The organism is Micromonospora sp. CNZ303, from assembly GCF_004345505.1.
On the sequence record NZ_SLVT01000013.1, the window covers coordinates 170,792 to 215,408 of the forward strand.

General features: G+C 74.8%; 46 protein-coding genes. 18 read left to right on the forward strand and 28 right to left on the reverse strand.

The features are described 5' to 3' along the window. The first annotated feature begins 37 nt into the window (after window positions 1-37). From EV374_RS21255 to EV374_RS21270, 4 genes are all read left to right on the forward strand, one after another. On the forward strand, window positions 38-703 hold the full coding sequence (locus EV374_RS21255; protein WP_132238012.1) for a response regulator transcription factor: 666 nt from the start codon (window positions 38-40) through the stop codon (window positions 701-703). Window positions 704-854: 151 nt separating this feature from the next. Further along, on the forward strand, window positions 855-2,975 hold the full coding sequence (locus EV374_RS21260; protein WP_132238014.1) for a M14 family metallopeptidase: 2,121 nt from the start codon (window positions 855-857) through the stop codon (window positions 2,973-2,975). An 88-nt stretch (window positions 2,976-3,063) separates the two neighbouring features. Beyond that, the gene (locus EV374_RS21265) at window positions 3,064-3,738 is read left to right on the forward strand and encodes a fasciclin domain-containing protein (RefSeq protein WP_132238016.1); all 675 of its coding nucleotides are present in this window, start codon (window positions 3,064-3,066) and stop codon (window positions 3,736-3,738) included. A 322-nt stretch (window positions 3,739-4,060) separates the two neighbouring features. After that, entirely contained in the window at window positions 4,061-5,455 is a 1,395-nt protein-coding gene (locus EV374_RS21270; RefSeq protein WP_132238018.1) for a glycosyltransferase family 4 protein, read from the forward strand. Window positions 5,456-5,604: 149 nt separating this feature from the next. Here EV374_RS21270 and EV374_RS21275 read toward each other — a convergent pair whose 3' ends face one another. From EV374_RS21275 to EV374_RS32700, 4 genes are all read right to left on the reverse strand, one after another. After that, the gene (locus EV374_RS21275) at window positions 5,605-6,888 is read right to left on the reverse strand and encodes a citrate synthase (RefSeq protein ID WP_132238020.1); all 1,284 of its coding nucleotides are present in this window, start codon (window positions 6,886-6,888) and stop codon (window positions 5,605-5,607) included. 555 nt (window positions 6,889-7,443) lie between these two features. Continuing rightward, window positions 7,444-9,510 (reverse strand): sulfatase-like hydrolase/transferase, encoded by a 2,067-nt coding sequence (locus EV374_RS21280; RefSeq protein WP_132238130.1) that lies wholly within the window; start codon window positions 9,508-9,510, stop codon window positions 7,444-7,446. Between the two features lie 70 nt (window positions 9,511-9,580). Continuing rightward, window positions 9,581-11,005 carry a class I SAM-dependent methyltransferase gene (locus EV374_RS21285; protein WP_132238022.1) on the reverse strand — a complete coding sequence of 475 codons (1,425 nt, stop codon included), beginning with the start codon at window positions 11,003-11,005 and terminating at the stop codon, window positions 9,581-9,583. Window positions 11,006-11,014: 9 nt separating this feature from the next. Then, entirely contained in the window at window positions 11,015-11,164 is a 150-nt protein-coding gene (locus tag EV374_RS32700) for a hypothetical protein (protein ID WP_165947858.1), read from the reverse strand. A 138-nt stretch (window positions 11,165-11,302) separates the two neighbouring features. Between EV374_RS32700 and EV374_RS21290 the strand changes: the two genes are divergently transcribed. Then, complete coding sequence (locus tag EV374_RS21290) at window positions 11,303-11,749, forward strand: VOC family protein (RefSeq protein ID WP_207914423.1); 447 nt, start codon at window positions 11,303-11,305, stop codon at window positions 11,747-11,749. A gap of 48 nt (window positions 11,750-11,797) precedes the next feature. Here the strand turns inward: EV374_RS21290 and EV374_RS21295 are convergent, their stop codons facing one another. From EV374_RS21295 to EV374_RS21305, 3 genes are all read right to left on the reverse strand, one after another. Further along, window positions 11,798-12,163 carry a transcriptional regulator gene (locus EV374_RS21295; protein ID WP_132238026.1) on the reverse strand — a complete coding sequence of 122 codons (366 nt, stop codon included), beginning with the start codon at window positions 12,161-12,163 and terminating at the stop codon, window positions 11,798-11,800. Then, window positions 12,160-12,864 (reverse strand): hypothetical protein, encoded by a 705-nt coding sequence (locus EV374_RS21300; RefSeq protein ID WP_132238028.1) that lies wholly within the window; start codon window positions 12,862-12,864, stop codon window positions 12,160-12,162. Before EV374_RS21300 ends, EV374_RS21295 begins: the two co-directional genes overlap by 4 nt. 77 nt (window positions 12,865-12,941) lie before the next feature. Continuing rightward, window positions 12,942-13,628 (reverse strand): helix-turn-helix transcriptional regulator, encoded by a 687-nt coding sequence (locus EV374_RS21305; protein WP_132238030.1) that lies wholly within the window; start codon window positions 13,626-13,628, stop codon window positions 12,942-12,944. 37 nt (window positions 13,629-13,665) lie between these two features. On the opposite strand from EV374_RS21305, the gene EV374_RS21310 reads away from it, so the two are divergent. Beyond that, on the forward strand, window positions 13,666-14,520 hold the full coding sequence (locus tag EV374_RS21310; protein ID WP_132238032.1) for an arginase family protein: 855 nt from the start codon (window positions 13,666-13,668) through the stop codon (window positions 14,518-14,520). Between the two features lie 120 nt (window positions 14,521-14,640). Here the strand turns inward: EV374_RS21310 and EV374_RS21315 are convergent, their stop codons facing one another. The 3 genes from EV374_RS21315 to EV374_RS21325 all read right to left on the reverse strand — a co-directional run bounded on the left by EV374_RS21315 (window position 14,641) and on the right by EV374_RS21325 (window position 17,277). After that, window positions 14,641-16,092 carry a sensor histidine kinase gene (locus EV374_RS21315; protein WP_486485884.1) on the reverse strand — a complete coding sequence of 484 codons (1,452 nt, stop codon included), beginning with the start codon at window positions 16,090-16,092 and terminating at the stop codon, window positions 14,641-14,643. A 28-nt stretch (window positions 16,093-16,120) separates the two neighbouring features. Further along, entirely contained in the window at window positions 16,121-16,867 is a 747-nt protein-coding gene (locus tag EV374_RS21320) for a response regulator transcription factor (RefSeq protein ID WP_132238036.1), read from the reverse strand. A 179-nt stretch (window positions 16,868-17,046) separates the two neighbouring features. Beyond that, on the reverse strand, window positions 17,047-17,277 hold the full coding sequence (locus tag EV374_RS21325) for a hypothetical protein (RefSeq protein ID WP_132238038.1): 231 nt from the start codon (window positions 17,275-17,277) through the stop codon (window positions 17,047-17,049). Between the two features lie 172 nt (window positions 17,278-17,449). On the opposite strand from EV374_RS21325, the gene EV374_RS21330 reads away from it, so the two are divergent. The 3 genes from EV374_RS21330 (at window position 17,450) to EV374_RS21340 (ending at window position 20,156) form a co-directional block, all read left to right on the forward strand. Then, a complete protein-coding gene (locus EV374_RS21330; protein ID WP_132238040.1) occupies window positions 17,450-18,403 on the forward strand; it encodes a serine/threonine-protein kinase in 954 nt (317 codons plus the stop codon). Between the two features lie 135 nt (window positions 18,404-18,538). Further along, window positions 18,539-18,967, forward strand: coding sequence for an OsmC family protein (locus EV374_RS21335; protein WP_089000686.1), 429 nt, complete (start codon window positions 18,539-18,541; stop codon window positions 18,965-18,967). 340 nt (window positions 18,968-19,307) lie between these two features. Further along, a complete protein-coding gene (locus EV374_RS21340) occupies window positions 19,308-20,156 on the forward strand; it encodes a hypothetical protein (RefSeq protein WP_207914425.1) in 849 nt (282 codons plus the stop codon). A 37-nt stretch (window positions 20,157-20,193) separates the two neighbouring features. Here EV374_RS21340 and EV374_RS21345 read toward each other — a convergent pair whose 3' ends face one another. From EV374_RS21345 to EV374_RS21365, 5 genes are all read right to left on the reverse strand, one after another. Beyond that, window positions 20,194-20,727, reverse strand: a complete 534-nt coding sequence (locus EV374_RS21345) for an ATPase (RefSeq protein ID WP_132238042.1) — start codon at window positions 20,725-20,727, stop codon at window positions 20,194-20,196. 172 nt (window positions 20,728-20,899) lie between these two features. Continuing rightward, window positions 20,900-21,346 (reverse strand): response regulator, encoded by a 447-nt coding sequence (locus EV374_RS21350; RefSeq protein ID WP_132238044.1) that lies wholly within the window; start codon window positions 21,344-21,346, stop codon window positions 20,900-20,902. A 70-nt stretch (window positions 21,347-21,416) separates the two neighbouring features. Then, window positions 21,417-21,764, reverse strand: a complete 348-nt coding sequence (locus EV374_RS21355; RefSeq protein WP_132238046.1) for an STAS domain-containing protein — start codon at window positions 21,762-21,764, stop codon at window positions 21,417-21,419. A gap of 85 nt (window positions 21,765-21,849) precedes the next feature. Then, window positions 21,850-22,902, reverse strand: coding sequence for a cobalamin-dependent protein (locus tag EV374_RS21360; RefSeq protein WP_132238048.1), 1,053 nt, complete (start codon window positions 22,900-22,902; stop codon window positions 21,850-21,852). Then, window positions 22,899-24,659, reverse strand: coding sequence for a PP2C family protein-serine/threonine phosphatase (locus tag EV374_RS21365; protein ID WP_132238050.1), 1,761 nt, complete (start codon window positions 24,657-24,659; stop codon window positions 22,899-22,901). Before EV374_RS21365 ends, EV374_RS21360 begins: the two co-directional genes overlap by 4 nt. A gap of 247 nt (window positions 24,660-24,906) precedes the next feature. Between EV374_RS21365 and EV374_RS21370 the strand changes: the two genes are divergently transcribed. Both EV374_RS21370 and EV374_RS21375 read left to right on the forward strand, forming a co-directional pair. Next, on the forward strand, window positions 24,907-25,251 hold the full coding sequence (locus EV374_RS21370; RefSeq protein WP_132238134.1) for an STAS domain-containing protein: 345 nt from the start codon (window positions 24,907-24,909) through the stop codon (window positions 25,249-25,251). A 56-nt stretch (window positions 25,252-25,307) separates the two neighbouring features. Beyond that, entirely contained in the window at window positions 25,308-25,652 is a 345-nt protein-coding gene (locus EV374_RS21375; RefSeq protein WP_132238052.1) for an STAS domain-containing protein, read from the forward strand. Window positions 25,653-25,725: 73 nt separating this feature from the next. Here EV374_RS21375 and EV374_RS21380 read toward each other — a convergent pair whose 3' ends face one another. Further along, window positions 25,726-26,040, reverse strand: coding sequence for a hypothetical protein (locus EV374_RS21380; RefSeq protein WP_132238054.1), 315 nt, complete (start codon window positions 26,038-26,040; stop codon window positions 25,726-25,728). 213 nt (window positions 26,041-26,253) lie between these two features. On the opposite strand from EV374_RS21380, the gene EV374_RS21385 reads away from it, so the two are divergent. Beyond that, window positions 26,254-27,234 (forward strand): DUF2267 domain-containing protein, encoded by a 981-nt coding sequence (locus EV374_RS21385; protein WP_132238056.1) that lies wholly within the window; start codon window positions 26,254-26,256, stop codon window positions 27,232-27,234. A 62-nt stretch (window positions 27,235-27,296) separates the two neighbouring features. Beyond that, window positions 27,297-28,091: a fused MFS/spermidine synthase gene (locus tag EV374_RS21390; RefSeq protein ID WP_132238058.1), complete on the forward strand. Its 795-nt coding sequence runs from the start codon at window positions 27,297-27,299 to the stop codon at window positions 28,089-28,091. Between the two features lie 161 nt (window positions 28,092-28,252). Here the strand turns inward: EV374_RS21390 and EV374_RS21395 are convergent, their stop codons facing one another. Further along, on the reverse strand, window positions 28,253-29,554 hold the full coding sequence (locus tag EV374_RS21395) for an NAD(P)/FAD-dependent oxidoreductase (protein ID WP_132238060.1): 1,302 nt from the start codon (window positions 29,552-29,554) through the stop codon (window positions 28,253-28,255). 51 nt (window positions 29,555-29,605) lie between these two features. Next, window positions 29,606-31,759: a glycogen debranching N-terminal domain-containing protein gene (locus tag EV374_RS21400; RefSeq protein ID WP_132238062.1), complete on the reverse strand. Its 2,154-nt coding sequence runs from the start codon at window positions 31,757-31,759 to the stop codon at window positions 29,606-29,608. Window positions 31,760-31,983: 224 nt separating this feature from the next. Between EV374_RS21400 and EV374_RS21405 the strand changes: the two genes are divergently transcribed. Further along, window positions 31,984-33,069, forward strand: a complete 1,086-nt coding sequence (locus EV374_RS21405; RefSeq protein ID WP_132238064.1) for a hypothetical protein — start codon at window positions 31,984-31,986, stop codon at window positions 33,067-33,069. A 194-nt stretch (window positions 33,070-33,263) separates the two neighbouring features. Next, window positions 33,264-33,425, forward strand: a complete 162-nt coding sequence (locus tag EV374_RS32705; protein ID WP_165947859.1) for a hypothetical protein — start codon at window positions 33,264-33,266, stop codon at window positions 33,423-33,425. A 62-nt stretch (window positions 33,426-33,487) separates the two neighbouring features. Here EV374_RS32705 and EV374_RS21410 read toward each other — a convergent pair whose 3' ends face one another. From EV374_RS21410 to EV374_RS21440, 7 genes are all read right to left on the reverse strand, one after another. Continuing rightward, window positions 33,488-33,937, reverse strand: coding sequence for a hypothetical protein (locus tag EV374_RS21410; RefSeq protein ID WP_207914427.1), 450 nt, complete (start codon window positions 33,935-33,937; stop codon window positions 33,488-33,490). After that, window positions 33,934-34,227, reverse strand: a complete 294-nt coding sequence (locus EV374_RS21415) for a DUF6510 family protein (RefSeq protein WP_132238066.1) — start codon at window positions 34,225-34,227, stop codon at window positions 33,934-33,936. Before EV374_RS21415 ends, EV374_RS21410 begins: the two co-directional genes overlap by 4 nt. A gap of 20 nt (window positions 34,228-34,247) precedes the next feature. Further along, window positions 34,248-34,982 carry a ferredoxin reductase gene (locus EV374_RS21420; RefSeq protein ID WP_132238068.1) on the reverse strand — a complete coding sequence of 245 codons (735 nt, stop codon included), beginning with the start codon at window positions 34,980-34,982 and terminating at the stop codon, window positions 34,248-34,250. Further along, window positions 34,979-35,569: a sulfite oxidase-like oxidoreductase gene (locus EV374_RS21425; protein WP_207914437.1), complete on the reverse strand. Its 591-nt coding sequence runs from the start codon at window positions 35,567-35,569 to the stop codon at window positions 34,979-34,981. Before EV374_RS21425 ends, EV374_RS21420 begins: the two co-directional genes overlap by 4 nt. Window positions 35,570-35,648: 79 nt before the next feature. Beyond that, entirely contained in the window at window positions 35,649-36,668 is a 1,020-nt protein-coding gene (locus EV374_RS21430; RefSeq protein ID WP_132238072.1) for a TerC/Alx family metal homeostasis membrane protein, read from the reverse strand. 226 nt (window positions 36,669-36,894) lie between these two features. Then, window positions 36,895-37,884 carry a glycosyltransferase family 9 protein gene (locus EV374_RS21435; protein WP_132238074.1) on the reverse strand — a complete coding sequence of 330 codons (990 nt, stop codon included), beginning with the start codon at window positions 37,882-37,884 and terminating at the stop codon, window positions 36,895-36,897. Then, window positions 37,877-39,055, reverse strand: coding sequence for a glycosyltransferase (locus EV374_RS21440; protein ID WP_132238076.1), 1,179 nt, complete (start codon window positions 39,053-39,055; stop codon window positions 37,877-37,879). Before EV374_RS21440 ends, EV374_RS21435 begins: the two co-directional genes overlap by 8 nt. Window positions 39,056-39,128: 73 nt before the next feature. Between EV374_RS21440 and EV374_RS21445 the strand changes: the two genes are divergently transcribed. Then, the gene (locus EV374_RS21445) at window positions 39,129-40,295 is read left to right on the forward strand and encodes a CaiB/BaiF CoA transferase family protein (RefSeq protein WP_132238078.1); all 1,167 of its coding nucleotides are present in this window, start codon (window positions 39,129-39,131) and stop codon (window positions 40,293-40,295) included. A 177-nt stretch (window positions 40,296-40,472) separates the two neighbouring features. Here the strand turns inward: EV374_RS21445 and EV374_RS21450 are convergent, their stop codons facing one another. Continuing rightward, window positions 40,473-40,883, reverse strand: coding sequence for a DUF2267 domain-containing protein (locus tag EV374_RS21450; RefSeq protein ID WP_132238080.1), 411 nt, complete (start codon window positions 40,881-40,883; stop codon window positions 40,473-40,475). A gap of 154 nt (window positions 40,884-41,037) precedes the next feature. Between EV374_RS21450 and EV374_RS21455 the strand changes: the two genes are divergently transcribed. Together EV374_RS21455 and EV374_RS21465 are read left to right on the forward strand one after the other, a co-directional pair. Further along, window positions 41,038-41,310, forward strand: a complete 273-nt coding sequence (locus tag EV374_RS21455) for a DUF2795 domain-containing protein (RefSeq protein ID WP_132238082.1) — start codon at window positions 41,038-41,040, stop codon at window positions 41,308-41,310. Window positions 41,311-41,546: 236 nt separating this feature from the next. Continuing rightward, window positions 41,547-42,200, forward strand: a complete 654-nt coding sequence (locus tag EV374_RS21465) for a DUF1345 domain-containing protein (protein WP_207914429.1) — start codon at window positions 41,547-41,549, stop codon at window positions 42,198-42,200. Between the two features lie 258 nt (window positions 42,201-42,458). On the opposite strand, the gene EV374_RS21470 is transcribed toward EV374_RS21465, so the two are convergent. Further along, window positions 42,459-43,124 (reverse strand): hypothetical protein, encoded by a 666-nt coding sequence (locus tag EV374_RS21470; protein ID WP_132238084.1) that lies wholly within the window; start codon window positions 43,122-43,124, stop codon window positions 42,459-42,461. A gap of 42 nt (window positions 43,125-43,166) precedes the next feature. Continuing rightward, window positions 43,167-44,138 carry a pirin family protein gene (locus tag EV374_RS21475; RefSeq protein ID WP_132238086.1) on the reverse strand — a complete coding sequence of 324 codons (972 nt, stop codon included), beginning with the start codon at window positions 44,136-44,138 and terminating at the stop codon, window positions 43,167-43,169. Window positions 44,139-44,617 lie beyond the last annotated feature (479 nt).

Below are 44,617 nucleotides of genomic sequence, written 5' to 3' on the forward strand. Positions count from 1 at the left end.
GCAGGATCCGGCGGGGGACGAGGTCCGGGGGGTGTGCGTGCGGGTGCTCCTGGTCGAAGACGACCTACGCGTGGCGTCTGCCCTCGCCAAGGCGCTGCGCCGTCGGGGACACGAGGTGGTGTCGGCGCTGACGGCCGCCGAGGCGATCCGGGCCGACGCCGTCGACCTGGTCCTGCTGGACCTCAACCTGCCGGACCGGGACGGCCTGGAGGTCTGCCGGCGGCTGCGGCAGGTCGACGAGGACGTCGCGATCATCGCGGTCAGCGCCCGCGCCGAGGAGTACGACCGGGTGGCCGGCCTGCGCGCCGGCGCCGACGACTACGTCGTCAAGCCGTTCTCGATGGTGGAGTTGCAGGCCCGCATCGAGGCGGTCATGCGGCGCACCGCACGCAGCACCCGGGGCGCCCGCAGCACGGGCGAGTTGCGGGCCGGCAGGCTGCGCATCGACGTGCACGCCCGGCAGGTCTGGGTGGGCGACCGGGAGGTCAACCTCGCCCGCAAGGAGTTCGACCTGCTGGTGGCGCTCGCCCGGCAGGCCGGCACGGTGGTGCCCCGGGACCGGTTGCAGCTGGACGTCTGGCAGACCACCTGGGGCACCCGGCACAACCTCGACGTGCACGTCGCGGCCCTGCGGGGCAAGCTCGACGACGCCGGCCTGGTCGAGACGGTGCGCGGCGTCGGCTACCGGCTGCGCGCCGGGTGAGGACCCTCGGTGACGTGAACCGCGACCCGCGTCCCGGTTACCGCGTCGGGAATCTCAGGTGATCCTCAAGAATCGCAGGCCGCCCGCCACCGGTGGGCCGAGTACGGGTGTGCTGGGCGCACCCAGCCATCCCTCCTGTTTGGAGATCCTTTTGAGATACAGACGGACAACGGCCGGTGTGTTCTCCGCGCTGCTCGCCGCCGCCCTCGTGGCGACGGCGGTGCCCGCGCAGGCGCAGGGGCAGCCGAGCGCGGCCCTGCAGCAGGCGGAGCCGAACCAGGTGCAGGGCCTCACGGTCGTGCAGGGTGACGGGTACGCCACGCTGGCGTGGACCCGGGTGGAAGGGGCCACCGACTACCAGATCGAGCGGACCCCGCTCGCCGCGGACGGCACGCCCGGCACGCCGGTCATCGCCGGCGTGTGGCGCCCGAACCGGCAGGTCAACAACGACGAGCCGACCTTCGCCGACGCCGGCTTCGCCCCCGGCAACGGCTTCCAATGGCGGGTACGGGCCCGCTTCGGCACCGAGGTCCAGCCCTACTCGGCGCCGGTCAGCGGCACCACCCGCGGCCACTGGGGCGACCCGGGCACCCCGGGTGAGAACCTGCGCACCCAGTGGGAGGAGACGCTGGGCGCGCAGTACACCAGCGACGTCAACGAGTACGCGTACACCGCCGCGCTCGACGGGGCCAGCGAGCGGGTCCGCGTCGTCGAGATCGGCCGTACCGTCCTGAACCGGCCGATCAACATGCTGGTCATCGGCTACCCCCGGCCGGCGGCGACGCCGGAGGCGGTGGCCGCGACCAACCCGCTGATGGTCAACTGCAACGTGCACGGCAACGAGCCGGGTGACCGCGAGGCCTGCCTGATCATGGCCCGGCAGCTCGCCTTCACCAAGGACGCCAAGACCCTCGACCTGCTGTCGAAGACCACCATGCTCATCGTGCCGACGCTCAACGGCGACGGGCGGGCGGCCAACTCCCGGGGCAACTCCACCGGCCAGGACCTGAACCGGGACCACTCGCTGATCCGCCAGCCGGAGACCCGCGCCCTCGCCGAGATGGTGCGCGACTACCGGCCGATCGCCGGTTACGACGGCCACGAGTACGGCAACACCAACACCGGTGACCTGCCGATGCTGCCGCCGCGGCACCAGAACGTGGCGCAGGGCATCTTCGACGAGTCGCAGAAGATGATCGAGGGCCACATGTACACCGAGGGCGCCCGGGACGGCTGGTGGGCCTGTCCGTACGGGTGCACCACCGGGGCCAACGTGGGGCTGAGCGAGGAGACCATCCTGCGCAACACCCTCGGCCTGAAGAACGTGGTCAACTCCCTGTTGGAGCTGCGCAGCTCCGGTGGCCCGACGCGGCCCGACGAGTCCAACACCGCGAACAACCGCCGGCGCAAGACCTACTCCGCGCTGTGGACGTTCAACCAGTTCCTCACGTACCACGGCGCCAGCGTCCAGGGCATCACCAAGGCCCGTGCCGAGGGGATCCTGTCGCAGTCCGCCAACGAGGGACGCATCGTGTTCCGGGGCTCCCGCAAGATCGAGGCGTACCCCGCCCCGCACCCGGGTGAGGCCCCGCCGCCCGCGGACGCCCCCACCCCGGAGCGGATCCTCGAGCAGGCGCCGTGCGCGTACCGGCTGACCGAGGAGCAGTACCACGGCGAGCGCACCGACGGCCCGGCCGGCCAGCGGACCACCGTGGCCCAGCGGCTCGCCGCCCACGGCTGGAAGGTGATCAAGGTCGGCGACAGCTACCTGGTTCCGCTGTCCCAGCCGCAGCGGGGCCTGATCCCGCTGCTGCTCGACGAGCAGGCCGTGGAGGGCCTGGTCGCCGGCGAGCGGGTCGCCCCCACCCTGACCGGTACCCGCAACGGCCCGCTGGTCGTCTCCGGCGTCGCCTGCCTGGACGGGGCCACCGTCCGGGGTCCGGTCCAGGTGCGTCCCGGCGCGGTGCTGATCGTCAACGGCAGCTCGATCAACGGTCCCGTCGACGCCACGGGCGCCGCCGGGTTCGTCGTGACCGACAGCAGGGTCAACGGTCCGGTGCGCGCCACCGGCACCCAGGGCCCGGTCGTGGTGGTCGGCAACACGCTGACCGGCCCGGTCGGCGTGGTCAACGGCAAGACCGTGGCCCCGCTGGTGGCGGGCAACACCGTCAACGGCCCGCTGGACTGCACCGGCAACTCCCCGGCACCGACGAACCTGGAGGTCGCCAACTCGGTGAGTGGTCCGAAGTTCGGCCAGTGCGCCCAGCTCTGACCTGCTGAGTCCCCGCCCGGGATGCCGGCAGGTCGGCCCACCGCCGACCTGCCGGCACCTGCCGTACCGGTACTGGAGTGGAGAGACCGTGTCCGAGACCCACATCCCCGGCCCTGCGCCCCGGGCCGCCCGCCGTCGGCGGGCGGCGGCCGGGGCGGCCCTGGCCCTCCTGGTCGCGCTGACCGGATGCACCGGCTCGCAGGAGTCCCCCGCCGCGGCGGAGCGCACCGGCGACAGCACACCGGCCGCGGTCACCGGACCGCTGTGCGACGCGCTGCCCTCGGGGACCGAGCCGGGTAGTCCGGGCTCGCTGGTGGACCGGTCCCCCGCACAGGCCCTGACCTGGATTCCCGTGCTCACCATGTTCGAGGCGGCGGTGCGGGCCACCGGGATGACCGAGGAGCTGTCCGCCGCGGGCGGGCTCACCATCCTCGCCCCCACCGACGACGCCTTCCGGGCCAGGTTCTCCACCGCCAACCTGGACCAGCTGCTGCTCAAGGACACCGCGACGCTGCGCGGGCTGTTGAAGGAGCACCTGGTCGCCGGGGCTCACCCGGTGGCCGACCTGGCGTCCGCCGGCACCGTCACCACCCTGGCGGGCACCACCCTCGCCGTCGCCCCGGCCGGGTCGGGCGTCCGGCTGGCCGACCGGGCCGAGACGATCTGCGCGGACTACCGGGCCGGCGGTGCCCGGATCCACGTGATCGACAAGGTGCTCGGCAACCTGCCGGAGACCGCCCACGAGGAGGACCACGCCCACTGAGCGGTGCCGCCCGGCGGACGGCCGCCGACCCCGTGTGCGGGGTCGGCGGCCGTTCCCGTACTCGGGGGCGGTCGCCGCAGGTCCCGCCGCCTTCTCACCCGGTCGGCCGACGACCGGAATCCACCCGACTGACACGAACCGGCACTTTCAGGTGTCCTCCGTCACCTTGGCCCCTTTCGAGATGCGGGATCGGTCGGGATGCCCTTTGCTTGTTCCCGGGGGCGCGCCCGCGCGTCCCGGCCCGGCCATTCGGCCATCCCTCAGCACCGTTCCGCCGCCACCGCTGCCGGCGCGTCCCACCATGCACGGACGGAGATCGATTGTGACGACCCTGCGGGTCGACGAGCAGCCCACCAGCACCCCGGGCCGGGTCCACCGGCCCACCCTCACCTCCCGGCCCCAGGTCCCGGCGCAGTCCGGTACGACGGGCACGCCCCCGCAGAGCCGCCGCATCCTCATGCTCTCCTGGGAGTACCCGCCCGTCCTCGTCGGCGGGCTCGGCCGACACGTGCACGCCCTCTCCGTCGCCCTCGCCGCCGCCGGACACGAGGTCACCGTCGTCACCCGACACACCGACGGCGCACCCCTGGAGGAGTACGCCGACGGCGTCCGCATCGTCCGCGCCGCCGAAGACCCCGTCACCTTCCCCCTGGCCACCTCCTCCCTGCTCGCCTGGACCATGGCCTTCAACCACACCCTCACCCGCGCCGCACTACGCGCCACCGAGGCCGGCACCTACGACGTCATCCACGCCCACGACTGGCTCGTCGCCCACACCGCGATGACCCTGCGCGAACACCTCGACATCCCCCTCGTCAGCACCATCCACGCCACCGAGGCCGGCCGACACCAGGGCTGGCTGCCCGAGGAGATGAACCGCACCATCCACGGCGTCGAACACTGGCTGGCCGGCGAGTCGGGCCGGGTGATCGTCTGCTCCGGCTACATGCGCGACGAGGTGACCGGGCTGTTCGGCGTTCCGACGGGCCGCGTCGACGTGGTGCCCAACGGCGTGGAGCCGCACCGCTGGCGCGTCCCGGCCGCCGCGGTGGCGCAGGCCCGCGCCCGCTTCGCCGGGGACGGGCCGCTGGTCACCTTCGCCGGCCGGCTGGTCTACGAGAAGGGCGTGCAGCACCTGATCGCCGGGCTGCCCCGGCTGCGCGAGCGGCACCCCGGGCTGCGCGCCGTCATCGTCGGCGACGGGCCGTACCGCGGCGAACTGGAGGCCGAGGTGCGCCGCCTGGGCCTCGGCGGCACGGTCAGCCTGCCGGGCTTCCTCGGCGGCACCGACCTGCCCGCCGTGATGGCCGCGTCGGACTGCTTCGCCGTGCCGAGCATCTACGAGCCGTTCGGCATGGTGGCCCTGGAGGGCGCCGCCGCCGGCGCACCCCTGGCCGTCGCCGCGACCGGCGGGCTCGCCGAGATCGTCGAGCCCGGGGTGACCGGGATGACCTTCCGGCCGCACGACCCGGACGGGCTGACCGACGCCGTCGACGCGCTGCTGTCGGACCGGGAGCGGGCCCGCCAACTCGCCCGCCGGGCCCGCGTCATGGTGCACGAGCGCTACGGCTGGTCGGCCATCGCGCAGCGTACGGCCGCCGCCTACGCGGCCGCGATCGCCACCGCCGGGTCGTTCGCCGCCGAGCGGGTGACCCGGGGCCGCGCCGTGCCGTCGATCGCCGAGGGCAACCTGCTCGCCGCCGCCGGCCTCCGCTAAGGGGTAAGCAAGGGCACCTTCCTATCGTTTCTTGCATAGGAAGGTGCCCTTCCTTACACCCCGTCGGGCGCGACGGCGGTGGATGCGACACGACGAAGGCCGCCGACCCCGTGCGGGTCGGCGGCCTTCGTCGTCGGTACGGCCGGAACTCAGCGCTCCGAGAACGGGGCGTACGCCCGCTCGGGGGCACCGGTGTAGATCTGCCGCGGGCGGCCGATCTTGGTCTCCGGGTCGTTGATCATCTCGCGCCACTGCGCGATCCAGCCGGGGAGCCGGCCCAGCGCGAAGAGCACCGTGAACATCTTGGTCGGGAAGCCCATGGCCTTGTAGATCAGGCCGGTGTAGAAGTCCACGTTCGGGTAGAGCTTGCGGGAGACGAAGAACTCGTCGGCGAGCGCGATCTCCTCCAGCTGCATGGCGATGTCCAGCAGCGGGTCGGGCTTGGCCATCCGGCCGAGCACGTCCTGGGCCGCCTTCTTCACGATCGCCGCACGCGGGTCGTAGTTCTTGTAGACCCGGTGGCCGAAGCCCATCAGCTTCACGCCGTCCTGCTTGTCCTTCACCTTGCGTACGAAGGACCCGACGTCGCCGCCGTCGGCCTGGATCTTCTCCAGCATCTCCAGCACGGCCTGGTTGGCGCCGCCGTGCAGCGGGCCGAAGAGCGCGTTGACGCCCGCCGAGACCGAGGCGAAGAGGTTGGCGTTGCTGGAGCCGACCAGCCGCACGGTCGAGGTGGAGCAGTTCTGCTCGTGGTCGGCGTGCAGGATGAACAGCATGTCCAGCACCTTGGCCATCACCGGGTCGACCTCGTACGGCTCCGCCGGCACGCCGAAGGTCATCCGCAGGAAGTTCTCCACGTAGCCCAGCGAGTTGTCCGGGTACAGCAGCGGCTGGCCGATCGACTTCTTGTACGCGTACGAGGCGATGGTGGGCACCTTCGCCATCAGCCGCACCGTGGACATCTCGACGTGCGAGGAGTCGAACGGGTCCAGGCTGTCCTGGTAGAAGGTGGAGATGGCGCTGACGGCCGACGAGAGCACGGCCATCGGGTGCGCGTCGCGCGGGAAGCCGTCGAAGAAGCGGCGCATCTCCTCGTGCAGCAGCGAGTGCCGGCGGATCCGCTCGGTGAACTCGGTCAACTGCTGCTGGGTCGGCAGCTCACCGTAGATCAGCAGGTAGGAGACCTCCAGGAAGGAGGACTTCTCCGCGAGCTGCTCGATCGGGTACCCACGGTAACGCAGGATCCCCGCGTCGCCGTCGATGTAGGTGATGTCGGACGAGCAGGCCGCGGTGTTGACGAAACCGGGGTCGTACGTCGTCATCCCGGTTTCCTTCAGCAGCTTGCCCACCCCGATGCCGGCGGGGCCCTCGACCGCGGATTGCACCGGCATCGAAAGCTGCCCACCGGGGTGATCGAGCTTGACTTCCGTCATGGTTCCCTCGCTTCGCCGGCAGATCTGCGTTGAATTGCCTTCGCTTTTACCGTAATCACGGTCGAGGAGATACCGCCCGTCGTGGTTCGACGGTGAGGCATGCGTCACCCGTTTCCCGACCAGCGACCCGGGAAACCCGCGCAATCCGGACGCACACCCACCACCCAGCCCCATCCCATCCCACACCACCCACCGCGCCCGTGCCGCTTTCTCCCCGCCCCACCCCGCGCCACCGCGCCGCGCTGTCCCGCGCCGCGCCACCGCCCCACGCTGTCCCCGCGCCACCGCCCCACGCTGTCCCCGCGCCACCGCCCCACGCTGTCCCCGCGCCGCGCCGCGTGCCCGGACCCGGCCCTGCCCGGCCCGCGCTCCCGCTCCCTTTCCCGGCGTTGACCATGAAGTTATTGCCCTGGAATGCGCTTTCCGTGGGCAATAACTTCATGATCAACCGGTACGGCGCGGTGCGGTGCGGCGCGGCGCGGGGGTGGTGCGGTTGGCCGGGTCCGGGTCCGGGTCCGGGGCCGGGCAGGACCGGGGCCGGGCAGGGCCGGGGAGTCAGGTGAGGGTGAGGGTGAGGAGGGTGTTGTCGGGGGCTACGCGGTAGACGGTGAGGCGGTTGGCGCCGGCGTGGAAGAGGCGGTCGTCGGCGAGCAGGACGGCGAAGCGGCGGCCGCCGGCGTCGCGGGGCACCACCGGGACGACCGCGCCGATCCGGCCGTTGACGGCGATCGCCAGGGGTGTGCCGTCGGGTACGTCGTCCGGCACGTCGCCCCAGACGGCGGCCGGCAGCCGCCCGGTGTCCGGGTCCACCGCGTCGAACGCGGCCAGGTCGGCGACCCGGGCGGTGCCGCCGGTCGGGCGGTCGCCGACGGCGGTGCCCACCAGCGGATGGGGCGCGGGCGGCGCGGGCGGGGCCGGCACGCCGCCGGTGATGGGGGTCGGCTGGCCGGGGCGGTCGTAGAAGACCTTGCCCGCCTCGGCGCGCGGGGTCTGTCGGGCGGACCGGCCGTCGACGGGCCACGGGAGCCGGATGGCCGCCTCGTCGGCGATGGTGGGCAGCAGGTCGACGTGCTGCCAGTTCCGGTCGTCGGTCCGGCCGGCGCGCTGGCCGGGGGTCTTGACGAACGTCGGCACCCAGGCGACCTCGTCGGGGGCGGCCCGGATGGCGCCCATGCCGCGGCCCTGGGCGCCGGGGGTGAAGCTGACGCCGTGGTCGGCGGTGACCACCAGCAGGGCCTGGTCGTAGAGGCCGGTGGAGCGCAGGGTACGCAGGGTCTCCCCGATCAGCCGGTCGGTGTAGCCCAGCTGCGCGAGGTGCCGCCGGCGGGCCAGCTCGGCCCAGCCGTCGCCGTCGTTGGGCAGGTCGTCCGGAGCGTCGTAGCGCGCCCCCGACGGCAGGTACGCCCACGGCGAGTGCGGCATCAGCAGGTGCAGGAAGTGCAGGGTGGGCCGGGGTGCCGGCCCCAGCCCGGCGAGGAAGCTGGTGAAGCGGGCCGGCTGGTTGTCGTCGAGGCTGTCCCAGCGGAACTTCGGGTCCGCCGGCACCGGCTCGGCGGCGTCGATGCCCGCCTCCGCGCGGGTCCGCTCGCGGTACGAGTCCTCCGGGTCGACGCGGCTGTCCACCGGGGCGGTGACCTGCCGCAGCAGCCCGCCGGCCTGCCGGATCAGCACGCCCATCCCCTGCTCCGGGCTGATCGGCTGCTCACAGCGGCTGGGCGGGCAGAGCCGGGTGATGCTCTCCTCGGCGCGGACGTCGTACAGGCCGCCGAGGGCGGTGAAGAGGTTGTCCGGGTACTGCGAGTAGTGCGGCGCCGCCGCCCGCTGCGGGTAGCGGCCGGTGAGCATGGCCGGCAGCGCGTAGGGCGTCCAGCCGCTGACGCCGGTGGCGTTGCGGTACCAGGTGGAGCCGCCGGCCAGCTCCGCGAAGTGCGGGAACCGGGTGGCGTCGATCCGCCCGTCCGCGCCGAGCAGGGAGACCAGGGGCAGCTCGTCGAGGACCAGCACGACCACGGGCGGATGATTGCCGGGCCCGGCCACCCCGGCGGCGCCGCCCTCGCCCCGGGGCAGCACCACCGTGGAGGTGGGCGAGGCGAATACGAACAGCCCGACGAACAGCAGCGGCCCGGCCGCGGCCAGCCGCAGCATCCGCCCGGGCGCGCGCCAACGCCGGTGGGCGGCGGCCCCGGCGGCCCCGGCCACCGCGGCGAGCAGCAGCAGCGGTACGCCCCGCAGCGGCGTACCGTGCCGGCCGACCTGCACGGCCAGCGCGGCGAGCAGCAGGCCGACCAGCAGGGTGTGCGTGGCCGAGCGGGCGGTGCGTCCAGCCAGGCGGGACAGCGCGCCGGGCAGCGCGACGGCGGCGGTGGGCACCAGCGCGACCAACGCCACCAGCAGCATGATCTCCCCCCGGTCGGCCCGGTGGAACAGGAAGAAGTCGGGGCTGCGCCCGAGGACGTCCAGCAGCGGCTGGGTGACCACGAGCCCGACGAGCCCCGCCACCTCGGCCAGCCGGCCCAACTCCGTACGCCAGCCGCCCGCCGGGGCGGCGACCGCCTCGGCAGGCCCCTCGCCGCACCCATCGACCGGATCGGCCGGGCCGACCGGGCCGGACGAGCCGGACAGGTCGGCGGGACCGGACTGGCCGGACGGGGCGGGCGGGGCGGACAGGTCGGGCGGCAGGGCGTTCGCGGGCTCAGTCACCCACGACCGCCGCGTAGAGCGTCCGGGTGCCCGAGGGCAGGTCGAGTCGCCGCGCGATCCGGCAGCGCGCGGCGAGCAGCCGCTCGAACTCGGCCGGCCGGTAGTCGGGGAAGAGCCCCTCGGGCTTGTTGGCCAGCAGCCGCCGGGCCATCGGGTCCTCGGGATGGACGAACTCCACCACCACCCGGGCGCCCGGGGCGGCGAGCCCGACGAGCCAGTCCAGCACCTCGGGCAGCGGCACGTTGCGCCCGATCGCCAGGTGGTGCACCACGGCCAGGGCGAGGACCACGTCCGCCTCCACCCGGTCCGCGAACGAGGCCCGCTCGACGCCGCGCCAGCCGCCGCCGGGCGACGGGTCGGCGAGATCCATCACCAGGGGCAGGATCCGCCGCTCCCCCGCCGCGCGCAGGTCCCGGTAGAACCCGTCGACCACGCCCGGGTCCTGCTCGACCGCGACGACGTAGTCGGCGTGCCGGGCGGCGAGGCGGGCGTACCGGCCGTCGTTGGCGCCGAGGTCCAGCGCCAGGCGGGGCCGTGGTCCGTCGGCCAGCGCCTCGGCGACGAAGCGTTCCTTCGCGGCCCGGTCGTCGGCGGTGTACGCGCAGGTGCGCTGGTAGTCGACCCAGTGGCTGGCCGTGCGGCGGGGCTCCAGCCGCCGGACGAGCTTCTCGATGCCGCGTACGGTGGCCAGCGCCAACTCCCGCGAGTACCCGGCGGCCCGCAACTGGGACCGGACGTCGGCGGTGCTGGCCCGGGCGTTGCGCCGCTGCATGGCGTCGTGCAGGTGCACGTGGGTGGGCACGCCGGGCAGCAGCCGTCGGACGCCGCCGAACAGCCGGCGCATCTGCTCGGGCTCGATGCCGTCGACCCGGGCGCGCAGCCAGGGCTGGAAGTCCAGTCCGAGATGGGCGCCGAGCAGCAGCGGGTAGAGCAGCGTCTGGCAGAACTGCCGGTAGCCGGCCCAGGGCTCGCCGTCGCGGGCCGGGGTGAACGAGCCGACGTCGATGAACACCGGTTCGGCGCCCCGCCACTGGAGGTTGTAGGCCGACCCGTCCTTCGTGGTGAACCCGGCCGGCAGGGCCGCCCGCAGGATCTCCAGGTGCAGCAGCGCCGCGTCGCGCAGCATGGTGAAGGACCACTCGTACGGGTGGGAGACGAACGGGATGCGCTCGTGGCGCAGGACGGCGGCCCACCGGTCGGCCGACGGCACGGCCGGCGAGTCGACCGCCTCGGTGCCGCACACCTTGCCGGCGGCGAGCAGCGGCGGGAAGAACTCGCTGGCGGTCAGCGCGCGCCACTCCCCGGCGGCCTGCTCGTCCAGCCCGCGCAGCACGTCGCCGTCGAGGTGGAAGACCCGGTTTGCGGGGTCGCGGAAGGAGCCTGGCTCGGCGCGCAGGCCGGTGCGGGAGGTCGCCATCGGCCGGGGTCAGCGCTGGTCGGTGGGCTGGCGGCGGAACCGGTCGACCAGTCGCCGCCAGTAGAGCTTGGCCGCCACCGCGGCGCCGGCCACCCCGCCGACCACCGCCTGCACGATCAGGCTGCCGGACCCCGCGTCCAGGTAGGCCAGGTGTTCCACCGACCGCTCCTTTCCTCGCGTCTCGATGTCGGCGTACGCGGGCAGGATCCTTGAGGGATTTGCCCGTAAAGCCGGACTTGTCTGACACGCTACGCCGATCGTCCCGTTCGTGAAGGGCACACCCGACACTCCGCCCGGTTGTCCGTTTCGTTCAAGACGGGCGCCGGGAGCCTCCCTACGGTGGGAGCCATGGCACCCAGACTCGATCTCATCGGCATGGTCAGCAGCGACCTGCCCCGCTCCCTCGCCTTCTACCGGCGGCTCGGCCTCGACATCCCCGCCGACGCCGACACCGCGCCGCACGTGGAGGTCACCCTGCCCGGCGGCATCCGGCTGGCCTGGGACACCGCCGACACCGTCCGCGCGCTCGACCCCGACTGGAAGCCCGGGGGCGGCGGCGGGGCCAGCCTCGCCTTCCTGTGCGCCGACCCGGCGGAGGTGGACCGGCTCTACGCGGAGCTGGTGGCCGAGGGCCACGAGGGTCACCTGCCCCCGTGGGACGCCTACTGGGGCCAGCGGTACGCGGTGGTGCTCGACCCCGACGGCAACGGCGTGGACCTGTTCGCCCCGCTCGCCGCGAGCTGAACGCGGACCGGAGCCGCCGGAGCGCGGGTCAGGTGACCGGCGCGGCGGTCATCGGTCCTCCGGCGGTCGGGTGACCTCGACGCGGGCGATGAGCTGCTTGAGCTGGGCGATCTCCTCGTCGAGCGCGGTGGTGCCGGCCAGGGTCAGGCTGATCCAGGTGCGACCCCGCCGGCCCTCGTAGCCCTTCTCGACCTGGATCAGGCCGGCCGCCTCCAGCACGCTGAGGTGCTTGGAGAGGTTGCCGGCGGTCAGGTCCAGCTGGGTACGCAGGAACCGGAACTCGACCCGTCGGGCCTCGTGGGCGATGGTGAGGATGCCGAGCCTGACCCGCTGGTGCACCACGTCGTCGAGCTCGGTGACCGGATGGGCGGACGCCGTCCCGTCCGGTGCCGAGGCGTCGACAGAGCCCGTCACCGGGGCCCCCGCAGCCGTTGCGCCAGCGCGAAGCCGGCGCCGCCCAGCAGCAGTACGCCGCCACTGATGACCAGCATCGGCGCTCCCTGCCACCGGCCGCCCCAGTGGGCTCCCCAGCCGAAGTCGATCGGCACCAGCACCACCGTCAGGTAGCCGAGGGCGAACACCAGCAGCGCGGGATGCCGCTCCAGCCAGGCCAGCACCAGCAGGGCCAGCCCGATCACGCCGATCGGCGTGAGCAGCCGGAACAGGACCCGCACGGCGGCGGACGGGTCCAGGAGCTGGGAGTCGGGGACGATCCACGCGCCGGCGCCGGCGGCGATGGCGGCGAACAGCACGACCGTGAGCGCGACACCGGTGAGCACGTACGGCCGCACCCGGGTGTCCACGCCCCGGGCCCGGGCGACCCGCAGGTACCCGCCGGCGATCACCAGGTACGCCAGGGACAGCGCCGCCAGCCAGTAGAGCTGCGGGACCGGCTCCCAGACCTTGCACACCTGACCGCCGTCCGCCGCCCGGCAGTCACGGACGACCGTGGGGCCCCACCCGGAGACCGGAATCGCGCCGAAGGTCACCACGGCCAGCACCAGCAGCGGCAGCCACGTCACCCGCTGGGCCAGCCGGACCCGTCGTGCCAGGCCGTACGCCTCGGCCAGGAGCCGGCGGGGATCGCCGCCGGCAGGAACCACGTTTGAAGTCATGCCAACAGGTTTCCATAGCAAACCGATTGGCGCTAGACCTCTCGGCGAACTGGGGCAGGGTTCGGGGATCCGCCCGCTCAGCGGGGCAGCAGGGCGGTCGGCGGCACGCCGGCCAGGTCCCGCACGTCGCGGGTCAGGTGGGCCTGGTCGGCGTAGCCGCAGCGGGCCGCCACCTCGGCCAGCGGGGTGCCGGCACGGGCCAGCGCCAGCGCGCGCCCCATCCGCAGGATCCGGGCCAGGGTCTTCGGGCCGTACCCGAACAGGTGCTGGCACCGACGGTGCAGGGCGCGCGGATCGAGGCCGGTCCCGGCGGCGGTCGCGGTCACGCTGGCGCCGGCGGCCAACGCGGCGGCGACCCGGGCGCCGATCGGATCGGGCCCGCCGTCCGCCCGCAGCCGCCGGACGGCGATCTCCGTCAGCACGTCGGCCGGGGCCGCCTCCGCCCGCTCGGCCAGCCGGGCGACGTCCCGGTCGCCCCACAGCGCCGCCAGGGGAACCCGCCGGTCGCGCAGCTCGACGGCCGGTACGCCGAGCACCGCCGGTCCGATGCCCGGCGGCAGCCGCAGCCCCACCCAGCGCTCCGGCGGCCCGCCGCCGCTCAGGTGCGCGGTGCGGTCCGGCCCGGCCACCGTCAGCCCGCAGCGGCTCGACCAGAGCAGGTCGAGGCAGCCGTCGGGGAGCACCCTGGTCGGTGCGGCGCCCGCCGTCGTGGCGCTGGTCCAGAGCACCGCGCCGGCGAACCCGGCCGGACGTTCCCGGTACATGCCGCCCAGCCTGCCACGGCCGGGCTAGCCTCCGGGTGTGCGATGGTCGGTGCTGGACGCTCCCCTCGACTCCTCCGGACGCGGCCGGGGCGAGCACCGGGCGCCCGCCGCGCTGCGGACCGCCGGGCTGCTGGGCCGGCTGGGCGCGGCCGACGCCGGCGCGGTCGACGCCCTGATCACCGACCCGGTACGGGACCCTGAGACCGGGGTGATCGGCGTCGACCAGGTGCGCCGCGCCGGCCGGGCGATCGCCGCCCGCACGACGACGCTGATCGGCTCGGGACGGCATCCGCTGGTGCTCGGCGGCGACTGCGCGATCCTGCCCGGCATCCTGGCGGGGCTGCCCGCCGGCTTCGACCTGTGGTTCCTCGACGCCCACCTGGACTTCGAGGACGGCCGCACCTCACCCACCGGTGAGGCGGCCGACATGGACCTGTCGATCGTCACCGACCACGGCCCGGCGGGGGTCCTCGACCGGGAGGGGCCGCTGGTCGACCCCGACCAGGTGCACCTGCTCGGCCACCGGCCGCTCGACCGGGCCGCGACGGACGGGAAGGAGGCCTCCCGGATCGACCCCGCCGTCCACCTGGTGCCGGCCACCCGGCTGCGGGGCGCCGACGCGGCGGCGGTGGGCCGGGATCTCGCCGCCGGTACGACGCCGGCCTGGCTGCACCTCGACCTCGACGTGCTCGACCCGCTGGTGCTCCCGGCGGTCAGCTATCCCGAGCCGGACGGGCTGGACTGGGCCGACCTCATCGCGCTGGCCCGACCGCTGGTGACCTCGGGTCGACTGATCGGGATGAGCGTCACCGACTTCAACGCCGACGAGGACCCCGACGGGCGACACGCGGAGCGCGTCGGGCAGGCCCTCGCCGAACTGCTGGCCGACTGACCCCGCCGTCGGGCGTGCGGGCGGCCGGCCGTGGCACCCGACGCGCGACCCGGTACGGCCGTCCGGTCCTGGACGATGTCGACACGGGCGCGCAGCGCGGCGACGGCCCCGAGGCGGCGCTCAGGCGTCGGCGTCGGTGGCGGCGCCGGGCAGCCGGACGGTGAACACCGTGCGCCCCGGCCGGCTGTCCAGCTCGACCGTGCCGTGGTGGGCCTCCACAACGGCGGCCACGATCGCCAGGCCCAGGCCGGTGCTGCCGTGCGCCCGGGACCGGGAGCTGTCGCCCCGGGAGAAGCGTTCGAACACCTCGGCCCGCAGCGCCGGCGGCACGCCCGGCCCGTCGTCGGCGACGCCGAGCACGGCGACGTCGCCGTCGACCCGCAGGGCGGTGGTGACCGTGGTGCCGGGCGGGGTGTGCACCCGGGCGTTGGCCAGCAGGTTCGCCAGCACCTGGTGCAGCCGGGCCGGGTCGCCGGGGACGCGGACCACGGTGTCCGGCAGGCCGAGCCGCCACCGGTGCTCCGGCCCCGCCACGTGCGCGTCGCCGACCGCGTCCACCACCAGCGCGGACAGGTCCACAGGCTCGACCACGAGCGGCCGGCCCGAGTCGAGCCGGGCGAGCAGCAGCAGGTCGTCGACGAGGCGGGTCATCCGGGCGCTCTCGGACTCGACCCGACGCAACGCGTGGGCCACGTCGGGCGGCACCTCGTCCCGGCCGCGCCGGGCGACCTCGGCGTACCCCCGGATGGCCGCCAGCGGCGTACGCAGCTCGTGGCTGGCGTCGGCGACGAACTGGCGTACCCGGGTCTCGCTGGCCTGGCGGGCGGCGAGCGCGGCGCCGACGTGCCCCAGCATCCGGTTCAGCGCCGCGCCCACCTGCCCGACCTCGGTGCGCGGGTCGGTGTCGGCGGCCGGCACCCGCACCGACAGCGCGACCTCGCCGCGGTCCAGGGGCAGCTCGCTGACCCGGCCGGCGGTGGTGGCGACCCGGCGCAGCGGGCGCAGCGTCGCCCGCACGATCAGGGCACCGGCCCCGCCGGCGACGAGCAGCCCCGCGGTCGCCACGCCGGCCTGCGCGGCGACCAGCCACCAGACGGTCTCCGACACGCCCGACAGCGGCAGGCCGAGCACCCGCACTGTCCCGCCCGGAAGCTGGCGCGCCACCACCCGGTAGGCACCGCGCTCGCCCAGCTCGCGGGTGCGGGGCCGGCCGTCCGTGGGCAGGTCCGCGAGGCCGGCCAGGTCCCCCGCGGGGACGGCGCGTTCCTCCCGGTCGGCGAGGGTCCAGGCCCGGACCACCCGGCCGTCGGCCACCTCGGCGGCGACCGTCCCCGGCGGGAGGCCCCGGGGAATCCGGGCGTCCGGCCCGCCGCTGCCGCCGCGCGGCCACTCGGCGGGCGACGGCCCGCCCCGCCTGGGGACGGCGCGCATCGGTGCCAGCTGCTCGTCGACGCGGTCGATCAGGAACTGCCGCAGCGCGACCGTGGTGATCCCGCCGATGGCGACGCTGACGAGGGCCAGCAGGGCGACCAGGATGACCACCAGGCGGGTCCGCAGCGACACCCCGGCCAGCCGGTGGCGCAGCCGGCCGGCGGCCCGCTCACTCCGCCGGCCGGAGGACATACCCCGCGCCGCGCAGCGTGTGGATCATCGGCTTCCGGCCCGCGTCGATCTTCTTCCGCAGGTACGAGATGTACAGCTCCACCACGTTGGCCTGGCCGCCGAAGTCGTAGTGCCAGACGTGATCGAGGATCTGCGCCTTGCTGAGCACCCGGCGCGGGTTGCGCATGAGGTAGCGCAGCAGCTCGAACTCGGTGGCGGTGAGCGTGACGGGGCAGCCGTCGCGGCGTACCTCGTGGCTGTCCTCGTCGAGGCTGAGATCGCCGACGGTGAGCACCGCGTCCGGGCGGGCGGCGACGGCGAAGCCCGAGCGGCGCAGCAGCGCCCGCAGCCGGGCGATCACCTCCTCCAGGCTGAACGGCTTGGTGACGTAGTCGTCGCCGCCGACGGTCAGCCCGGCGATCCGTTCCTCCACCGCGTCCCGCGCCGTCAGGAAGAGCACCGGCACCGTCGGGGCCTGCTCACGCAGCCGACGCAGCACCTGGAAGCCGTCCAGGTCGGGCAGCATCACGTCGAGCACCACGGCGTCCGGCCGGAACTGCCGCGCCGCGTTCAGCGCTGACGTGCCGTCGCCCGCCGTACGCACCTGCCAGCCCTCGTAGCGCAACGCCATCGACAGCAGGTCGGCCAGGGTCGGCTCGTCGTCGACCACCAGCACCCGCACCGGCTCCCCGTCGGGGCGGCGCAGCTCGATCCGGCCCGCCCCGACCTGCCCGTCCGTCACCATGGCCCCCATCGTGCGCCGGGCCGCTGTGCCCGGCTTGTGCGCCACCTGTGCCCCCGCTGTGTGCCGGCCGGCCCGTCCACCACCGGGCGACCGGACCCCCGGGACGCGGCGGTGGTCGTCGTCGCCGTGGTGCCCGGCCACGCCCACCGGCCGCCCCGCCCGACGGGCGACGGGCGCCCTCACTCGGTCATGCCCACCGGGTAGGTGTGCACGAAGCGCATCGTCCAGGTGCCGCCGGTGGGCTGCTCGCGCTGGTAGAGGTGGTCCGGTCCGCCGGCCGTGGCCGGCCCGACGCCGTCGGGGTGACGCAGGATCCAGTGCGCCGGCGGGGAGCCGTCCGGCTCGGCGGGCACCGACCGGACCAGGTCGTGGGCCGGGCCGCCGACGAAGCGTACGGTCACCTCGCTCATCCGTGCGCCCGCCTTCCCGCAGTGCCGCCCCGGCAGCGGCCCTGGCTCGCAAGCTACCGCAGCGGTGGGCGGCACCGCCCGGATCCGGCAGCGGTTTGCCCTGATCGGAGCTCGGGTACCGCTGCCCTGGGGACCTGTCGAGGGACGGGCCAGGAAGAGCAGGGAGCGGTCGATGAGAACGCTGGACGGGCGATACCGGCTCGAACAGCGCATCGGCATCGGCGGCATGTCGGAGGTCTGGCGGGCCCACGACGCGGTGCTGGACCGGCCGGTCGCGGTGAAGGTGATGTCCCCCGGGCAGGAGGGCCAGGACACCTCTGTGGAGCGCATCCGCGCGGAGGCCCGCTCCGCCGCCCGGCTGGTGCACCCGAACGTGGCCTCCGTGCACGACTTCGGCACCTGCGGGACGGGCCCCGAGGGCCAGGTGCCCTACATCGTCATGGAACTGGCCGAGGGCGAGACGCTGGCCGCGCACCTGCGGACCGGACCGCTGGACTGGCGCATCGCCGTACGGGTCTGCGCCGAGGTGAGCGCCGCGCTGGCCGCGGCGCACGCGCACGGCATCGTGCACCGCGACGTCAAGCCGGCGAACGTCATCCTGACCCCGGCCGGCGTGAAGGTGCTCGACTTCGGCATCGCCACCCCGTCCGGCACCCCGGACCGGTCACCGGAGGGGATGGTGGTCGGCACGCCCGCCTACCTCGCGCCGGAGCAGCTGGAACGGGCGCCCGTCACACCCGCCGCCGACATGTACGCCCTCGGCGTGCTGCTCTACTACTGCCTGACCGGGCGGCTGCCGTACCAGGCGGGCACCACGACCCCGACCCAACTGCTCGGCGCGCGCCGGCGGCAGCCGCCGCTGCCGCTGCCGGAGATCGAGGGGCTGCCGCCGGAGGTGGCCGACCTGTGCGCGAGCTGCCTGGCCGACGACCCGGCCGACCGGCCGTCCAGCCTGATGGCGGCCCTGCTGCTGGCCGAGGCGGTGGACGCCCGCGTGTACGTGCCGCTGGGGCAGCCCATGGCGCCACGACAGCGCGGCGGGTCGATCTCGCCGTGGACCGAGCGGGCGGCGGCCGAGGCGACCGAGGCGGCCCCCGTTCCCGACTGGTCCACCCGGGCCCGCTGAGCCTCCTCCCGCGGCCCGGCCAGGTCGGCGTCGTGGGGCCGATCCGTCCGGCGTCCGTCGGGCCGCCCACCCGTCGCCCGCGTTTCACCGTCCGGGGGCCGGGTAGCCGGGCCGGTGAGCGACGGGAGGAACGCGATGCCGGAATCGAGCTCCTGGCTGAACGAGACGGCCACCGCGACCGCCGAGGGCGGCCACGTACGCACCGACGACGGGAGCCTGTCCACGGCCCTGGCGTCCCCACTGGCGCCGCACTGCTCGGGGCTGACCCCGGAGCAACTGCTCGCCGCCGCCTTCGCGTCCTGCCTGCACCACGCGGCGGTGGAGGCGGCGGGCGAGATCACCGACGAGGCGCACACCGTGCAGGTACGCGCGGAGGCGAAGCTCGGGCGCGACGACGACGGCCGGTACCGGGCCGACGTGCACGCCTCCATCTCGTCGGCGGGGCTGAGCCGGCAACAGCTGGCCGAGTTGGTCGAGCACGCGGACCGGTTGTGGCCCTTCTCCAGCGGCGATGGCAGCCGGCACCGGCTGACCGTCACCCCGGCGGAGAACGGCCGGCACTGACCGACCCGTCGGCGGGCCCTGCGGCGCGGGACAGCTCTGACACCACCGCCGCCGGTACGACCTGCGCCGTCGCCTTGAGGCCGACGGGCGGTCGGGCGGGTGGCCCACGGCGGCCTCCACCGTTCGGTGGAGGCTCGGCGCTGGCCCGGCACCCGAGCCTGCGATCGGCTCTCCGCCCGGTTGCGGGCCCTTAATCGGATATATGCGAAAGAGTCGACAAGAGTGGTTGGCGGCGTTGATGACCCGCCGGGGGTAATCAGCCGGCAGATCGGCGCAAAATGTGGCGCATGCCACCAACCAGGCCGATGGCAAGACGCGCTCGCCTTTCTAGCCTCGGCGGGTGCACCACGACGATCCCCTCGACCAGAAGCTGACCCAGGATCGACCGGCTGCCCGCCCGGATGATCCCGCCTCGACCGAACGGACGACCGGCCGTCATCGCGCTGCGGAACGGCAGCGCCGCGGCGGCCGGGCCCTGCTCGCCTCGACCCCCGTCCGGGTCGCGCTCGCCACCGGCGTGACCTGCTGCCTCGGCGTGGCCGCGTTCGCCGGCACGCGTGAGAACACCGACGCCGCGCGGGAACCCGTGGCCGAGGCGCTGGCCGAGCGGGCCGTCGACGACGACCGCGCCTCGCGCTCCCTGGACCGGGCCGTCTCGCCTTCGCCCTCACCCACGCTCAGCACCAGCCCGACGCCGAAGCCGACCCCCTCGGCCACCCGCAAGGCCCCGCGCAAGCCGGCCCCGCCACCCCGCCCACGCCCGGTCGCCGGGCTCACCCAGGCGCAGATGAACAACGCCAAGATCATCGTCGACGTGGGCGCCGAGCTGAAGATGCCGCGCCGCGCCATGGTGGTGGCCGTGGCTACCGCGATGCAGGAGAGCCGGCTCTACAACCTCGCCAGCGACGTGCTTCCGGAGTCCAGCCGGTACCCGCACCAGGGCAGCGGCTCCGACCACGACTCCGTGGGCCTGTTCCAGCAGCGCCCGAGCAGCGGCTGGGGCACCGTACGCGAGCTGATGCGCCCGTCGTACGCCGCGCGGGCCTTCTACGAGGCGCTGCGGGACGTTCCTGGCTGGCAGCAGATGAGCGTGGCCGGCGCCGCCCAGGCCGTACAGGTCTCGGCCTTCCCCGACGCGTACGCCCAGCACGAGGGCCTGGCCACCACCGTCGTCGCCGCGCTGACCTGACGGCGCCGGCTCCGCGCCGGTGCCGGGCCCGCCCGGGTCAGCGGATCCCGGCGCGGCCGCCCGGCGGCTCGCTGGACGCGTCCGCGCCGCCCCGGGCGGCGATCCGGGTCGCCGGCACCCCCGCCGCGGCGGTCGGAGTGTCCGCCGGGACCGGCTCGACGGTCAGCCCGTCGAGGATCCGGTCCACCCGGGCCTCGCGCCTGCGCCGGGCGAACAGCGCCTCCTCGAAGTCCCGGCGGGCCTGCACGGCCTCGGCATAGACCCGCTCGCGCACCTGCCGGGCCTCCTCCCGGGCCGCGTCGAGCTCGACCCGCGCCCGGGCCAGCAGGTCTACCGCTTCGCGATCGGCGTCGTGCGCGCCGCGCCGGGCCCGGTCCGCGTCGCCGAGGTCCAGCCGTTCGAGCAGGCCGCGCAGCGCCGTCGCCTCGTCGCGGATCTCGTCCCACTCGCGACCGGCCCTCGCGGCGCCCTCCGTCCGGGCGGCGAGCCGGGCCAGCCGGACGCCGATCTCGTCCAGGCAGGAATCGACCTGCCGCTGGTCGTAGCCGGTCTCCACGACGCAGAACCTCATACTGTCGCCCCCCAGGCAGCCGGTGGTTTCCTTCCCCACCCTGGATCCTCGGCGCTGGGGGCGGCAGCGGAGGGGCTTCGGGAAAAATGTTCACCATGCGGACGCCCGCAAGGCCGGGCACGGCGCGGGCGCCGGCGCGCGACCCGGCGGGAACGATCCGCCCGGGGGCGCCTCAGGAGCGCTTCGGGAGCACGACCACCCGGCCGAAGAACTCGTCGATCCGGCGCACCACGTCGTTGAAGTCGTCCAGGTCGATCGGCTTGGTGACGTAGGCGTTGGCCTGGAGCGTGTAGCTGCCCACGATGTCCGTGTCGGCGTTGGAGGTGGTCAGCACGACGATCGGGATCGTACGCAGGTCCTCGTCGCTCTTGACCTCGCCGAGCACCTGGCGCCCGTCCATCCGGGGCATGTTCAGGTCGAGCAGGATGACGTCCGGCCGCCGGGCCTCGGCGTGCCGCCCCTCGCGGCGCAGGAACTCCATCGCCTCCTGGCCGTCGCTGACCACGTCGATGACCTTGTCGACGTCGGAGTCGGCGAGCGCCTCCTCGATCATCAACACGTCGCCCGGGTCGTCGTCCACCACCAGGATGCGAACCGGACTCGGGGTGTCTGCACCCATCACTACCTGCTTCGGGTCGGTGGAACGGAGAATCGCGAGGCGCTCTGTGCCGGCGGGGAAATCTAGCCCATCAGCCGGCGGACCGCGCCGTCGGGTCGGCCCTGCCGGACTCGTGCCTCAGCACCTCGGCCAGCCCTGTCACCTGGAGCACACGGTCGACCCGGCCGGTGGCGCCGGTGACCCGCAGCCACCCGCCGTCGGCGGCGACCCGGTTGTCGCCCCGGACGAAGGCGGCGATGCCGGTGGAGTCGCAGAAGGTGAGCTCCGTCAGGTCCACCAGCAGGCGGCGCTCGCCGGCGTCGACCAGCCGGTCGATGGCGGCGTTGAGCTCGGGCGCGGTGCTCAGGTCGAGTTCGCCGGCCAGCCGCAGGCGCGTCGCCCCGCCGTCGCGGTCGGCGTACGTGACCGTGAACGTCACCCCTGGACCCCCTCGCTCCGCCACAGGCTGATGCTTGCAGTATGGCAAGTATAAGCAGGGGCACCCGAAACGGTCGCACCGGCGCTCATCGCGCCCCGGAGTCGCCCGCCCTGACCAGGGACGACCGCGCCGCCCCGAGGAACCGTGCGGCCCGGGGAAAGTCGCGCAGGACCCGCCCGTAGTGTTCCAGAGTCGACCCCAGGGCGGGGGCCGGCACACCCCGACTGGTGAGGATCTCGACCAGCCAGTCGACGAACTCGGTGAACAGCGAGCCGTCGTCGACGTAGAGCGCTGCGGCCAGGAAGTCCACGATGTAGCCCAGGTCGCTGACGGTGGAGTCCAGCTGACTGGGCGTGTAGTCACGCGTCCCCGGGTCGTGTTCCCGCAGGTCCGCCAGCGCGCCGTCGATCAGCTCGCCGCGCCGCTTGAGCAGGCTGGTGTATTCGTCGTCGGCCAGGTGGCTCAGCTCCGCCGGCGGGACGCGGCGCAGCGCGCGCTCGTCGCCGATCAGGTTCGCGGCGGTCGGGGCGTCGGGCGCCCAGGCGACACCGAGCCGCCGGGCCCAGCGGCCGTCCGCGCCGAACCCCCGGCCCCCCACCACCACGGGGACGTCCACGCGCCGGCACGCCTCGATCATGCGGTGCGCGTGCGGCAGGCGCATCGGCAGCGCACAGGCGAGCGCGACCGCGTGGGCGTCGTGCCGGTGCAGGTACGACACCAGGTGCGGGGCGGGGACGCTCGCGCCGAGGAAGGTGACCTGCCAGCCCCGCAGCCGCAGCACCTCGGCGACCAGCCGGGGCGGCAGGGCGTGCCACTCGCCGTCCATGCAGGCCACCACCACCCGGCCCCGCGTCGGGCGCGGGTTGGCGTACGCGGCCACCGCCGCCACCACCCGCTCGCTGATGTGCGTCGCGGCGTGCTCCTGGGCGACGCTCCACTCGTTACGCGCCCACCGCTCCCCCACCTCGGCCTGCGCCGGGGCGACCAGGTCGAGCAGGACGCGCTCGGCGGGCACGCCGGCCTCGAGCAGGCCGGTGGCCACCTCGATGGCGGCGTACTCGTCCGCCTCCTGGAGGGAGTCCAGGTATCCGGGCCAGGCGCCTGCCGGGGTGGCGCCGGCGGTCGCGGCGGCGGTCACGGTCGGGTCTCCCTCGCCTCGGCGGCGCCGCTCGCGTCGGGCACCGCGTGCAGGTGCCTGGCCGTACGCCCACCCGGACCGGTCGCGCGCAGCGCGAGCACGGCGATGTCGTCGTGGTCGCCGTGGGCCAGCCAGTCGCAGGTCACCTGTTCGACGCGCTCGGCGAGGGCGGGCGCGGGCATCCGCTGGCAGCCGGTGACCGCGTGCACCAGCCGCTCCGTGCCGAACTGCTCGTTGCCGCGGCGACCCCCGCGCGCCTCGGTCACCCCGTCGCTGTAGAGCAGGCAGGTCTCGCCCGGCTCCAGCCGGACGGTCACCTCCCCGATCCGGGGATCGGGGACCACGCCGACCAGCATGCCCGACAGCGGGACCGGCTCGACCTCGCCGGAGCCGCGCAGCACCAGCGGCGGCAGATGCCCGCCGCCGGCCAGGGTCAGGGTCAGGCCGCCCTCGCGGTGCACGCGGACCACTCCCAGCACCATGGTCGCGAACCGCCCCTGCCCCTGCGCCTGGCTGGTCTCCAGCAGCGCGTCGTTGAGCAGCTTCAGCAGGCGCCCCGGCTGCGACTCGACCCGGTGCAGCGCCTGGAGGCACTGACGTAGCTGGCCGGTGAAGACCGCCGCCTCGACACCCTTGCCGGAGACGTCGCCCAGGAAGAACACGGAGCCGCCGTCGGCCAGCCGGTGCGAGCCGTAGAAGTCGCCGCCGATACGCAACCCGGCCTGGGCCGGCCGGTAGGCGGTGCCCCACTGCACCCCGGTCGCCTCAGCCGGCTCCACCGGCACCAGGCTCGCCTGGAGCGTATCGGCGACCTCGGCCTGGTCGCGGTAGAGCAGCGCCGTGGTCAGCGCCGCCCCCGCCCGGGCCGCGAAGGCACGGGCCAGGTCGACGTCGGCCTCGTCGTACCAGCGCTCGACGCGCCGCGCGACCAGCAGCACGCCGGCCGGGGCGTCGCGACCGGGCAGCGGCACCACCCGCACGCAGGCCTCCGCCGCGGTCAGCCCAGGCAGCCAGCCGGCCTCCGCGGCCTGCTCCGCCAGCCAGTCGAGGGTGTGCGGTTCCCCGCCGTCCAGCCCCTCGGTGATCGCCGCGGGCAGGTCGACGGCGGGCAGGATGCCGCTGTCCACCACCGGGGCGTCGTCGTCGCTGCGGGCGGCCCGCCACCAGCGCGCCCGACCGGAACGGGATGCCAGCACCAGCACCGCCACCTCGGCCAGCGTCGGCACGGCGAGACGGACCACCGCCGCGGCGGCCCGGTCCGGGTGCAGGGGGTTGCCGAGCTTCTCGCCGACGACCGCCAGGAACGCCGAGCGGGCCCGCTCGGCGAGCAGGGCGTCGGCGCGGGTGACGCTCTCGGTGACGTCCTCGACGTACCAGCAGCAGCGGGCGGCCGACAGCGGCACCCGGCGCGCGCGCAGCCGGCGGTCGCGGTGGGTGAACTCGCCGTCGGCGCTCAGCCCGGCAAGGTTGGCCGCCGCGAGCAGCTCGCCCGGGGTGACCTCGGGCAGCAGCCGCTCGGCCACCGGGCTGACGTGCCGGACGACGCCTTGCGCGTCGCAGACGACGAGACCCTCGCGGAAGTGCTCGACGACCTCGGACCAGTCGGGCGCCGCGTGCTCCCGGTCGGCCGCCAGCGCGGGCAGCGCGGAGACCGGGCGTGCCGGGGCGCCGGCGGACCACGCCGTGGCCCGTGCGGCACCCGGTGTGGAGACCCGCCCGTCGCCGGGATCCGAGTCCCGGACGTCCGCAGCAGTCACCGGCTGAGCCCCACTCCTTGTCGAAACCCGTACCACCGGGAGGCAGCACAGGTGGTCGGATCTCTCGCACCCACCCTACGCCCGTGCGCCGCGAACGCCACCCGACGCCCGTCGTGCGCTCGGCGTCGGTGCCCGGCGGGACCTGCGGCGCGTTGTTACGATCCCCGCATCCCCGCCCCTCGGCGGCCTGCGAAAGGGCGTGATCGTGCTGTCCCGTCGGAGCCAACCCGAGGCGACTCCGTTGAGCATGACCGTCGACCGGTCGGATCCCGCCGCACCGCTCATCCGGGTCGGGGGCGACCTCGCCTACACCACCGCCGGGCCGCTGCGCGCCGAGGTCGACCGGATCCTCGCCGACGCTCCGCCGGCCCTCGTCCTCGACTTCACCGGCCTGCTCTTCATCGACAGCACCGGCCTCGGGGTGATCGTGCACGCGTGGCGCGAGGGGCAGCAGTGCGGCACCGCCCTCCGGCTGTGCGCCGTGCCCCGGTTCCTGGCGACGATCCTCGACATGACCGGCGTCACGGGCCTGCTCGCCCGGCCGCTCGGCGAGGGCCTGGCGGCGACGGAGGACGCCGCCGGCACGGCCTGACGCGCTCCGCCCGCCCCCGGCTTTGCACCCGGGCCCGCGGCTGGGAACATGGGCGCATGGCCGCTCAGCTGTTGACCATCGAGGTGACCCGGCTCGACGCCGGGCGTGCCCGGCTCCGGCTGGCCGGTGAGCTGGACTTCGACACCGCCCCGGAGCTCGTCGCCGCCGCCGCCGAGCTGCGCCAGGACGGCTGCCAGGAGCTCCTGTTCGACCTGAACGCGGTCAGCCTGTGCGACTCGTCCGGGCTCAGCGCGTTCCTGACCGCCCATCACGACGGCACGGGCGCGGTCCGACTCACCGGGATCAACCCCCAGCTCCAGCAGTTGCTCGACCGCACCGGCCTGACCGAGCTGCTCGCGGTGGAACGCGGCAGCGACGGCGACGCCCGCCGGGCGGGCTGAGGCCGGCGGAGCGCCGCGCGGGCGAGGGGTGGCCCCCAACCCTGGGACCAGGGGCCGGGGGCCGGAGTGAGGATCAGGGCGCGGTGAGCGGTTGCAGCCGGGGTCCACGGGTCCGCCGCTGCCCCGTCGTCGGCGGCTCGGCGTCCTCCGGCGGCCCGGAATCGGGAGTCTGGAAGAGATAGCGGACGAACACCCCACCCGCCTCGTTGTCGTCCGCCCCGGGCCACTGCCCGATGCAGTCCACCCCGACCACCTCACGACCCGAGCCGTCGCCCTCCTCCAGCAGCGCCCACAGGCTCACCGGGTAGCAGCGGGTGTCCTCGGGCGAGAGGCGCCAGCGGGCGTACCAGCCGGGTCGGGCGGGAACGATCTCGACGATCCTCTTCATCACGACCTGTCCTTCCGCGTGCTCGGAAGTTCTCCGGTCCGCTGCGATCGTCGGCTCCCGTCGGGTGACCGCCCCTCACCCCCGCCGGATGAAGCTGTCCCGCCGCCCATCCGGGCGTCGCCGGCCCGGCCGTCGGCGTCCGTTTCGGTGCCGGCGCCGGCGGGAAGGCGACCGGCGGAAGCGAGGGAACGCCAGCGGAAGCGAGGTGTCACCATGCGCAAGCAGATGGAGGGCGACAACCAACGTCGCCGCGCGCTGGCCCGCCAGGCCCGCGAGCGCGGCATGCAGGCCAGCGAGACGGGGGCCAGCCTGAGCGCCTCCAAGCAGCTCACCCACCTGGAGCAGGGCAAGCGCGCCGGTCCGCCGCCGGCCGGCAGCCGCCACAAGCCGGACAGCACGCGCGGTGGGCCGGCGCCGCCACCCGCGGGCGTCCCGGAGTCCCCCCGCCCCCTGCCCGACCGGGGCTCGGGTGCGCCGGAGGGGACCCCGCTGGGCTACCACGCGCTGGTCGACGACGTCGTACGCCGTACCGGCGCCGACTTCCGGACCGCCAAGGTGGGCGTCGAGTCGACCGTGCTGGTCCTGGCCTTCGCCCTCGGCGAGGCGGAACGCCGGCGGCTGCTGGCGGCGGTGCCGACGAAGCTGCACGACGTCCTGCCCGTGGACGGCATCAGGCGACGCCAAGACCTGCCCGGCTTCCTGGCCGAGGTGAGCCGGATCAGCGGCCGTACCCCGGAACAGGCCCGCTACCAGGCGGAGGCGACCGTGGCGGCGCTGGCCGACCACGACGGCGACCTGATCGAGTCGCTGCACGTGCCGGACGGCCTGCGTGACCTGCTGGAGCCGCCGTCCGTCGGCGGCGGGGTGGTCGGCGTGGCCAGAGCGACGCCCCCGCTGAGCGACGCCGACCTGCGGGAGGCGCTCGGCGCGCTGCCCTACTGGTCCGGCGACGGCGAGGCGCTGGCCCGCACGCTGGAGCTGCCGGCGGACAACCTGGACCGGGTGCTGGACCGGATCGACCGGCTGCGCCGGGAGACCGGTCGCGGCCCGCGCATCGGCCGCCCCGACCCGGGCACCGCCGTGCTGACCGTACGGTCCCGGCAGGCCGGCGCGGTGACCGCGATGGACGTGGACCTCGCCCACGCCGTCGACGACGCGATCGACGAGGCGGGCGCCGGGATGGCGACCGGCTGACCGGCGTACGGGCCGGCGGACGCCCACCCGCCGGCCCGCCCCGGCTCGGCTAGCCTGCCGGGGTGGACCCCTCCGACGCGCCCCGGCTGGAGCTGGTCGTCGACCCGGCCCGCCCCACCGGGCGTACGCTCCTCGCCGCCGGCGTGGAGCAGTCCTACGTGGACGTCGCCGACCCCCGGCACCTGCACTTCGAGTACGTGCGGCGGATGGCCGCCGTGGCCGACCTGGCGGCGCCACCCGGCCGGCCGCTGGCCGCGCTGCACCTGGGCGGCGGCGCGCTGACCCTGCCCCGCTACGTGGCCGCCACCCGGCCCGGCTCGCCGCAACTGGTCGTGGAACGCGATCCGGCCGTGGTCGAGCTGGTGGCGCGGGAACTGCCCGCGCCGCCCGACGGCGTCGACATGCGGGTGGCCGACGCCCGGGACGCGGTGACCCGGGCGCCCGCGGCCGGCTACGACCTGGTGCTCGCCGACATCTACCGGGCGGCGCGGATGCCCGCCCACGTGCGCAGCGTCGAGTTCGTCACCGAGGTGGCCCGGACGCTGCGCCCTGACGGCGTACTCCTGGTCAACGTCACCGACCTGCCGCCGCTGGTCTTCGCCCGGGTCCAGGCGGCCACCCTGCGGGCGGTCTTCGCCGACGTCTGCCTGGTCGCCGACCGCCGGATGCTGCGGGGGCGGCGGTACGGCAACGTGGTGTTCGCCGCCGCCTTGCGCCCCGGGCGGCTGCCGGTGGCCCGGTTGTCCGCCCGGGCCGCACGGGATCCGGTGCCCGGCGGGGTGCTGCACGGGCCGGCCCTGGACGCGTTCGTCGCCGGCGCCCGGCCCGCCACGGACGCCGCCCTCGCCCCGCGCTGAGGCGACCCGGCCCCGGCACCCCCGTGCGCCCGCCGTGCCTCCCACGCCCCGCGCGCTGGTGCGCCGCCCTCGTGTCGCGCCGCACGGTACGCCGCCCTCGTGTTGGGAAGGGGCCCTTCCTCTACCGGAAACGTTAGGAAGGTGCCCTTCCTTTCACGTCGTCAGCGGGCGCGGACGGCCACCTCCGGCGAGGAGCTCTCCAGCGGCACGGCGTTGGCCGGGACCAGGCCGAGCTGCACGGCCGGGCGCGGCAGCGCGGCGTCGAGCATCCAGTCGGCGCTCACCCGGGCCCGGTTGCCCGGCATCGCCAGCAGGTGGTAGCCGCGGGTGACCGCCTTGGCGGGCAGCCCGGACAACGACACCTTCAACGGGTTCGCCGCCGCGTCCTTGCCGCCCAGGTCGACCACCCAACCCAGGTCGTGGTGCTTGTACGGCCTGCGTCGCCCCTGCCCGTAGGAGGCGGCGATGTTGTGCGCGGCCAGCTTGCCCTGCCGCTGCGCGTGCTGCGCCGTCATGGTGCAGATCTGCCCCGGGCGGGCCAGGTCCGGCACGGCGGCCGCGTCGCCGCAGGCGTACACCTCGGGGAAGCCGGGGACGCTGAGGTACTCGTCGACGACCAGGCGGCCCCGCTCGGTGCGCAGTCCCAGCTCGGCGACGAACGGGTCGGGACGCACCCCGACGCACCAGACCAGGGTGCAGGTGGGCACGTAGTCGCCGTCGGTGAGCGTCACCCCGTCGGCGGTCGCCACGGCCACCGAGGTGCCCATCCGCACGTCCACGCCCCGGCGGCGCAGCACGCGGTCGGCGGTCTCCGACATCCGCTGGTCCAGCTCCGGCAGCACCCGGGGCGCGACGTCGAGCAGCATCCACTTCGGGCGGATCTTGAGTCGGGGGCGCTGGGAAACCAACTCGTCGGTGAAGAGCTGGCCGTGCGCGGCCACCTCGGTCCCGGTGTAGCCGGCGCCGACGACCACGAACGTGGCGCGCGCCTGCTGCTCGGCCGGGTCGTCGGTCTGCTCGGCCAGCTCGATCTGCCGGATCACGTGGTCGTGCAGGTAGAGGGCCTCGGGCAGGCCACGGAACCCGTGGGCGTACTCGGTCACACCGGGGATCGGCAGCAGCTTGTTGACGCTGCCGACGGCCAGCACCAGCCGGTCGTACGCGATCCGGTTGCGGTCCCCCTCCGGCTGGGTGAAGCCGACCCAGCGGTTCTGCAGGTCCACGTGGTCGGCCTCGCCGATGAGCACCCGCACCCCGTCGAGCGTCCCGGTCAGCGGCACGGAGATCCGTCGGGGCTCGACCACGCCGGCGGCCACCTCGGGCAGCAGCGGCAGGTAGAGGAAGTAGTCGGTGGAGTTCAGCACCACGATCTCGGCCCGGCCCCGGGCCAGCCGGCTCAACGTCTTCGCCGCGTGGTAACCGGCGAACCCGGCCCCCACGATCACCACACGAGGTTTCGTCATTGCCGCCCCGTTCCCACCCCGGGGCGGGGCAAACGTGGCGGGTCGGACGATTCAGCACTCGGCCAGCCGGACGTGCCCGGTCTGACCGACCGCCTCCACCTCCCAGCAGCGCCCGAACGCCCGCACCCGCTCGGCGGCGATCCGCCCGATCTCGTGCGGGATGTCGGGGTCGAGGACCAATCGGCCGTCCACGGGGTTCAGGTTGAGCATCGCCCGGACCAGGGCCAGCGGCGTGCCGGCCGCCCACGCCTGCGGGCTGCACGCGGTCGGGTACGGGATCGCGAAGAGCAGCCGCTCCCGGGGAAATCCGCTCATCGCCTCCGGCAGCCGGTGACCGAACTGCTCGGCCGCCTCGAGCAGGGCAAGGCTCACCCGGTTCGCCTCCGCCCGGTAGCCGTAGCGGGCCATGCCGAGCGCCGCCAGCGAGTTGTCGTGCGGCCAGACGGTGCCCAGGTGGTAGCCGAGGGCGTTGTAGAGCCGTTCGTCCCAGGAGAGCGTGCGGATCCCCCAGCCGGAGAACATGTCCCCGCCCATCAGCTGCCGCACCACTGTGCCGGCCCGCTCCGGTGGCACGATTCCGCTCCACAGCAGGTGCCCCATGTTCGAGGTCTTCGAGTCGATCGGGTTCTTGTCGCCGTCCAGCCCGACCGCGTAGAAGCCGCCCCGCTCATCGAGCCAGAAGTCGCGGTTGAACCGCTCGTACAGCGCCTCGGCGTCGGCGCGCAGCCGCCGGGCCAGCTCGGGCTCGGCGAGTGGACCGTCGGCAAGCTCGGCCAGGCGCAGCTTCGCGTCGTAGGTGTAGCCCTGCAGGTCACTGGTGGCGATCGGCAGCACCGGTATGCGTCCGTCGGCGAAGCAGACGCCGTCCGGGGAGTCGCGCCAGCACTGGTTGCCCAGCCCTTCCGGGGAGCGCGTCGCATACTCGACGTAGCCGTCGTCGTCGCGGTCGCCGTACCGGTCGATCCAGTGCAGCGCGGCGAGGGCGTTGTCGCGCAGGAGCCGCACGGTCTCGTCGTCGCCGGTCCACCGCCAGTACTCGGACAGCAGGACCAGCCAGAGCTGGGTGGCGTCGGCAGAGCCGTAGTACGGCCCGTACGGCTTCGTCCCCGTCCGGGTCAGCTCGCCGCTGCGCACCTCGTGCAGGATCTTGCCGGGCTCCTCGTCGGTGAAGTCGTCGCACTTCTCGCCCTGCAACCGGGCCAGCGCGAGCAGCGCACCCTTGGCCAGGGCCGGGCCGGCGACCAGCGTCTGGTACGCGGTGATCAGGGTGTCCCGGCCGAAGACGGAGAGGAACCAGGGCAGGCCGGCGCCGGGGAGCATGATGCGCTGTCCCTTGACCTCCAGGTCGAGGCGCAGCGCCGCCAGGTCGTCGCGGGTCTGCTCGAGCGTCCGCGCCAGCGCCTGGTTGTCGCTGCGCAGCACCGCCCGCCCGAGGGCCCAGCGGCGCACCGGGTCGTCGGCGCGGCGGTGGAACACGTCGGCGATGTCGCCCCGGACCGGCTCCACCACCCCCATTCCCGGTGGCAGCGGCACGTGCAGGTCGACGTACCACTCCTCCCGTCGGTGCAGGGTGATGTCCCAGACGAGGTCGTCGCCCTCGACCCGGTCCGCCGGCCGGGAGCAGCAGACCCGGGTCTCGGCCGCGAAGTCGCCCCGGGCGTACGTGAAGCACAGCTCCGAGCCGTCCTGCGCGTGGCTGCGGGTGATCTCGGCGGAGCGGTCCCGAACCCCCGACTTGACCTCGAACAGGTCGGCGAAGTCGACGCCCACGGCCAGCCGCAGCTCCAACCGGATCGGTTCCGGCCGGAAGGACACGATCTCCACCCGCTCGTGGAAGCCGTCGCCGACGTACCGCAGCCGCCGCATGCCCAGGCTGTCCGGCGGCAGGCCGGATTGGGCCGAATTGGTCAGCACGTACTGGGCCGAGTAGTGGTCGATGGTCTCGGCGCGCAGCACCAGCAACTGCTCGCCGTTGACGGTGAGCACCCAGCCGCTGAGCAGCCGGGTGTCCAGGTGCACCAGGCCGCCGATGCTGCCCGGCGGCACGTCCCCGCAGGGGTCGGAGTACATGAAGGTCGGGCCGCTGAGCACGGCGATGGAGTCCGGGCCCAGCTCGGGCGGCATGGCCCGCTGGTCGCCGCTCTGCCCGGCGGCGGCCCGCAGGCCGGGTGTGGGGTCGGCGGGGGTCGGACGGACGACAGCCATGACTCCACCGTAGGAAGAGCGTCACCCTCCGTCATCACCCGCTCCGGGTGAAGCGACGCGGAACCGTTCACGGGGGACGCCGGGTGGAACCAGGGCCGACGGGCCCGAGGCCGGGTGCCGACAGCGGCGGACTTGCGACACGCGACTGTGCGGTTGCCGACAGTGACGGCCCCGGTGGCGGCGCACGCTGCTTGCCGACCCGACCATCGTCAACAGGAGGAAAAATGCGACTCCGTTCACTCGCCGCCGCCGCGCTGACCGCCGTGCTGGCCGCCGGCGTGCTCGCGCCGGCCGGCCCGGCCGCGGCGGCCACCGCCGACCGATGGGGCTTCGCCTACGTCAAGGACCCGACCGTGCCGGCCTGGACGGTGCTCGACACCACCCGGCAGTGGGGCAGCTGGAAGACCGCCTTCCCCGCCGCCTGGGCGCAGGGGGGCAAGCTTGCCCCGGGCCGGTTCCAGGTGCGCTTCCCGCAGATCGGCGCCGGCGCCCGGGGAGTGCCGCACGTGACCCCGGTCAACCGCACCGGCCACTACTGCGAGGTCGTCCGCTGGTTCTCCTCCGGCGCGGACCAGATCGTCGACGTGCAGTGCCACAAGCCGGGCGGGGACCGCGACGACACCCCGTTCACCGTCCTGTGGACCACCAGCAGCGGCGTGCTGCCGCCGGGCACGTCCCACGCGTACGTCCAGCAGGCCGGCGGGGCGCTGGTCCAGTCGTACAACTCGACGGGGGCGGCGAACGGCCTCGGCCCGCTGGGACTCGGCCAGTGGGCGGTGAAGCTGCCGGGCGTCGGGCTCGCCGGCGCGCTGGCCGGCGACGTGCAGGTCACCGCGGTCCAGCCGAACGCGGCACCGCGCCGCTGCAAGATCGACAGTTGGTCCTTCTCCGGCGTCGACGTGGCCGCGAACGTGTCCTGCTTCGACCAGGCGGGCGCGCCGGCGGCCACCGACTTCGCCCTGTCCTACCACCGTCGGCGGCCGGTGATCGGCTCGCTCGCCCCGCCGTCGCGCTTCGGCTACCTGGGCACCGCGGTGGGCGGGCCGACCAACGACAACTCGGTGCTCGGCGTCGGCGCCAACACCGTCGCGGCGATCGCCCCGGCCGGCCGCTACCTGGCGAAGTTCCCGCAGCTCGGAGTCGCGGAGACGCACGCCCAGGTGGTGGCGCAGGGGGTCGGGTCGAACTACTGCCACCTGACCCAGCCCTGGTCGACCGCGCTCGACGTCGAGGTGGACGTGGTCTGCTTCGACAACGCCGGGGTGATCACTCCGCACCGGTTCCTGGCGACCTTCACCTCCCGCGCCTGACGCGACACAGCCGCCTCCCGCTTCCGAGGCGACCGCGGCCGTCCAGGCGACCGCAGCCGTCCAAGACCGCAGCCGTCCAGGCGACCGCGGCCGACTCGGCCGCGCCGGATCACCCGGGGCGGGTGGGTTCACCTCACCCGCCCCGGCGGCACGGTGGTGCTCCACCGCCACCCGAGCGACGGGAGGACAGCGCCATGAGCACACCGATGTCGAACGACCGGCGGCAGCCGATCTACCTGCGGCAGAGCGGTCGCCCGCAGCTCACGGCCCGGCAGCGCCGGCGCGTCGAGCACAAGCAGGGGCGGTTCGTACGCCTCGACGGCCAGCGGCCCGAGGCGCGCCGGCCCGGGCGCTGACCCGGCGGCCGGTGGCGGTCGTGACGTGCCGCCACCGGCCTGTTCGCCGGTGGGCGCGGCTGTCACGGACCGGCCGGCTGGTCCGCCCCGTCGTCGACCCGCTCCAGCGTGTAGTGGATGGTCTGGGCGACGATCCAGCCCTCTTCGATGAGGAACGAGTCCGCCCCGTCGCAGACCCGTACGCCCTCGATCCGCGCCGTCCACTCCAGGAACGCCACCCGGCCCTCGACCATCCGGTTCGTGTACACGTAGCGGGCGCCGGGCAGCTCCTCCTCCAGCAGTCGCGCCAGCTCCCCGACGCCCGTGTGCCCGCGGAACACGCCGCGCCGTTCCAGGACCACGCACGACGGCGACACGTTGCGCGCCAGGTCCTCGGCGAACCGGTGCTCGGCGGCCAGCCGCAGGTGGTCGTCGAACACCTCCGACGCCGACCGCGCCCGCAGGTCCTCGTGCACCGCCGGCCCCCCGTCCGGCCCGGCCGCCGCTGCCGCCTCGCCCTCCCCCGCCGTCACAGCGGGCCCGGGTACGGCTGCTCCGGCGGCATCGGCACCCGCAGGAAGGTGGCCCCGCGCAGGTCCAGCCAGGCGTGCCCGGGCGAACGGACCAGCCGCAGCATCACCTCGGCGCAGTTCGGGCAGCGGCCGACGAGGCCGGGGGCATGGGGGTAGACCCGCAGGCCGGCCAGCGGGCCCAGCGTGCGGCAGTGCTCGCACCGCCCGGCGGCGGTGCTCAGGTCGACGGCGAACAGCTCCCGCAGCGGGCCGTCGAGCATGTTGCCGTCCAGGTACGACGTGTCGGTCATCGGGCGCTCCTCCTCGACGCTCAGCCGGTGGGGCCGAACCGTTCGGTCTTCACCCGCCGGCTCTGGTGGCCGAGCCCGACGAGCAGGTCCGCCACCGTCTCCACGAAGCCGGTCGGCCCGCAGACGTAGCAGAGCGGCTCCAGCTCGGGCGGCCAGCCGTGGCTGTTCACGTCGGCCAGCCCGATCCGGTGCGGCTCGCCCCGCCAGTCCTGCGGTGCCTCGCGGGTGTACACGTACGCGACGTCCAGGCCCAGGTCGTCGCGGACCCGGCGGCGCAGCTCGTCGGCGTAGAACACGTCGGCCGGGGTGCGCACCGAGTAGAGCAGCCGGAACGGCACCCGGCTGCCGGCGGCGCGGCGGGCGCGCACCATCGCCATCAGCGGCACGACGCCCGACCCGCCGGCCACCAGCAGCACCGGGGCGGTCTCCTCCGGCCGCCAGACGAACCAGCCGCCGACCGGGCCGCGCACCTCCACCGGGTCGCCCTCGGCGTAGATGTCGATCAGGTACGGCGACACCTCGCCGTCGGGCACCCGCTGCACGGTCAGCGTGATCCGGTCGCCCTCGGCCGGACCGGCCAGCGAGTACGACCGCGCCGCCTGGTAGCCGTCGGGGGCGGTCAGCCGCACGTCGACGTGCTGCCCGGGCAGGTGCCCCGGCCAGCCGGGCGCCTCCAGCACCAGCGTGTGCGCGGTGGGCGTCTCCACCCGGCGCTCGCACAGCCGGGCCACCCGCCAGCGCAGCGGGGCGGTCAATCGCCCTGGTACCGCTGCTCACGCCACGGGTCCCCGTAGTCGTGGTAGCCGGCGGTCTCCCAGAATCCGGGCTGGTCGTCCGTGGTGAGCCGGATGCCGCGCACCCACTTGGCGGACTTCCAGAAGTAGAGGTGCGGCACGAGCAGTCGGGCCGGGCCGCCGTGTTCGGCCGGCAGCGGGCCGCCGTCGTAGCGGTGCGCGATCCAGGCGCGCCCGCCGCGCAGGTCGGCCAGCGGCAGGTTCGTGGTGTAGCCGCCGTACGAGTGGGCCTGCGCGTAGTGGGCGTCGGTGTCGACGCCCTCCAGCAGGGTGTCCAGGGAGACCCCCTGCCAGTCGGTGTCCCGCTTCGACCAGCGGGTGACGCAGTGGATGTCCACCGCCGGGGTCTCCTGCGGCAGCGCCATCAGCTCGTCCCAGCTCCAGCGGAACTCGGCTCCGGACTCGGTGGAGATGACGAACTCCCAGGTCTCCAGCGGCACCCTCGGCGTCGGGCCGGCGGAGAGCACCGGGAAGTCCTGCGTCAGGTACTGCCCCGGCGGCAGGGCCGGCTCCGCGGAGCGGGGCCGGCCCTGGAAGCCCGGTGACACGATTCCCACCCGTCAGTCGTACCACCCGGGGCGGGTGGCGAGGCGCGGTCGGCGGATCCGCACCGCGACGGGTGACGCCTCAGTTCCGCTCGACCACGACTTCCTTCTCGCCCCGGCCGGCCTTGCTGGTGGCCCGCAGGCTGGTGAGGGTGACGATCACCAGGACGCCGATGATGACGCCCAGGGAGGCGAGGGTCGGGATCTCCGGCACGCCCGGCCAGATGCCGTGCGCCCAGTGCAAACCGAGCTTGACGCCGATGAACGCCAGGATGATCGCCAGGCCGTAGCTGAGGTGCACGAGCCGGCTGAGCGCGGCGTGCAGCACGAAGTAGAGCGCCCGCAGCCCCAGCAGGGCGAACGCGTTGGTGGCGAAGACCAGGTACGGGTCCTCGGTGATGCCGTAGACGGCGGGCACCGAGTCGACGGCGAAGACGATGTCCGTGGCGAGCAGCGCCGTCACCACGAGGGCGAACGGGGTGAGCGTACGCCGGCCGGAGAGGCGCACGACCATCTTCGGGCCGTGGTATTCCTCGGTGACCGGCATGAACTTGCGCAGCAGCCGCACCGAACGCATCTTGCTGATGTCGACTTCCTGCTCGTGCCCGGTGACGGCGTCGCGCAGCAGCTTCGCCGCCGTGAGCAGCAGGATGATCGCGAAGAGCAGGAAGGCGAAGTCCAGGGTCTGCAGGGCCGCCGCGCCGATGGCGATGAACACCGCGCGCAGCAGGAGCGCGCCGGTGATGCCGTAGAGCAGGGCCCGCTGGGCCAGCTCGGCCGGCACCGCGAACGCGGCCAGCAGCAGCATGAAGACGAACAGGTTGTCGACCGAGAGGGACTTCTCCACCAGGTAACCGGTGAGGTACTCCACGCCCTGCTGGGAGCCGAAGCGGGCCCAGATCCAGGCGCCGAAGGCCAGCGGCAGGGCGATGTAGAAGGCGGACCAGCCCAGCGCCTCCCGCATCGACACCTCGTGCGGCTTCCGGGTGACCAGGAAGTCCAGCACCAGCAGGGCGATCACGGCGGCGATGGTGACGCCCCACAGCGTGGGGGTGCCCACCGACTGAAGACCGGTGGCAGCAAGATATGGCAAATCGGACATGGAGCCTCCTCGAACACCCTGTCATGTTCGAGGTCTCCTTCACCCACTTTTCGTGGGCAGCCACCCGAGGCGTGCTCCGGGCACGCCGTACTGACCGGGATGGCTCGTGGGAAGTACTCCCCTCGTCGCGACAAGGTTAGGGCAGGGCCGTGGGCTCGGCAAACGGGGCACGCCAGATCACGCGCGCACGGCGTGATCTGGGGCGTCGAGGGGCTTTCGTCCCAGCTCAGCGGGTGGTGACGGCGGCGAGCACGGCCGCCACGTCGAGGTCGGCCATGCACGCCGGGCCGGCCGGGTCGAGCGGGCAGCGCGCCTCCCACCAGCAGGGCTGTTCGGTGATGGCGGTGGGACGCCGGTGCCCGCAGCCGGGCAGGCCCTGCAGGTCGGTGCCGCCCATCCCGTACCGCCGGGCGTCGGTGGGGCCGAACAGCGCCACCGTCGCGGCGCCGGTCGCGGCGGCGAGACGCACCGGCCCGGTGTCCGGCCCGACCACCACGCCGCCACGCCGGCCCACGGCCGCGAGCTGCCCGGCGAGGGTGGGCAGGTCGGCTCGGGGCAGCGGCACCCCGACCGGCGCGGCGGGGTCGACCGGGCCGACGGTGAGCACCGGGTGTCCGCGCCGGGTCAGGGCGCGGGCCAGCCCCCGCCAGCGCCTCTCCGGCCAGCGCTTGACCGCCATCCCGGCGTCGGTGACGAGCACCACCGGCGGTGCGAGGGGCTCCCCCACCAGCCGGGCCACCGCCCGCTCCCCCGCACGCCGGGCCTCGTCGCCCAGGTGGACCCGGGGCCGGGCGGCCCGGTCGGCCGCGCCGAGCAGCCCTTCGGCGCAAAGGATCTCCAGGTAGCGGTCACCGACCGGCTGCTCCGGCGGCGGATCGCGCCACAGGTTCGTCACGGCCCGCCCGGCGCCGGCCTCGAGCAGCTCGGGGATGCCGTCGTAGCGGGTGGTGGCGACCGCCAGGTCCGGCCGGCGGGCCGCGAGCGCCTCGACGACCGCCTCCCGCTCGGCGCCCGGCCGGCCGTGCCGGGGGGTGCGCACCTCGGCGACCGCCGGGTCGGCGCGCACCAGGTCCGCCCCGGGATCGTGGGTGAGCACCCGCAGCCGCGCGCCGGGGTTGCGGCGGGCCAGGCCGTGCACCGCCGGCAGCAGCATCAGCAGGTCGCCGATCCCGCCGAGCAGGTCGACCACCAGGATGTCCGCGTACCGGTCAGGCATCCACGCGCCCCAGGGTCCGCGCGTAGAGGTCACGGTGCGCGGCGGCCACCCTCGGCCAGGAGTACGCGGCGGCGAAGGCCCGCCCGCGCTCGGCGAGCCGGCGGCGCAGCACTGGGTCGGCGAGCAGCCTGCCGACGGTACGCGCGATCGCCGCGCTGTCCCGGCGGGCGCCGATCACCGCCACCGCGCCGCTGCGGCGCGGCCCGTCGTCGCCGGCGTCGGACTGCGTCACCGCGGTCGGCACGCCGTGCGCGAGCGCGGCGAGCAGGGCGCCGCTCTTCGTGCTCACCCCCGTGGTGAACGGCAGCACCGCCACGTCGGCGGCGTGCAGCGCGGCGGAGACCCGCTCGGCGGGCAGGTGCCCGGTGAACGTCACCGCGTCGGCCACCCCGCACCGGTCGGCCAGCCCGGTCAGCTCGGCGCGGAACGCGCGCGCCTCCCGCTCGGGCAGCGCCTGCGAGGTGAACCCGCCGACCACCAGCAGCCGCAGGTCCGGATGGTCGCGACGCAGCTGCGGCAGCGCCTCGATCAGGTACCGCAGTCCCTTCACCGGGTGCACGAAACCGAAGAAGGCCAGCAGCGGCGCGCCCTCCGGCAGGCCCAGCTCCGCACGTAGGCGCAGCCCCGCGGTGGACGCGCCGACGCGGTCGACGACGTTCGGCGCGATCGGGATGTGCGTGGCCCGCCGGCCGGTACGCGCGTGGACCACGTCGCCGTGGCCGGGATTCGTGACGATCACGGCCGCGCTGGCCGGCACCAACCGGCCGGACTCCCGGTCCCAGCAGCGGGCCCGCTCCACCGCCGACCAGAGCCGGGTCGGCAGCCAGCCGGGGCAGGCCCACCAGCCGTACTCGTGCAGGGTGGTGACCAGCGGCACCCGCCGGGGCAGCCGCCACGGCAGCAGGCCGGGCTGGCCCGAGAACCGGTACGCCGACGGGGCGAACTGCACGTGCACCACGTCGGGGGCCAGCTCGCGGACCCGGCGGGCGGCCCGGGCGGTGGCGGCCCGCCAGCGTCCCCGGTCGGCGTCGGGGCGCACCGGCACCGGGGTCACCTCGACACCGACGCCGTCGAGCGCCTCGACCAGGTGCGTCACGTAGTCGCTGACGCCGTCGGCGTCGGGCCGACCGGGACCGTGCAGCATGGCCACCCTGATCCGGTCGTCGACCACGCCACCTCCCGCTTCTCGGCGGGCGGGTTCCCGGCCCCTTACGACGCAAACGCGCCTCGCCTATGGTGTGCCGATGACCGAGGACGTCCCGGCCGGCCCGCTGGCCGGCGTACGGGTGATCGAGCTGGCCGGCATCGGTCCCGGCCCGTTCGCCGCGATGATGCTGGCCGACCTGGGCGCGGACGTGGTGCGGGTGGACCGGGCCACGGACGTCGACCCGGACGCCTTCGGCACCCCGCACCCGGACCTGCTCAACCGGGGACGCCGCTCGATCGGGGTCGACCTGAAGTCGCCCGACGGGCGGGAGGTGGTGCTGGCCCTGGTCGCCGACGCCGACGCGCTCATCGAGGGGTTCCGCCCGGGGGTCACCGAGCGCCTCGGGGTCGGCCCGGCGGACTGCCTCGCGGCGAACCCCCGGCTGGTCTACGGCCGGATGACCGGCTGGGGACAGGACGGCCCGACGGCGCCGTACGCGGGGCACGACATCGACTACCTGGCGTTGACGGGCGCGTTGCACGGGATCGGCCGGGCCGGCGAGCGCCCGGTGCCGCCGATGAACCTGCTCGGCGACTTCGGCGGCGGCGGGATGATGCTCGCCCTCGGCCTGGTCTCCGCCCTGTACGCGGCGCGCGGCGGCGCGCGGGGTCAGGTGGTCGACGCGGCCATCGTCGACGGCGTGGCGGTGCTCAGCACCCAGATCCACGCGCTGCGCCGGCTCGGCATGTGGCAGGACCCGCGCGGGGTGAACCTGCTCGACGGTGGTGCTCCCTTCTACGACACGTACGAGTGCGCCGACGGCCGGTATCTGGCGGTCGGCGCGCTGGAGCCGCGGTTCTACGACGAGCTCGTCCGGCGTACCGGCTTCCCGCTGGCCCCGGACGAGGCGCTGGACCGCACCGACCCGGCGAACTGGCCGGCGCTGCGCCGGTCGTGGGCGCGGCTGTTCCGCACCCGGACCAGGGACGAGTGGACGGCGCTGCTGGGCTCCTCGGACGCCTGCGTGGCGCCGGTGCTGGACTGGCGGGAGGCGCCGGAGCACCCGCACCTGGCCGCGCGGGGCACCTTCGTCGAGCGGGACGGGGTCACCCAGCCTGCGCCGGCGCCCCGTTTCTCGGGCACTCCCACCGCGCTGCGCCGCCCCCCGCCCCAGCCGGGCGAGCACACCGACGAACTGCTGGCCGGGGCGGGTTTCGCCCCGGAACGGGTCGCCGCCCTGCGCGCCGCCGGCGCCGTCGCCTGAGGCGGCACACCACACGGCGGGCACTGCGGGGCCGGCACCCACCGCCCAGTCGTCCCGGCCGGCACCGCCGGGCGGTACGACCGGCCGGTACCACCTGGCGGGCAGCACGGCCGGCACCACCGGGCAGGCGGCACCACCGGGCGTGTCCCGACCGGCGTCGCCGGGTCGGTGGCAGGGTCAGGAGCGGCGCAGGGTGGCGCCCGGCGCCATCGCGGGCTCGACCATGTCCCGGAAGTCGCGCGGGAGCTGCACCACCACGTCGTCGAACTCGCCGCCGCTGATCGCCTCGCGCAGGGTGACGAAGACCGCCCGGGCGGCGTCGCGCGCCGCCGGCTCGGTGACGCCGGCCCGCACGGCGACGCGGGCGACGAACTCGGCCGCGCCGAACCGCTCCGCCGACTCGGTACCCGGGCTCGGCTTCAACACGAGCTGCAACGGCTTGGGCAACTGGGCCGCCAGGTCCAGCACCTCCCCGCCGGTCAGCCGCTCGGCGAGGGTCTCGAGCGTCGCCCGGGTCAGCGTCACCGCCTGCTCCGAGGAGGTACGGGTGCGCTGGGTGACCTGGTCGACGAAGGTGTCGTAGTTCATCCGGGCTCCTTCAGGCTGCGTCGGGGCCTGCGCGTACCCGCCGGCACGGCCGGGAAACGACGGGGATTTCCGCGCGGGACGGCGCGTGACGGCCCGCCGGGCGGGTAACCGCCGCCGGTCGTGACCGGATCGATGCCCCGGAGGAGCCGACACCATGGCGAGTTACGCCGACGTGCTGCAGTACCTGTCGAGCCTGGACTACCCGGCCGAGAAGGACGACGTGGTACGCCAGGCCGAACGGGAGGGCGCCCCGCCGGACGTGCTTCGCGCGTTGCGGGCCCTGCCGCCGGTCGACTACGCCAACGGCAACGAGGTGGCCCGTTCCGCGGGCATCGAGGCGGCCCCGGAGGTCGGCTCCGCGCAGCGGGCGGAGCAGGCCCGGGACAAGCGGCACCAGCGCGTGTCGCAGCACCTGCGCGGCATCTGACCCTTGCTGTCGCGGGCCGACGACGCGCCCGGGCCTGGCACGTTCGGGCCGGGCACGTCCACGCCAGCCACGTCCGGGCCGGGCACGTCCGGGCCGGGCACGTCCGGGCCGGGCACGTCCGGGCCGGGCACGTCCGGGCCGGGCACGTCCGGGCCGGGCACGTCCGGGCCGGGCATGCCGGGCACGTTCGGGTCGGAGCGTGGCGCTCGCGGCGGGCGGGCCCGCGCCGGTGACGGATGACGACGCGCGCGCCGGTCGGGCACACCCCGGCCGCGGTCCAGCTCACCGTGATGGGCGCGGTCGGCCTGGTGGTCGGCGGGCTCACCGCGCTGGCCGGCACGCCGGCGCTGGCGCCGCTGGCCGGCTGGGACGCCGCGGCGCTGGGCTGGCTGGTGCTGGTCTGGCACCGGCTGTGGCCGATGGACGCGCCGGGGACGGCCCGACTGGCGGTGTACGAGGACCCGAACCGGGCGGCGCGTGACGTGCTGCTGCTCGCCGCCTGCCTGGCCAGCCTGCTGGCCGTCGGCATCGTGGTGACCAGCGCGCACGGGGCGCCCGCCACGCCCGCCCGCGACGCCTACGGCGGGCTGGCCGTGCTGAGCGTGCTGCTGTCCTGGCTGGTGGTGCACACCGTGTTCGCCGCCCGGTACGCGCGGATCTACTACACGGGGCCCGACGGTGGGATCGACTTCAACCAGTCGGAGCCGCCACGCTACTCGGACTTCGCCTACCTGGCGTTCACCGTCGGAATGACCTTCCAGGTCTCCGACACGTCACTGACCAGCAACGAGATGCGCCGGACGGTCCTGCGACACTCGATGGTGTCGTACCTGTTCGGGGCGTTCATCATCGCGGTCACGGTGAACCTGCTGGCCGGCCTGGCGAGATGAGCCGGCATCCGCGTGAGGTGGGCCGCCGCCCGGCGGAGTGCGGGAAGTTGCCGGACAGGCGGGCGCCCCCGTCGCGAACCGCGACCGGGGCGCCACACAGAACCTGTCCGGTGGCCGGTCGGGCCCGAACCGGGCCGCGACCACCAGGCGGTCGATGCACACCCGAACCGGGCGGGCATCAGTGCCGCGATCATCATACGATGAAACATCACCCGTTCGGACGATTACGAAGGAAGTGTGGGCCAGCCCACCACGGCGTCAGGCGGCCAACTCCGCGTACCGCTTCTCCAGGTCCACCCGGGCCAACGCCCCGACAAGCCAGGCCAGGCGCTCGGACTCCCCGCTGCCGGCCAGGCCCGCCAGGTCGTCGGCGGAACGGCCCAGCCCCAGCCGGCGGGCCGCGACGAGCGCCCTCCGGTCGGCCACCGGCGCCACCTCGCGCCACAGCGCCTGGGCCTCGCGCAGGAACAGGTCGACCACCGTGGCGTCCACCCCGGGCAGTTCGGTGAGCAGTTCCCGCTCCCGGGCCGGGTCGTGGTGGGCCACCGCGCGCAGGCGGCGCAGGTCGCCCCGGTAGCGGTCCACCACGGCACGCGCCAGGTCGCCGAGCGTGTCGGCGAGCGCGTCGACGTCACCGCGCTGGCCGCTGTCGCGAAGCACGCGTACCCGGTCACCGTGCAGGGACCGGGCCAGCCGGGCGGCGCTGTCCCAGCCCGCGGCGGGCAGGGCGTGCGCGCTGTCCACGGCCCGCCGGAAGTCACCCCGGCGGGCCAGCAGCACGGCGAGGCAGAGCACCTGGAACAGGCTCGACGGGTTGTTGACGACCCGGAAACCGTACTGCTCGGCGAAGCCGCGCCCACTGCCGGCGAGCCGGCGTACCAGGCGTTTCCTGTCCTCGACACGGGAAGTGGATGTGGTCGGCATGCCGGCGACTACCCGCGCCGCGCCCGGCCACGCCTGCCTGCCTCAGCCGTGCAGCCCGCCGCTGCGGTCGCGCGCCTTGAGGCGGGTGGTCGGCAGTGCCGGGGCGGGCAACGGCGGGGCGGGATCGTCGGCGACGACGCCGAAACGCCGCCCGGCCATCCAGTCCTCCCGCGCGGCGGCCACCTCCTCGTGCGAGCGGCCGACGAAGTTCCACCACATGACCAGCGGCTCCTCGAACGGAGCCCCGCCGAGCAGCAGCAGCCGGCTCCCCGGCGCGCCCGTCAGGGTGAGCCGCTCCCGATCGGTGCCCAGGTAGAGCAGCGCCCCCGGGGTCAACGGCACCCCGTCGACCTCGGCGGTGCCGGACATGGCCAGCAGCCCGTACTCGAAGTCGGGCCGCAGCGGCAGCGTGGCCGGCGCGGGTCCGCGCAGCTCCACCTGCGCGCCGAGCAGCGGGGTGTACGTCAGGGCCGGGGACCGCTCGCCCGCGAGCTCGCCCACCAGCAGGGTGACGTCCAGTTCGCCGTCGCGCCAGCGCGGCAGGTCGGCGTGGTGGGCGAAGTCGGCGGCCCCGGCGCGGGCCGGGTCCGGCAGCGCCACCCAGAGCTGCACGCCGTGCATCAACGGCGGATGCCGCTCGGGCGACCGCTCCGAATGCGCGATGCCGTGCCCCGAGGTCATCACGTTGAGCTGGCCGGGTCGGATCGGTTGGACGTTGCCGAGGCTGTCGCGGTGCAGGATCTCCCCGTCGAGCAGCCAGGTCACGGTCTGCAGGCCGGTGTGCGGATGCGGCGGCACCTCCATGCCGGGCCGCTCGGCCACGTGGTCCGGGCCGAAGTGGTCCACGAAGCACCAGGCGCCGACCATCCGCCGCTGCCGCTGCGGAAGCAGCCGACGCACGGTCGTGTAGCGACCCAGCGGCACGTCGTGGCCCGGCAGCAGGACGCTACCGGGATCGGCGGTCGCCACGCCGGGTGGTCGGGTCTGCGCGGGCATCTTCTCGGTACGCTCCACCGCCCGACTGTACGCCCGGACAGGCCACGAGCCCGTCGTCCTCCCCACCGCTCAGCCCACTCCGACATCGGCGCGATCGGGGCGCCCCCCGGTGCGCGACACCCGGAGCTCCGGTGGGTGGGGCCCGGGCGACCTCCAGTGGGCGAGGCCCGGGGCTTCCGGTTGGCGTCGCCCGGGCTTACTTCGGTGGGCGAGGCCCGTGGCTTCCGGTTGGCGTCGCCCGGGCTTACTTCGGTGGGTGAGGCCCGAGGGCTCCGGTAGGCGCCGCCCGCGAGCTTCGGCGGGCGAGGCCCGGAAAGTTCCGGACATGTGTCTGGCCGGCACCCCGGAATGGGCTGCCGGCCAGACGATCGGCTACTGCTGTCAGCTGTTCCAGTGCTCGGTGACGAGGTCGGCGGCCTGCTGCTCCCACTGGGCGTAGTGGTCGGGGTAGGCCGACACCTGTACGGTCTGGGCGGCCTTGGTCAGGGGCATGTCCT

Coding starts and splice junctions, on each gene's coding strand:
- EV374_RS21470 (WP_132238084.1), bottom strand. CDS start 43,124: ATGCCGACCACATCCACTTCCCGTGTCGAGGACAGGAAACGCCTGGTA.
- EV374_RS21405 (WP_132238064.1), top strand. CDS start 31,984: ATGCGACTCCGTTCACTCGCCGCCGCCGCGCTGACCGCCGTGCTGGCC.
- EV374_RS21275 (WP_132238020.1), bottom strand. CDS start 6,888: ATGACGGAAGTCAAGCTCGATCACCCCGGTGGGCAGCTTTCGATGCCG.
- EV374_RS21445 (WP_132238078.1), top strand. CDS start 39,129: ATGACCGAGGACGTCCCGGCCGGCCCGCTGGCCGGCGTACGGGTGATC.
- EV374_RS21320 (WP_132238036.1), bottom strand. CDS start 16,867: ATGGTGACGGACGGGCAGGTCGGGGCGGGCCGGATCGAGCTGCGCCGC.
- EV374_RS21400 (WP_132238062.1), bottom strand. CDS start 31,759: ATGGCTGTCGTCCGTCCGACCCCCGCCGACCCCACACCCGGCCTGCGG.
- EV374_RS21395 (WP_132238060.1), bottom strand. CDS start 29,554: ATGACGAAACCTCGTGTGGTGATCGTGGGGGCCGGGTTCGCCGGTTAC.
- EV374_RS21335 (WP_089000686.1), top strand. CDS start 18,539: ATGCCGGAATCGAGCTCCTGGCTGAACGAGACGGCCACCGCGACCGCC.
- EV374_RS21300 (WP_132238028.1), bottom strand. CDS start 12,864: ATGACTTCAAACGTGGTTCCTGCCGGCGGCGATCCCCGCCGGCTCCTG.
- EV374_RS21305 (WP_132238030.1), bottom strand. CDS start 13,628: ATGTACCGGGAACGTCCGGCCGGGTTCGCCGGCGCGGTGCTCTGGACC.
- EV374_RS21415 (WP_132238066.1), bottom strand. CDS start 34,227: ATGACCGACACGTCGTACCTGGACGGCAACATGCTCGACGGCCCGCTG.
- EV374_RS21465 (WP_207914429.1), top strand. CDS start 41,547: ATGACGACGCGCGCGCCGGTCGGGCACACCCCGGCCGCGGTCCAGCTC.
- EV374_RS21450 (WP_132238080.1), bottom strand. CDS start 40,883: ATGAACTACGACACCTTCGTCGACCAGGTCACCCAGCGCACCCGTACC.
- EV374_RS21430 (WP_132238072.1), bottom strand. CDS start 36,668: ATGTCCGATTTGCCATATCTTGCTGCCACCGGTCTTCAGTCGGTGGGC.
- EV374_RS32705 (WP_165947859.1), top strand. CDS start 33,264: ATGAGCACACCGATGTCGAACGACCGGCGGCAGCCGATCTACCTGCGG.
- EV374_RS21345 (WP_132238042.1), bottom strand. CDS start 20,727: ATGAGGTTCTGCGTCGTGGAGACCGGCTACGACCAGCGGCAGGTCGAT.
- EV374_RS21375 (WP_132238052.1), top strand. CDS start 25,308: ATGGCCGCTCAGCTGTTGACCATCGAGGTGACCCGGCTCGACGCCGGG.
- EV374_RS21455 (WP_132238082.1), top strand. CDS start 41,038: ATGGCGAGTTACGCCGACGTGCTGCAGTACCTGTCGAGCCTGGACTAC.
- EV374_RS21285 (WP_132238022.1), bottom strand. CDS start 11,005: ATGGCGACCTCCCGCACCGGCCTGCGCGCCGAGCCAGGCTCCTTCCGC.
- EV374_RS21330 (WP_132238040.1), top strand. CDS start 17,450: ATGAGAACGCTGGACGGGCGATACCGGCTCGAACAGCGCATCGGCATC.
- EV374_RS21380 (WP_132238054.1), bottom strand. CDS start 26,040: ATGAAGAGGATCGTCGAGATCGTTCCCGCCCGACCCGGCTGGTACGCC.
- EV374_RS21325 (WP_132238038.1), bottom strand. CDS start 17,277: ATGAGCGAGGTGACCGTACGCTTCGTCGGCGGCCCGGCCCACGACCTG.
- EV374_RS21435 (WP_132238074.1), bottom strand. CDS start 37,884: ATGCCTGACCGGTACGCGGACATCCTGGTGGTCGACCTGCTCGGCGGG.
- EV374_RS21385 (WP_132238056.1), top strand. CDS start 26,254: ATGCGCAAGCAGATGGAGGGCGACAACCAACGTCGCCGCGCGCTGGCC.
- EV374_RS21350 (WP_132238044.1), bottom strand. CDS start 21,346: ATGGGTGCAGACACCCCGAGTCCGGTTCGCATCCTGGTGGTGGACGAC.
- EV374_RS21370 (WP_132238134.1), top strand. CDS start 24,907: ATGACCGTCGACCGGTCGGATCCCGCCGCACCGCTCATCCGGGTCGGG.